This is a genomic window from Rhodococcus sp. KRD162, assembly GCF_017168335.1.
Classification (GTDB): domain Bacteria; phylum Actinomycetota; class Actinomycetes; order Mycobacteriales; family Mycobacteriaceae; genus Rhodococcoides.
This window is the reverse complement of record NZ_JABFAU010000013.1, coordinates 235,797-292,323: the sequence shown is the minus strand read 5'-3', so window position 1 is coordinate 292,323 and position 56,527 is coordinate 235,797. Positions and strand designations below refer to the sequence as shown.

51 protein-coding genes, 1 tRNA gene and 1 other RNA gene (1 of these 53 running past the window's edge) are annotated in these 56,527 nt (G+C 64.6%); 27 read left to right on the top strand and 26 right to left on the bottom strand.

The features are described from left to right. Window positions 1-512 carry the 3' portion of a CDP-alcohol phosphatidyltransferase family protein gene (locus J1M87_RS18485; protein WP_206491004.1) on the top strand. Its footprint begins 100 nt before the window's first position, so 512 of the gene's 612 nt are visible here — the last part of the coding sequence; its start codon lies off the left edge, out of view; its stop codon occupies window positions 510-512. On the opposite strand, the gene J1M87_RS18480 is transcribed toward J1M87_RS18485, so the two are convergent. Next, window positions 484-1,941: an NAD(P)/FAD-dependent oxidoreductase gene (locus tag J1M87_RS18480; RefSeq protein WP_206491002.1), complete on the bottom strand. Its 1,458-nt coding sequence runs from the start codon at window positions 1,939-1,941 to the stop codon at window positions 484-486. The two genes, J1M87_RS18485 and J1M87_RS18480, sit on opposite strands and share 29 nt — an antisense overlap. Window positions 1,942-2,135: 194 nt before the next feature. On the opposite strand from J1M87_RS18480, the gene J1M87_RS18475 reads away from it, so the two are divergent. After that, a complete protein-coding gene (locus tag J1M87_RS18475) occupies window positions 2,136-2,768 on the top strand; it encodes a class I SAM-dependent methyltransferase (RefSeq protein WP_206491001.1) in 633 nt (210 codons plus the stop codon). Between the two features lie 101 nt (window positions 2,769-2,869). Here J1M87_RS18475 and J1M87_RS18470 read toward each other — a convergent pair whose 3' ends face one another. Continuing rightward, window positions 2,870-3,286 (bottom strand): phosphate acetyltransferase, encoded by a 417-nt coding sequence (locus tag J1M87_RS18470; RefSeq protein WP_206491000.1) that lies wholly within the window; start codon window positions 3,284-3,286, stop codon window positions 2,870-2,872. 76 nt (window positions 3,287-3,362) lie between these two features. Further along, window positions 3,363-4,085, bottom strand: a complete 723-nt coding sequence (locus J1M87_RS18465; RefSeq protein ID WP_206490999.1) for a hypothetical protein — start codon at window positions 4,083-4,085, stop codon at window positions 3,363-3,365. Window positions 4,086-4,248: 163 nt separating this feature from the next. Between J1M87_RS18465 and arr the strand changes: the two genes are divergently transcribed. Beyond that, window positions 4,249-4,677: an NAD(+)--rifampin ADP-ribosyltransferase gene (gene arr / locus J1M87_RS18460; protein WP_206490997.1), complete on the top strand. Its 429-nt coding sequence runs from the start codon at window positions 4,249-4,251 to the stop codon at window positions 4,675-4,677. A gap of 85 nt (window positions 4,678-4,762) precedes the next feature. Further along, complete coding sequence (locus J1M87_RS18455; protein ID WP_206490996.1) at window positions 4,763-5,383, top strand: dihydrofolate reductase family protein; 621 nt, start codon at window positions 4,763-4,765, stop codon at window positions 5,381-5,383. Between the two features lie 39 nt (window positions 5,384-5,422). Here the strand turns inward: J1M87_RS18455 and J1M87_RS18450 are convergent, their stop codons facing one another. After that, window positions 5,423-6,346, bottom strand: coding sequence for a LysR family transcriptional regulator (locus tag J1M87_RS18450; RefSeq protein WP_206490995.1), 924 nt, complete (start codon window positions 6,344-6,346; stop codon window positions 5,423-5,425). Window positions 6,347-6,483: 137 nt separating this feature from the next. Here J1M87_RS18450 and J1M87_RS18445 point away from each other — a divergent pair, with 137 nt between their 5' ends. Next, window positions 6,484-7,881: an MFS transporter gene (locus J1M87_RS18445; protein WP_274610984.1), complete on the top strand. Its 1,398-nt coding sequence runs from the start codon at window positions 6,484-6,486 to the stop codon at window positions 7,879-7,881. Continuing rightward, window positions 7,878-8,624, top strand: coding sequence for a 3-hydroxybutyrate dehydrogenase (locus tag J1M87_RS18440; protein WP_206490994.1), 747 nt, complete (start codon window positions 7,878-7,880; stop codon window positions 8,622-8,624). The genes J1M87_RS18445 and J1M87_RS18440 overlap by 4 nt, the downstream gene beginning before the upstream one ends. Before the next feature lie 291 nt (window positions 8,625-8,915). On the opposite strand, the gene J1M87_RS18435 is transcribed toward J1M87_RS18440, so the two are convergent. Further along, window positions 8,916-9,003: transfer RNA gene (locus tag J1M87_RS18435), tRNA-Ser, on the bottom strand. A 95-nt stretch (window positions 9,004-9,098) separates the two neighbouring features. Between J1M87_RS18435 and ffs the strand changes: the two genes are divergently transcribed. Both ffs and J1M87_RS18425 read left to right on the top strand, forming a co-directional pair. Then, window positions 9,099-9,193: signal recognition particle sRNA small type (gene ffs / locus J1M87_RS18430), an RNA gene on the top strand. Between the two features lie 53 nt (window positions 9,194-9,246). Beyond that, window positions 9,247-10,533 (top strand): aminotransferase class I/II-fold pyridoxal phosphate-dependent enzyme, encoded by a 1,287-nt coding sequence (locus J1M87_RS18425; protein WP_206490993.1) that lies wholly within the window; start codon window positions 9,247-9,249, stop codon window positions 10,531-10,533. Window positions 10,534-10,586: 53 nt separating this feature from the next. Here J1M87_RS18425 and J1M87_RS18420 read toward each other — a convergent pair whose 3' ends face one another. Continuing rightward, entirely contained in the window at window positions 10,587-12,104 is a 1,518-nt protein-coding gene (locus tag J1M87_RS18420; protein WP_206490991.1) for a DHA2 family efflux MFS transporter permease subunit, read from the bottom strand. 105 nt (window positions 12,105-12,209) lie between these two features. Here J1M87_RS18420 and J1M87_RS18415 point away from each other — a divergent pair, with 105 nt between their 5' ends. Both J1M87_RS18415 and J1M87_RS18410 read left to right on the top strand, forming a co-directional pair. Further along, window positions 12,210-12,881 (top strand): TetR/AcrR family transcriptional regulator, encoded by a 672-nt coding sequence (locus tag J1M87_RS18415; protein WP_206490990.1) that lies wholly within the window; start codon window positions 12,210-12,212, stop codon window positions 12,879-12,881. Between the two features lie 122 nt (window positions 12,882-13,003). After that, the gene (locus J1M87_RS18410) at window positions 13,004-14,299 is read left to right on the top strand and encodes a lipase family protein (RefSeq protein ID WP_206490989.1); all 1,296 of its coding nucleotides are present in this window, start codon (window positions 13,004-13,006) and stop codon (window positions 14,297-14,299) included. 20 nt (window positions 14,300-14,319) lie between these two features. On the opposite strand, the gene J1M87_RS18405 is transcribed toward J1M87_RS18410, so the two are convergent. Continuing rightward, the gene (locus tag J1M87_RS18405) at window positions 14,320-14,649 is read right to left on the bottom strand and encodes a YnfA family protein (protein ID WP_206490987.1); all 330 of its coding nucleotides are present in this window, start codon (window positions 14,647-14,649) and stop codon (window positions 14,320-14,322) included. Window positions 14,650-14,749: 100 nt separating this feature from the next. On the opposite strand from J1M87_RS18405, the gene phoU reads away from it, so the two are divergent. From phoU to J1M87_RS29065, 4 genes are all read left to right on the top strand, one after another. Next, complete coding sequence (gene phoU, locus J1M87_RS18400; RefSeq protein WP_206490986.1) at window positions 14,750-15,403, top strand: phosphate signaling complex protein PhoU; 654 nt, start codon at window positions 14,750-14,752, stop codon at window positions 15,401-15,403. 37 nt (window positions 15,404-15,440) lie between these two features. Beyond that, complete coding sequence (locus tag J1M87_RS18395) at window positions 15,441-16,244, top strand: transglutaminase family protein (protein WP_206490985.1); 804 nt, start codon at window positions 15,441-15,443, stop codon at window positions 16,242-16,244. A 193-nt stretch (window positions 16,245-16,437) separates the two neighbouring features. Then, window positions 16,438-16,584, top strand: a complete 147-nt coding sequence (locus J1M87_RS18390; RefSeq protein ID WP_206490984.1) for a hypothetical protein — start codon at window positions 16,438-16,440, stop codon at window positions 16,582-16,584. Further along, entirely contained in the window at window positions 16,569-19,292 is a 2,724-nt protein-coding gene (locus tag J1M87_RS29065) for a LuxR C-terminal-related transcriptional regulator (protein ID WP_206490983.1), read from the top strand. Before J1M87_RS18390 ends, J1M87_RS29065 begins: the two co-directional genes overlap by 16 nt. A gap of 764 nt (window positions 19,293-20,056) precedes the next feature. Here the strand turns inward: J1M87_RS29065 and J1M87_RS18380 are convergent. Both J1M87_RS18380 and J1M87_RS18375 read right to left on the bottom strand, forming a co-directional pair. Beyond that, window positions 20,057-21,127: a hypothetical protein gene (locus J1M87_RS18380; protein WP_241257125.1), complete on the bottom strand. Its 1,071-nt coding sequence runs from the start codon at window positions 21,125-21,127 to the stop codon at window positions 20,057-20,059. 324 nt (window positions 21,128-21,451) lie between these two features. After that, window positions 21,452-22,021: a DUF6461 domain-containing protein gene (locus J1M87_RS18375; protein ID WP_307830881.1), complete on the bottom strand. Its 570-nt coding sequence runs from the start codon at window positions 22,019-22,021 to the stop codon at window positions 21,452-21,454. A gap of 124 nt (window positions 22,022-22,145) precedes the next feature. Here J1M87_RS18375 and J1M87_RS18370 point away from each other — a divergent pair, with 124 nt between their 5' ends. The 3 genes from J1M87_RS18370 to J1M87_RS18360 all read left to right on the top strand — a co-directional run bounded on the left by J1M87_RS18370 (window position 22,146) and on the right by J1M87_RS18360 (window position 27,538). After that, window positions 22,146-22,721: an HhH-GPD-type base excision DNA repair protein gene (locus J1M87_RS18370; RefSeq protein ID WP_206490979.1), complete on the top strand. Its 576-nt coding sequence runs from the start codon at window positions 22,146-22,148 to the stop codon at window positions 22,719-22,721. A gap of 52 nt (window positions 22,722-22,773) precedes the next feature. Further along, a complete protein-coding gene (locus tag J1M87_RS18365; protein WP_206490978.1) occupies window positions 22,774-25,191 on the top strand; it encodes a helicase-associated domain-containing protein in 2,418 nt (805 codons plus the stop codon). Window positions 25,192-25,252: 61 nt separating this feature from the next. Beyond that, window positions 25,253-27,538, top strand: coding sequence for a DNA polymerase III subunit gamma and tau (locus tag J1M87_RS18360; RefSeq protein WP_206490977.1), 2,286 nt, complete (start codon window positions 25,253-25,255; stop codon window positions 27,536-27,538). Between the two features lie 12 nt (window positions 27,539-27,550). Here J1M87_RS18360 and J1M87_RS18355 read toward each other — a convergent pair whose 3' ends face one another. Further along, window positions 27,551-27,787 carry a hypothetical protein gene (locus J1M87_RS18355; RefSeq protein ID WP_206490975.1) on the bottom strand — a complete coding sequence of 79 codons (237 nt, stop codon included), beginning with the start codon at window positions 27,785-27,787 and terminating at the stop codon, window positions 27,551-27,553. A gap of 234 nt (window positions 27,788-28,021) precedes the next feature. On the opposite strand from J1M87_RS18355, the gene J1M87_RS18350 reads away from it, so the two are divergent. Continuing rightward, the gene (locus J1M87_RS18350) at window positions 28,022-29,233 is read left to right on the top strand and encodes an acetyl-CoA C-acetyltransferase (RefSeq protein WP_206490973.1); all 1,212 of its coding nucleotides are present in this window, start codon (window positions 28,022-28,024) and stop codon (window positions 29,231-29,233) included. 9 nt (window positions 29,234-29,242) lie between these two features. Next, a complete protein-coding gene (locus J1M87_RS18345; RefSeq protein ID WP_206490971.1) occupies window positions 29,243-31,378 on the top strand; it encodes a 3-hydroxyacyl-CoA dehydrogenase NAD-binding domain-containing protein in 2,136 nt (711 codons plus the stop codon). 42 nt (window positions 31,379-31,420) lie between these two features. Here J1M87_RS18345 and J1M87_RS18340 read toward each other — a convergent pair whose 3' ends face one another. Genes J1M87_RS18340 through mihF form a run of 4 tightly spaced genes read right to left on the bottom strand, consistent with a single transcriptional unit; the run spans window position 31,421 to window position 34,136 of the window. Continuing rightward, window positions 31,421-32,092: a GntR family transcriptional regulator gene (locus J1M87_RS18340; protein WP_206490969.1), complete on the bottom strand. Its 672-nt coding sequence runs from the start codon at window positions 32,090-32,092 to the stop codon at window positions 31,421-31,423. 13 nt (window positions 32,093-32,105) lie between these two features. Then, window positions 32,106-33,278, bottom strand: a complete 1,173-nt coding sequence (locus J1M87_RS18335; RefSeq protein ID WP_206490967.1) for a cation:proton antiporter — start codon at window positions 33,276-33,278, stop codon at window positions 32,106-32,108. 19 nt (window positions 33,279-33,297) lie between these two features. Continuing rightward, complete coding sequence (locus J1M87_RS18330; protein ID WP_206490966.1) at window positions 33,298-33,780, bottom strand: cation:proton antiporter regulatory subunit; 483 nt, start codon at window positions 33,778-33,780, stop codon at window positions 33,298-33,300. Between the two features lie 41 nt (window positions 33,781-33,821). Then, window positions 33,822-34,136, bottom strand: coding sequence for an integration host factor, actinobacterial type (gene mihF / locus J1M87_RS18325; RefSeq protein WP_008712632.1), 315 nt, complete (start codon window positions 34,134-34,136; stop codon window positions 33,822-33,824). A 304-nt stretch (window positions 34,137-34,440) separates the two neighbouring features. Between mihF and J1M87_RS18320 the strand changes: the two genes are divergently transcribed. After that, window positions 34,441-35,496, top strand: a complete 1,056-nt coding sequence (locus tag J1M87_RS18320) for a serine aminopeptidase domain-containing protein (RefSeq protein ID WP_206490964.1) — start codon at window positions 34,441-34,443, stop codon at window positions 35,494-35,496. Here J1M87_RS18320 and J1M87_RS18315 read toward each other — a convergent pair. From J1M87_RS18315 to J1M87_RS18295, 5 genes are all read right to left on the bottom strand, one after another. Further along, a complete protein-coding gene (locus J1M87_RS18315) occupies window positions 35,452-36,390 on the bottom strand; it encodes an oxygenase MpaB family protein (RefSeq protein ID WP_206490963.1) in 939 nt (312 codons plus the stop codon). The genes J1M87_RS18320 and J1M87_RS18315 overlap by 45 nt on opposite strands. Before the next feature lie 2 nt (window positions 36,391-36,392). Continuing rightward, window positions 36,393-37,889, bottom strand: coding sequence for an aldehyde dehydrogenase family protein (locus J1M87_RS18310; protein WP_206490962.1), 1,497 nt, complete (start codon window positions 37,887-37,889; stop codon window positions 36,393-36,395). A gap of 192 nt (window positions 37,890-38,081) precedes the next feature. Further along, the gene (locus J1M87_RS18305) at window positions 38,082-40,448 is read right to left on the bottom strand and encodes an FdhF/YdeP family oxidoreductase (protein ID WP_206490961.1); all 2,367 of its coding nucleotides are present in this window, start codon (window positions 40,446-40,448) and stop codon (window positions 38,082-38,084) included. 48 nt (window positions 40,449-40,496) lie between these two features. Beyond that, a complete protein-coding gene (locus J1M87_RS18300; protein WP_206490960.1) occupies window positions 40,497-40,757 on the bottom strand; it encodes an acyl-CoA-binding protein in 261 nt (86 codons plus the stop codon). Between the two features lie 29 nt (window positions 40,758-40,786). Further along, complete coding sequence (locus J1M87_RS18295) at window positions 40,787-41,359, bottom strand: TetR/AcrR family transcriptional regulator (RefSeq protein WP_206490958.1); 573 nt, start codon at window positions 41,357-41,359, stop codon at window positions 40,787-40,789. 23 nt (window positions 41,360-41,382) lie between these two features. Here J1M87_RS18295 and J1M87_RS18290 point away from each other — a divergent pair, with 23 nt between their 5' ends. Continuing rightward, window positions 41,383-42,315: an oxygenase MpaB family protein gene (locus J1M87_RS18290; protein WP_206490956.1), complete on the top strand. Its 933-nt coding sequence runs from the start codon at window positions 41,383-41,385 to the stop codon at window positions 42,313-42,315. Between the two features lie 29 nt (window positions 42,316-42,344). Beyond that, window positions 42,345-43,127 carry an alpha/beta fold hydrolase gene (locus J1M87_RS18285; protein ID WP_206490955.1) on the top strand — a complete coding sequence of 261 codons (783 nt, stop codon included), beginning with the start codon at window positions 42,345-42,347 and terminating at the stop codon, window positions 43,125-43,127. A 16-nt stretch (window positions 43,128-43,143) separates the two neighbouring features. Here the strand turns inward: J1M87_RS18285 and J1M87_RS18280 are convergent, their stop codons facing one another. Continuing rightward, entirely contained in the window at window positions 43,144-44,460 is a 1,317-nt protein-coding gene (locus J1M87_RS18280; RefSeq protein ID WP_206490953.1) for a class I SAM-dependent methyltransferase, read from the bottom strand. Beyond that, on the bottom strand, window positions 44,457-45,902 hold the full coding sequence (locus J1M87_RS18275) for an FAD-binding oxidoreductase (RefSeq protein WP_206490951.1): 1,446 nt from the start codon (window positions 45,900-45,902) through the stop codon (window positions 44,457-44,459). Before J1M87_RS18275 ends, J1M87_RS18280 begins: the two co-directional genes overlap by 4 nt. 258 nt (window positions 45,903-46,160) lie before the next feature. Between J1M87_RS18275 and J1M87_RS18270 the strand changes: the two genes are divergently transcribed. The 4 genes from J1M87_RS18270 to J1M87_RS18255 all read left to right on the top strand — a co-directional run bounded on the left by J1M87_RS18270 (window position 46,161) and on the right by J1M87_RS18255 (window position 48,784). Continuing rightward, the gene (locus J1M87_RS18270) at window positions 46,161-46,595 is read left to right on the top strand and encodes an SRPBCC family protein (protein WP_206490950.1); all 435 of its coding nucleotides are present in this window, start codon (window positions 46,161-46,163) and stop codon (window positions 46,593-46,595) included. A 116-nt stretch (window positions 46,596-46,711) separates the two neighbouring features. Continuing rightward, window positions 46,712-47,023, top strand: coding sequence for a YbaB/EbfC family nucleoid-associated protein (locus tag J1M87_RS18265; RefSeq protein WP_241257207.1), 312 nt, complete (start codon window positions 46,712-46,714; stop codon window positions 47,021-47,023). Between the two features lie 3 nt (window positions 47,024-47,026). Next, window positions 47,027-47,635: a recombination mediator RecR gene (recR, locus tag J1M87_RS18260; RefSeq protein ID WP_206490948.1), complete on the top strand. Its 609-nt coding sequence runs from the start codon at window positions 47,027-47,029 to the stop codon at window positions 47,633-47,635. A gap of 126 nt (window positions 47,636-47,761) precedes the next feature. Continuing rightward, the gene (locus J1M87_RS18255) at window positions 47,762-48,784 is read left to right on the top strand and encodes a type IV toxin-antitoxin system AbiEi family antitoxin domain-containing protein (RefSeq protein WP_206490946.1); all 1,023 of its coding nucleotides are present in this window, start codon (window positions 47,762-47,764) and stop codon (window positions 48,782-48,784) included. A gap of 18 nt (window positions 48,785-48,802) precedes the next feature. Here J1M87_RS18255 and J1M87_RS18250 read toward each other — a convergent pair whose 3' ends face one another. The 3 genes from J1M87_RS18250 to J1M87_RS18240 form a co-directional block, all read right to left on the bottom strand. Continuing rightward, window positions 48,803-49,513, bottom strand: a complete 711-nt coding sequence (locus tag J1M87_RS18250) for a type 1 glutamine amidotransferase (RefSeq protein WP_206490944.1) — start codon at window positions 49,511-49,513, stop codon at window positions 48,803-48,805. Beyond that, window positions 49,506-50,768, bottom strand: coding sequence for a Mur ligase family protein (locus J1M87_RS18245; RefSeq protein WP_206490942.1), 1,263 nt, complete (start codon window positions 50,766-50,768; stop codon window positions 49,506-49,508). The genes J1M87_RS18250 and J1M87_RS18245 overlap by 8 nt, the downstream gene beginning before the upstream one ends. Before the next feature lie 85 nt (window positions 50,769-50,853). Beyond that, window positions 50,854-51,750, bottom strand: a complete 897-nt coding sequence (locus tag J1M87_RS18240; protein ID WP_206490940.1) for an EamA family transporter — start codon at window positions 51,748-51,750, stop codon at window positions 50,854-50,856. Between the two features lie 72 nt (window positions 51,751-51,822). Between J1M87_RS18240 and J1M87_RS18235 the strand changes: the two genes are divergently transcribed. Beyond that, complete coding sequence (locus J1M87_RS18235) at window positions 51,823-52,734, top strand: LysR family transcriptional regulator (RefSeq protein ID WP_206490938.1); 912 nt, start codon at window positions 51,823-51,825, stop codon at window positions 52,732-52,734. Between the two features lie 96 nt (window positions 52,735-52,830). Here J1M87_RS18235 and leuA read toward each other — a convergent pair whose 3' ends face one another. Then, the gene (gene leuA, locus J1M87_RS18230; RefSeq protein ID WP_206490937.1) at window positions 52,831-54,642 is read right to left on the bottom strand and encodes a 2-isopropylmalate synthase; all 1,812 of its coding nucleotides are present in this window, start codon (window positions 54,640-54,642) and stop codon (window positions 52,831-52,833) included. 151 nt (window positions 54,643-54,793) lie between these two features. Continuing rightward, window positions 54,794-56,482 (bottom strand): FUSC family protein, encoded by a 1,689-nt coding sequence (locus J1M87_RS18225; protein WP_206490935.1) that lies wholly within the window; start codon window positions 56,480-56,482, stop codon window positions 54,794-54,796. Window positions 56,483-56,527: the final 45 nt, after the last annotated feature.

Here is a 56,527-nt window from a genome sequence, read left to right as displayed (position 1 = left end):
CAGGACTCGTACTCGGCCTCGGTAGCGCACTGGCGGCCGGCCTGCAGTTCTGGGCGCTCGCGTTGGTGTTGTGGATCGTCTCCCGCATCGCCGACGGCCTGGACGGGCCATTGGCGCGCAGGCGAAAGACAACAGCGGGGGCAGGCGGATTCTTCGACATCACCGCCGATTTCGTGGTCTACGGCACCACGGTGGTGGGCGTTGCAGTGGGTGCCTCGGCCGGCTACGACGCCCCGTGGTGGCCGTTCTTGCTGGTGTTGTTGGCGTACTACATCAACGGCACCGCGTTTCTCGCGTTCTCCTCCATCGCCGAGCGCAACGGCCGCACCATCGACGACGGCCGCTCGCTCTCCTTCCTCGGCGGTATGGCCGAGGGTGCCGAAACCATTGCGGTGCACAGTCTCTGGTTGTTACTGCCGGGAATCTCGTGGCAGATCGCGGTGGTCTGGGCGGCAGTGGTCGCGGTGAGCTCCGGTCAACGGATCATCGCCGGGTATCGCGCGCTTTCCTGAGAATCCAGGTGCCGCGCACCGTCGCCAGTGCGGCCAGTGCTCGCGAAATGACGGGAGAACCCAACTGTGCCTTCACATCCGCTATCGCCGCGTTCCACGGACCATCGTTGTACGTCGGATACGGATGGGTGGCCCCGGCGAGATCGCGGGTACGCAGCCCCTGCTCGACGGCGATGATCAACTCCCCGATCGTCTCGCCCGCTCGCGGCCCCACCACGCACGCCCCGAGGATGCGACGTTTGCCGTCGAGTACCAGCGTCGTCGATCCGTCGGTAGCCCCCTCGGTGACGGCACGATCGAGGTGTCGGTGGTCGAGCGTCTGCAGACGGAGCCCCCGCTGCCGTGCAGTGCGTACATCGATTCCGGCCGAGGCGATTTCGGGATCGGTGAAGATCACCCGCGGCGTTCCCGTCGTACTGACCTTGCGGCCGAGACCGAGTGCCGCATTGCTCGCGGCCAGGCTGCCGTGCACACCGGCAGTGTGGGTGAACTGCGGATGGCCGGTGAGATCTCCGGCCGCCCAGATGCGGGGATTGGTGGTGCGCAGTTGCTCGTCGACCCGCACGAATCCGTTGTCGTCCAACCCCACACCGGCCGATTCCAGGCCCAAAGACGCGGTGCGTGGAGTCCGTCCGGTGGCGATGAGCACCCGATCGAACCCGAGCTCGATGCCCGTATCAGTGACGGCCGAGCCGTCCTCGATCCGCACGACGGCGGCGGAAGTCAGTACTCGCACGCCCTCGTTCGTGAGCACTCGAGTCAGTATCGCCGTCGCCGACGCGTCCTCGCGGGGCGCGATGGTCGCGGAACGTCCGACCAGCGTGACTTCGGATCCCAGGCGCGAGAATGCCTGCGCCATTTCGCAACCCACCGATCCGGCACCGACGATCAGCAGTCGCTGCGGCAGGTCCTTCAGATCCCACACGGTATCGCTGGTCAGGTAGTCCACGTGCTCGATGCCCTCGATCGCGGGCACCGCGGGGTACGCGCCGGTGGTCACGATCGCCTGCCCGAAGCGGAGCGTCCACGTCCCGACCAGCACCGTGTTCGGCCCGGTGAACACTGCGTCTGCGTCGATCACCTGCACTCCGGCCTCGGCGAGGGCCTCCGGCGAATCGACCGGAGCGATCTCGGCGATCGCACTGTGCACGTGCTGCATCACGCGCGCGAAATCCACGCGCGGTGGGTCGGTGTCGATCCCGAAACGGGACGCCGATCGAACCGTCGCTGCCACCGAGGCAGCCGCGAGCAGTGCCTTGGAGGGCACGCATCCGGTCCACAGGCAGTCGCCGCCGGTGCGTTCGCGTTCGACGAGAACAACCTCGCGCCCGAATCCGGCGGCGGTCTTCGCTGCCACGATGCCTGCGGTGCCGCCGCCCACGACGACGAGATCGGTCTTCTCGAGCCACTGAACCCCGCGTGCGTTCATGCGCTCTCACCTGTCATTTCGGTCGAGGAACTATCGTGTCGGTCAGGTCAGCGGATACGAACGTCGTGCACGATTCGAGCAACCCGTCGATCTGTCCCGAGTGTTTTTACAGTGGCAATCAGTGTTCCCATACGCACGAGTCTGCCCGATTCGACCGATTCGGCACCTATCCCGACCTGGAACGGACATCCCAGATGAAAAGACCTACGCCCTACACCACGTCTGCGCGGCTGTACGACGTGATCTCCTTCGAGTGGCCGGTCTACCGCTCGGGGCGCGCAGCCGCGATCGAGCTGCTCTCGCTTCCGAACGGCAGTCACGTACTCGACATCGGGTGCGGCACCGGACTCAACTTCTCCCTGCTCCAGCAACAGATCGGGCCGAGCGGCTCCATCACCGGAGTCGATGCCAGCGCGCAGATGCTCGGGCAGGCTCGTCGGCGCGCCACCTCGGCCGGGTGGTCGAACGTCACGCTGATCGAAGCCGACGCCACCAGCGTCGATCCCGCCGAGTTGGGAGATGACCGACGGTTCGACGCTGCTATCAGCACGTACGCGCTGTCTCTGATGGCAGCATGGGAGTCGGCACTGAAGACGATGATCGTCGCTACGCGGCCCGGCGGCGACATCGCCGTCGTGGACATGCAGAAGCCCACAGGTGCAGCTGCGGTGTGGACTCCGCTCGCTCGCCTGGCCTGCCGACTCGGCGGAGCCGACATCGACGCGCATCCGTGGACGCCGGTGGAGCGCCGGCTGACAGGAGTGCGTGCGGCGTCGGCACGCGGAGGCCACATTCAGGTTCGTGTCGGAACGATCCCGACGGGCTGAGCCTTGCTCGAACCAGCCACCCACTCGATACTCGAGTCCATGGTCTTTCGGAACGCGGGCCTGTGCTTTGCGGGGTGCTCTCGTCGGGCCGCAGAACGACGCTAGGCGAGACCTGTTGCTGTGGCCAGGTATTCGCGGGCATCGCGGAACGTGCTGGCCACCCCTCGTCCGGCGACGGCGCGGTAGCGGCTGAGCTGATCGTCATCGAGGGCGGCCAGGACGGCGGTATCGTCCACATGCATCCAACCCTGGTCGAGTACCAACTGGTGGATGCGTTTGCCGTGCAGCGCACAGATGCCCTCGACCCGAATGCCCTGGGGATCGGTAGAGGCGGCGAGGTAGTAGGCCTTTTTGCTGGTGTGGCCGGCCTTGACCTTTTCTCGAAGCCGGAACACCGCGTCAGCGGCGGCGTCGACGGCAGAATTGTGCTCGTCGGAACCGGGCTCGGCCTCGGTCAGTCGCTGTAGCTCGGCGTCGAGGGTGCCGAGCAGGGAACCGAGATATTCGAGATCGTTCATCGTCTCAATGATGCCTCATCGATCGGTGCTTGCCGACCGGCATGCGTCGTCAGGGTGCCTGGCCCGGGCCGGGAAGCTACTTCTTCTGGCGTCGGCTCCCGCCGTGCCAATCCTGTTGCACGCCCACTTCGTCCTCCTGCACACCGAGCGCCTTCAATTGGGGTAGCTCACGCAGGCTGCGCTTCATCTCGGCGAATCCGGAAAACCTGGCCAGTCCGATGACGTTGTCCCACAGCTGTACTGCTTCCTCGTCACTGGGTAGCCGACTGATCACCGGTCCGAAGAAGGCGACTCCGTCCGGTGGCTCGAAGGCGATGATGGGAGTTCCGACGTCCTTGCCGGTCAGCGAGAGCGCCTGATCGGTTTCCGTGCGGATTTCCTCGTCGAACGACGAATCATCCAGTGCTGCAGTGTGATGAGTGGGCAACCCGAGTTCTTCGAGGATCGGCCCGAGGAATTCTGCGGTGCCGCGATGGCCGTGGCTCGCAGCGTCGTCGGGCACCACCTCGGTGTCGAATATGTGCGTGCCGAGGGCATGGTAGAGCGGCCCGATCGCCGCCGACCCGTGTTCACGACGAACGTCGGCTGCCGCGCGCAGCAGTCGCAGTCCCGCCGTGTGCCCGGCCTCGTACTCGGGCGGAAAGTGCGCGTCGTAGTCGATGTGCGAATTGAGCAGTCGAAGCGAGATGAACCGCCAGTCGACGGTGTACTCGCGTTGGGCTTGGACCTTACGGACCCACTTGCTGGTCATCCAGGCGAACGGGCACACCGGATCGAAATAGAAATCGATATCGGACATCGTGGGGGCGCTCCTTCTCGGACGGACATTCCGTGTGCTCGACGGTAGACGCCCCACCCTCGTCGGCTCCGTTGCCTTCAGCTTATCGCCGAGGTGGGGGCTTGCGGCAAGACCCCACCGGCAGTACAGAATCTCCCGGCAGCGACGAGCGAGGGAGATCGACATGACAGCCACTCCGGAACGGTTCCAGATTCATGAGTCCGGCGCGTATTTCCACGGGACCAGGGCCGATCTCCGAGCTGGAGACTTTCTGGTGTCCGGTCATCGATCGAACTACCGTCCGGAGCACATCTCGAATTTCGTCTACATGACCCAGGTGCTGGACGGCGCTGTGCTCGCCGCGGAAATGGCCGTCGGGAAAGGGCATCCGCGCGTCTACATCGTCGAACCGACCGGCAGTGTGGAGGACGACCCGAACGTCACCGACAAGAAGTTCCCCGGCAATCCGACGCACTCGTACCGAAGCGCCGAACCGGTGCGGGTGGTCGGTGAGATGACCGACTGGGTCGGCCACTCGTCCGAGTATCTGGCCACCTTCAGAGCAGGGCTCGATGCACTGCGCCGCCAGGGAACGGCAGTTCTCTACGACTGATCGATCATCCGATGAGCTCGAGACGGTGAGTTCCGGGGCCGGGCGTTGTCGATACAGATACGACAACACCGAACGGAGAGCAGTCATGGGCCTGATCACTTTGGAGCTTTTCGCCACCCTCGACCTCGTCGCGCAGTCACCTGGAGGGCCTGAGGAGGACCCGGAGAACTTCCCCCACGGTGGTTGGCAGGCACCCCTGCTCGACGAGACGTCCGGTGCGCAAGTTGCCGCCGCATACGAGGGCACCGATGCGCTCCTTCTCGGGCGGCGGACATACGACATCTTCGCTGCCTACTGGCCACACCACAACGATTCGTTCGCAACGCTGTTCAACGCGATACCGAAGTACGTGGCCTCGCGCGGCACCCCCGACCTGTCCTGGGACGGTTCGACGCGACTTGGATCGGACCTGGTCGGTGCAGTGCGCGAGATCCGAGATCGACACGAGAACATCAAGGTGGTCGGGAGCCTGAATCTGGTCCAGACTCTGTTGCGCGAGAAGCTCTTCGACCGACTCGACCTCTGGGTACACCCCATCGTGCTCGGATCGGGCAAGAAGGTGTTCGCCGAGGGCGCCGTGCCCAGCAACCTGACGCTGCTCGAGCCACCCGCAGCCGGGGGCAAGGGCACCGTGTACCTGCGTTACGGCCTCGTCGAGGGAACCCCGGCAGTCGGCAACATCGACGACATGCAGGGCGGACTCTGATCCTCGGACACGATCCGACGCGGGGTCTGTGCTCCGCCGTCACTCCGGGCGAGAATTGTTCTCTCCCAACAACTGCGAGCGCTGCTCGTCGACGACGGACCGGATCGCGTCGACCACTGCCGACACCTCCGGGCGCCGCAGGGCCTCGGTTCTCGCCACCAGCCAATAGGTCAGTTTCACGGCTATTGCGTCGGGCAGGATTCTGTTCAGGTCGCGGTGGCGGTCGGCCATGAAGCACGGAAGCAGTCCGATTCCTGCTGACGCTCGGGTGGCCTCGACATGGACGAAAACATTGGTCGAGGTCACCGATTGGCGCATCGTCGGGGTGAAGTTCGGGGCCAGATCCAGATCGTCCACATGCAGCATCGAGTCGATGAAGTAGATGAACGGATGGGCAGAGAGTTCGGCGGGCCGCTGAGGCATTCCATGTTCCTGCAGATAGGTCCGGGAAGCGTAGAGGCCGAGGCGGTAGTCCCCGAGTCGAATTGCCTCGGCCCGATGCACCTGTGGTTGGCCGACGACGATCTCGATGTCCAGGCCGGAGCGCTGCTGTGACGCACGTCTGGTGACGGCGACGATCTCCACGGATACCCGCGGATGAGAGCGCTGCACCCGCGCGGCGGCCGGAGCTGCGATGTACGCGCTGAATCCGTCGGTCGCCGAAATGCGTACGACACCCTCGAGCGCACCTGCATCGGTGGACACGAGGGCGCGTAGCGCGTCCTCGACGGCCTCGGCCGCAGTCAGCGCGCCGCGGCCCAACTGGGTCAGTTCCCAACCCCCGGCACCGCGGGTGAGGACCCGTCCGCCGAGTGTGTTCTCGAGCGCTGCGATGCGTCGAGAAATGGTCGTGTGATTGATGCCCAGGTCCTCGGCCGCGGAGCTGTAGCGACCGGTCCGACTGACCGCAAGCAGCACCAGCAGGTCGTCTGCACTGGGAGTCTTTGCGCTGCCGAGGGTCATATCTGCAGTTTTGCAGATATGACCTGCGTTCATGGCCCTTGCATCGACACAAATCTGCACCAATACTCAGAGCAACGCACAAATGTGTGGTCTGTCACAAATAAGAGCCTGAAGTGCCGAGTAACACAGGAGAGTCAATGAGCGTCGATCAGCCGCTGGCAGAACGGTCCGAACCGGACCTCGATGCCACCCCCGCGGGCCTCAAGAAGGTCGTCGGAGCATCGATGGCAGGCACCATCGTCGAGTGGTACGAGTTCTTCCTCTACGGAACCGCAGCAACGCTGGTGTTCAGCAAGATCTTCTTCGCCGCCGGAACCAGTGAGCTCGACGCCATCCTCGCGGCCTTCGTCACCTACGCCGTCGGCTTCGTCGCACGCCCGTTGGGCGGCATCGTCTTCGGCCACTACGGCGACAAATACGGCCGAAAGAAATTGCTGCAGTTCAGCCTCGTCCTCGTCGGCGGAGCCACCTTCCTCATGGGCTGCCTCCCCACATTCGAGGCGATCGGCTACTGGGCACCGGCGCTGCTGGTGACCCTGCGATTCATCCAGGGATTCGCGGTCGGCGGCGAATGGGGCGGCGCGGTTCTCCTCGTCGCAGAACACAGCCCCAACAAATCGCGCGGATTCTGGGCCAGCTGGCCGCAGGCAGGCGTGCCCGCGGGCAACCTGCTCGCCACCATCGCGCTGCTCGTCCTGACGACCACACTGTCCGACGAAGCCTTCCTCAGCTGGGGCTGGCGCGTCGCGTTCTGGCTCTCCGCAGTCATCGTGTTCGTCGGCTACTACATCCGCACCAAGGTCTCCGACGCCCCGATCTTCCTCGAAGCTCACAAGCAAGCCGAGGTCATCAAGGCCGCGTCGTACGGCGTCTTCGAGGTCGTCAAGCGTTACCCCCGCGGCGTCTTCACCGCGATGGGTCTGCGCTTCGGTGAGAACGTCATGTACTACCTGGTCGTGACCTTCTCCATCACGTACCTCTCGGTCGAGGTGGGTACCGATACCTCCACGATTCTGTGGTGGATGCTCATCGCCCACGCGATCCACTTCTGCACAATTCCGTTGGTGGGCAAGCTCGCCGACCGCATCGGTCGTCGCCCGGTCTACTTCGCCGGTGCCATCACCGCCGCAACGTGGGGCTTCTTCGCCTTCCCGATGATGAACAGCGGCCACAACGTCGTCATCATGCTGGCCATCATCATCGGCCTGATGTTCCACGCCTTCATGTACGCCACCCAGCCCGCGATCATGGCCGAGATGTTCCCGACGCGGATGCGGTACTCCGGTGTGTCACTCGGCTACCAGGTCACCTCGATCGTCGCCGGCTCGCTGGCCCCGATCATCGCGGTCAAGCTGCTCGACGTGTACGGCTCCTCGATTCCGATCGCGGCATACCTGGCCGTGGCCTGCGCGATCACCGTCGTTGCCGTCGTCGTCGCCAGAGAGACCAAGGGACTGGCACTCGAAACCATCGATATCGCCGACGCCAAGAATCTGGCCACCGAAGCCGAGCTGGCCAAGGCGGGCCTGAAGTGACCGACCTGACCGGACGCTCCGCCCTCGTCACCGGGGGAGCGTCCGGCATCGGGGCCGCCTGCGCGCGAGAACTCGCCGACCGCGGTGCCCGCGTCACCGTCGCCGATGTGAACGACGTTGCCGCAAAGGAATTGGCGTCGGAGATCGGCGGTGACGTCTGGTCGGTGGATCTGCTCGACACCGCCGCTCTGGACGAGCTGACGTTGGACGTCGACATCCTCGTCAACAATGCCGGAATCCAGACCGTCGCCCCGATCGTCGACTTCGACCCCGGTGCATTCCGTAGAATTCAGACGCTGATGGTCGAGGCTCCGTTCCTGTTGATTCGTGCGGCGTTGCCTGGGATGTACGCCCGGGGGTTCGGCCGGGTCATCAATCTGTCGTCCGTACACGGGTTGCGGGCCTCGGAATTCAAGGTCGCATACGTCACCGCGAAGCATGCGCTGGAAGGACTGTCGAAAGTGACAGCCCTCGAAGGTGCCGCCCACGGTGTGACGAGCAACTGCGTCAACCCCGGATACGTACGAACACCCCTGGTCGAAAAGCAGATCGCCGACCAGGCCAAGGCGCACGACATTCCCGAGGACGAAGTGCTCGAGAAGGTTCTCCTGACCGAGGCAGCCATCAAGCGACTCGTCGAACCAGACGAAGTCGCCTCACTGGTGGGTTGGTTGTCCTCCGCGCAGGCGTCCATGGTGACCGGAGCGTCGTACACCATGGATGGTGGTTGGTCGGCTCGCTAGGTTCGGTGCCGCCCGCTCCGCGTCAATGGACCACTGCACACGTCTGGCCGCGTCAATGTGACATCGACGCGGAGCGAGCCGCCGCGTGAATGGACCACTGCATACGTCTGACCGGTACAAGGGTTTATTGACGCGGAATCGTGAACTGGGTGAATGGACCACTGCACACGTCTGACCGCTGCTGTGGTCCATTCACGCGAACGGGGTGGACGCGAACGGGGAGGCCAGGACTCGCGGGTGAACACCCCCGAACAGCAAGAAGCCCCTGTGACCGAGTCACAGGGGCTTCTCTGGCGGAGGATAGGGGATTTGAACCCCTGAGGGCGTTAACCCAACCCGCGTTCCAGGCGAGCGCCATAGGCCACTAGGCGAATCCTCCGTGGGGGAGCTTACCCGGTTACCCCCTCCATCCCCCAAATCGGGAGGCGCGAAGGGTGGTGATGCGTTGCCCGACGGGTGGCGGCTACACTTCCTAACGGATCCCGCGCGGCGCGCATCCTGTGAACTCCCCCAGGGCCGGAAGGCAGCAAGGGTCAATGGGCTCTGCCGGGTGCGCGGGGTCCCCTTACATTCAGTGACATCGACACTGTCCGGGGAACCCGTCACCGAGAGGCCGCTCCGCATGCCAGCGCAAACCCAGTTGGGTCTGATGAACCATGAGGAGCTCGTCTCCGAGCACGAGCGCCAGAGCGCGAAGTACACGCAGCTCAAGGCCGAGGATCTGAAGCTCGATCTCACTCGCGGCAAGCCGTCACCCGAGCAACTCGATCTCGCTGCCGATCTGCTGACGCTCCCCGGCGCGGATTTCAAGGACGGAAACGGTACCGATTGCCGTAACTACGGCGGCCTCGCGGGCCTGCCGGAACTGCGCGCCATTTTCGGTGAGCTGCTCGGAATTCCGGTGAAGAATCTGCTCGCGGGCAACAACGCAAGCCTCGAGATCATGCAGGACCTGGTGGTGTGGGCGCTGCTGCACGGGCTGCCCGATTCCCCTCGCCCCTGGTCGGCCGAGCCGAACGTTCGCTTCCTGTGCCCGGCCCCCGGTTACGACCGGCATTTCGCGATCACCGAGAGCTTCGGCATCGAGATGATCCCGCTTCCGATGGGCCCCGACGGACCTGATGTGCACGAGATCGCCACGCTGGTGGCCTCGGATCCGCAGATCAAGGGCATGTGGGTGGTGCCGAACTACTCGAACCCCACCGGTGCCGTCTATTCCGAGGAGGTCGTTCGCGCACTGGCCACGATGCCTGCTGCAGCGCCCGATTTCCGATTGTTCTGGGACAACGCCTATGCAGTGCACCCACTGGCCGAGGAATTCCCGCCGTCCTACGACGTGCTCGGTATGGCGGCCGAGGCCGGTTTCGCCCATCGTCCGTTCGTGTTCGCATCGACCTCGAAGATCACGTTCGCGGGTGCGGGTGTCAGTTTCTTCGGCAGTTCCGAGGAAAACCTCGCCTGGTATCAGAAGCATCTGGGCAAGAAGAGCATCGGCCCGGACAAGTTGAATCAGTTGCGGCATCTGCGCTTCTTCGGTGATGCCGCAGGCGTGCGGGCCCACATGGCCAAGCATCGTGAGCTCATGGCACCGAAGTTCGCGCTGGTGCAGCAGATCCTCGAAGACCGGCTGGGTGCGTCGAAGATTGCGTCGTGGACCGAACCCAAGGGTGGTTACTTCATCAGCCTCGATGTGCTCGAGGGCACCGCGGCCCGCTCGATCGCGTTGGCCAAGGACGCTGGTATTGCGCTGACGGGTGCCGGCTCGGCGTTCCCGTACGGAAAAGATCCGGAAGACAAGAACATTCGCCTCGCCCCGAGCTTCCCGTCGCTCGGTGAGCTGGAGAAGTCGATGGACGGCGTCGCGACCTGCGTGTTGCTGGCCGCGACGGAGAAACTGCTCGAAAGCTAGTGGTGTGGTTATGTGCCGCAGGGGGCACATAACCACACCACTGCCGCAGGCACTCAGTGCCCGACGACTACTGCACCTTCGGGAGCCGTCGGCAACGGTCCCTTCTTCAGTAGCGTCGCCGACAGCACCGCGCCGAGGAGGAAGATTCCCGACGCCCACCAGAACGTGGTGGTGTAGCTGCTGATCTCCGCATGGGCCTGCAGCAATGCTGCGTCGGTCGCCGTTGCCATGTTGGCGCTGACGTAGCCGGTGGCTGCGTTGGCGGCGACGGTGCTCAACAGGGCCGTTCCGATCGAGCCACCCACCTGCTGCATCGTGTTCACCGTTGCCGATGCGACACCGGAGTCGTCCGGATCGACGCCCGAGATGGCTCCCTGCATGGCCGGTGCCATGGTGGCCCCGAGTCCGAGGCCCATGATGACCAGGCCCGGCAGGATGTGCGTGACGTAGCTGCTGTTCAGGTCGATTTGCGTCAGCAATCCCATTCCGAGGGAGGCCACGACGAGGCCGGTCGTCATGAGGATGCGGGGCCCGAACCGGGGGAGGACCAGCGCGGTGGACAGCGTCGCGGTGAGTATGAGCGAGGCGATCATCGGCATGAACGCGAACCCGGTGGTGATGGGCGTGTATTTCAGTGTGTTCTGCAGGTAGTACGTCAGGAACAGGAACACCGCGAACATGCCTGCGCCGGTGACGAATACGGCGAGGAACGATCCCGCACGAGTGCGGTTGAGGACGATGCGCAGCGGAAGCAACGGCTGCTCGACGCGCATCTGGATGGTGACGAACACTGCCAGCAGAATTGCGCCTGCGGCCAGGAATCCGAGGGTGACCGGATTGCTCCAACCGTCGGATTCGGCGTGCGCGAAGCCGTAGACGATGGAGAACAGCGCTGCCGAGACCGCCAAGGTGCCGGGGATGTCGAGCTTGGGGCGGACATCGGCCTTGTGCTTGGCCATGAACAGGATCGCGCCGACGAATGCGAGCGTCGCGAAGATCAGGTTCACGTACAGGCTCCAGCGCCAGTTGGCCCACTCGGTGAGCATGCCGCCGAGTAGCAGACCCAATGCGCCGCCGCCGCCTGCGATGGCACCGAATATGCCGAATGCCTTGGCGCGTTCTTTGGGATCGGTGAACGTGGTGGCCAACAGAGACAGTGCAGCGGGGGCAAGAAGTGCACCGAAGACGCCCTGACCGGCGCGGGCGGCGACGAGCATGCCGAAGTTGACGGCTGCGCCGCCGACCGCCGACATCAGCGCGAAGCCGACGAGCCCGATGAGGAAGGTGTTGCGTCGGCCGAAGAGATCGCTGAGCCGTCCACCGAGCAGCAGCAGGCTGCCGAACGCCAGTGCATAGGCGGTGACGACCCAGGAGCGATCGGCGTTGTCGAAGCCCAGATCGAGTTGGGCGGCGGGAAGTGCGATGTTCACGATGGTTGCGTCGAGCACAACCATGAGCTGGGCCAGTCCGAGCGTCGCAAGAATCAGCCAACGATTCCTGTGTGCGCGTTCATCGACCGGCGTCGTGGTCGATGTCGGGTCGCCCACGTTCTCCGATGAAAGGGTGGTCATACTGTCCTCGGTTCGACTATGCGGAGGTGTATCCTCCGGTTGTAGGGCCAAGGTAGCAGCTAAGTGGAGGAATGTCCTCCGCTTATCGGGTGAAACGGACATCGAATGAATGTGAGAGCGGACACATCGGCTTCCAAGCCTCTCCGGGCGGATGCCGAACGCAATCGACGACGAATCGTGGATGCGGCCCGTGATCTGTTCGCTTCGCGAGGCATCGATATCACCCTCGACGATGTCGCGGCGCACGCCAAAGTGGGTGTGGGCACCGTCTATCGGCGTTTTTCGTGCAAGGAAGAATTGATCGACGGTGTGTTCGAGCAGCGGCTCGAGGACATGCTCGCGGCCGCGCAGCGCGCGCTGGAGGCTCAGGACGCGTGGGAGGGGCTGGTGCAGTTCCTGGCCGATACCTGTGAGGAAATGTCCTCCAATCGCGGTCTGGGCGAGGTGGTTCTCGGTTCGGACGAGGGCTGTCGCGGCATTGCTCAGGTTCGCTCGCGCTTCGATCCGTACTTCGAGAAGGTCGTGAATCGAGCGTTGGAGTCCGGGCAACTGCGGCCGGACGTCGCCGTCAGCGACTTCTATCCCATTCTCGGAATGATCGGGGCGAGCGTCGAGTTCTCCAGCTCCGTCGATGCCGCCAACTGGCGTCGCTATTTCACAGTGGTGCTCGACGGATTGCGCGGCGACGGAGTCCCCCGATCGCCCCTGCCCGGGCGTCCCTTCACCAGCGAAGAAATAGACGCGGCCAAAGCCGCGATGCATCGCCGTCGACGCTGATCGTGGGAAATCCAATCCAGCCCTATGCGTTGTGTGATGCATCACGTAGTGTGCGTCACGATAAGTGCTACATGGGGTAGCGCTCACTTGGTGACGAGTGGTCGACCTTGGGGGTTTGCGGAGTGCGTTCGAAGCGTGTGTTCGGTTCGGCTGTGGCGGTTGCAGCGCTACTCATCGGGGTGACGGCACCGGCGGTGTCGGCCGCCCCCTCGACCGGTTCGACCATCGAATCCGATTTCTACGTTCCGCCGAGTCCGCTTCCGGCTGGTTCGCCGGGCGACGTCCTCCGTTCCGAGCCTTCGCATCTTGCTCTGTCGGTACCCGGAATCGGCGGTCCGCTGCCCGGTGTTGCGACGCGAATCATGTACCGCAGCAACGATTCCAACGGCGCTGCCAATGCCGTGACCGGCACCTACATCGATCCTGCCGCGGAGTGGACCGGACCGGGTCCGCGTCCGCTCGTGGTACTCGCCCCCGGCACACAGGGGCAGGGCGATCAATGCGCACCGTCGAAGATGCTCAACAACGTCATCACCTACACACCGCCGCTGGGCGTCATGGTCGAATACGAAGTGCTCGCAGCGTATTCACTGCTGTCCCAGGGATACGGCGTCGTCATCACCGACTACGAGGGTCTCGGTACGCCCGGCGCCCACACCTACGTCAACCGCGCGTCCGAAGCGCACGCCGTGCTGGACGCGGCCCGCGCCGCCCAGAAATTGCAGGGAACCAAGATTTCCGCGGACGGCCCCGTGGCCGCCTACGGCTACTCGCAGGGTGGCGGCGCAGCCGCGGCCGCAGCGGAATTGGCTTCCGAGTACGCGCCCGAGCTGGATCTCGTCGGCACCTACGCCGGCGCACCTCCGGCAGATCTGAAAGCAACCCTCGAGCAGGTCGACGGCACCATCCTCACAGGTGTGATCGGGTACACCCTCAACGGTCTGCTCAACTCCGATCCTGATCTGCAGCCGATCATCGACGAGAACATCAGCGATGCGGGCAGAGCAATGTTGAACATGGTCGCAAATCAGTGTGTCGCAGAAACGATCTTGACCGTCGGGCTGCACCGCACCACCGAGTACACCAAAACCGGTGAGCCCTTGGCAGTTGTGCTGGACAGGTTGCCCAAGGCCCAGGAGATCTTGGCCAAGAACAAGATCGGCGAGCGGACGCCGAATGCCCCGGTGCTGATTCAGTCCGGCACGTCCGACGACATCGTGCCCCACGGACAGGCCGTCGGACTGGCCGGCGACTGGTGCGGCAAGGGTGCCACCGTGCAGCTGAGCTCCGCGCAGCTTCCGGCGATCGTTCCGGGATCGGGTGTAGGGCACCTGATTCCGGACATCCTCGGACTGGGCGAGGCACAGAACTGGATCAAGGATCGGTTCTACGGAGTGCCCGCGCCGACGAACTGCTGATCTGGTACGGCCCGCGCGCATCAGCGTGGGCCGTACATGATCACTGCGACGCCGATCAGGGCGATCGACGCGCCCGTGATGTCCCAACGATCGGGTCGGAAACCGTCGACCACCATTGCCCAGAGCAAAGATCCAGCGACGAACACCCCGCCGTATGCGGCGAGGATGCGGCCGAAATTCGCATCGGGTTGCAGGGTGGCCACGAAGCCGTAACCGCCGAGTGCGATCACTCCAGCAGCTGCCCACAGCCATCCCCGCTGTTCTCGAAGGCCTTGCCACACCAGCCACGCTCCGCCGATCTCCAGCAGCGCGGCGATACCGAAAAGCATTGTGGACTTCAACACAGTCATGTGATCGAGAATCCCACAGCGCCGCGGGGGTGTAGAAAGATGCGTTCGGGGGTATCTCTCACATGCCCACGTGGGCTGAGCGGTAGGGGTTGAGAAATACATGCGGGATGGCTACGCAGAAACGCTGAATTTGTTGGCGTCGAATTTGTCCGATATGTCGAGAATTGCCGAAAAAGCGATGATCGATGCAACGCAGTCCTTACTGACGGCAGACATCGTTCTGGCCGAGAAGACCATCGAAAGCCGCGATGAAATCGACTTGCTGGCCGTCGAGTGGGAACACAATGCCTTCGGATTCCTGGCGCTGCAGGCACCCGTCGCCCACGATCTACGACGCGTCGTCTCCGGCATCAACATCGTCGCCGATCTGCAACGCATGGGAGGACTTGCCGTCCACATCGCAGAGTTGACCCGTCGCCGCCACCCCGCTCACGTTCTCCCTCCTGAGGTCGAGGGCGTGTTCGAGGAGATGGGCCGAGTGGCCGTCGCGCAGGCCGAGGCCACCCAGCGGGTGCTGGAGACCCGCGATGCCGAGCTCGCGGCGAACCTGCGCATTCAGGACGAGGAAATGGACGAACTGCACCGCAGTCTGTTCCTGCTGACCTCCGCGCCCGACTGGCCGCACGGAGTACCCGCCGCCGTGGACATCACTCTGCTCGGTCGGTTCTACGAGCGCTACTCGGACCACACGGTCGAGGTCGCCAAGAGGGTCATCTTCCTGGTCACGGGCGAACGGCCGACCGACGAATCATGATCTGCGTGAACGGCTCGAAGATGGCAGGATCGGCACGATGAAACGTGACGTCTCCGCGTACCTCGATGTCGACGTGACCGAGGCCAGCACCCTCGAGTTCCAGATCGCGATCGCACCGCATCCGGGAACCGACGTGTGGGAGGCACTCTCGTTCACCCTCGACGGACAGCCGATCGAAGCGCAGGAGATCAGCGGTGCTCACGGCACCCGCATCCACAAGCTCCACGCCGGCGTCGGCAAGCTCGAGGCCTCGTACTCGGCGACCGTCTACGGCAACACCGAACCGGCCCCGGTGTCCGATTACGATCTCTCGCTGTACCTGCGGCCCAGCCGCTACGCCGAAGCCGATAAGTTCTTCGGTTTCGCAGCAACGGAATTCGGCTCCTATCCACCGTCCGAGAAGTTGCTTGCCGAGGTATCCTCCTGGGTCGGTTCACGGCTCAGCTACGTACCGGGCAGCAGTGATCCCATCGACGGTGCGGTCGATACCCTCCTCGCCGGCGCGGGCGTGTGCCGCGATTACACCCACCTCGTGGTGGCCTTGCTTCGTGCGGTCAACGTCCCCGCTCGCCTCGTTGCGGTGTACGCACCGGGCTGCGATCCCATGGACTTCCATGCCGTTGCCGAAGCATTCGTCGAAGGCCAATGGCGAGTAGTGGACGCCACATGCCTCGCACCTCGATCGACCCTGGTGCGCATCGCCACCGGACGCGACGCATCCGACACCGCCTTCCTCGACAACCACGGCGGATCGATCATCCTCAACAGCTCCGTCGTCGGAGCCGTCGTCGACGGACCGCTGCCCTTCGACGACATCACCCAGATGGTGTCCATCACCTGATCGGGTCGAGCGCAGTCGCATCAGGCTGCGGCCATTCGAACGAACTCGCCCGCGTCTCGTCGACGATGATGTGCATCGGATTGCGACCAGGATTTCGAGGCCGTATCCCTACGACTCTCTCGCACAGCGGTTCGACCGAAGATAGGGAATTCGCCCGATGTGCGGACGGGACGGCGAAGCCAGAGTGGGTTCCATGCACTCCACCTACGATGTTCTGGCCGATCATGAACGCCGAGTAGCCGATTCGCTGCAAGCTCGCGAGCGCCGAATGCGCAGCCGCGCACAGAAGTACGCCAGGCCACGAGAGCGGCGTAGTTTGTTGGCGTGGCTCGCACTCTGATCGGAAGGGACGCCGAACTGGCGGCGCTCGAACAGGTCGTCGCCGACGCCGCCCGGGGGCTACCTGCCGCGGTCATCGTCTCCGGCGACGCCGGTGTCGGCAAAACGCGACTGCTGGCAGAACTGCGGCGCAGAGCGGAAACACGCGGAACGCAGGTGCTGATCGGGCGATGCTTGGACCTCGGCGAGGTCGGTATTCCGTACCTCGCATTCACCGAATTGTTCGGTCCACTCCCGCACACAACACGTTCCGAACTGTTCGATGCCGCCCTCGCCGCGCTGACTGCAATCGGGGCCGACCGCCCGGCGCTTCTCATCGTCGAGGACGTGCACTGGGCGGATACCTCCACCCGCGAGCTCATGACGTTTCTGCTGTCGAGACTCGCCGAAACGCAGGTGTGTTTGATGATCTCGTATCGCAGCGACGATCTCCATCGCAAACACCCACTGCGACAGTCGCTCTCCGAGTGGACGCGTCTGAGCTGCGTCCGACGAGTGGACTTGACGCCTCTCGACACCGAATCGTCGTATCGTCTCCTCGACTCCATCCCCGCAGCGACGGACGTGGAATCTCGGAACGTCATCGTGGAGCGGTCGGGCGGCAACCCATTTTTCATCGAAGAACTCGTATCTGCCGGCCGGCGTCCCGGATCGTCGATTCCGCCGAGTCTCGCCGAGCTCCTGCTGGTCCGGCTCGACGCCTTGTCGCCCTCGGCGAAGTCGGTGGCCGAAACGATGGCGGTGGGTGGACCCCGCGTCGCGCACGAAGTTCTGGCAGAGGTGACCGGCCTGGACGATGACCGGCTCGAAGACGTGATCCGCGAGATCGTCGACGCCAGGCTCGTCGAGACCACCGACTTCTACTACGTCTTTCGGCACGCGCTCCTGGCCGAGGCCATCTACGACGACGTTCTGCCCGGCCGACGTGCGCGGTTGCACGCTCGATTCGTCGACACGCTCGCCGAGCACCGGCATCGCGGTGCCAGCGCAGACCTGGCGCGACACGCAGAATTGGCCCACGATCTGCCGAAGGCGTTCAGTGCCCACGTCGACGCGGGCCGCGAGGCCATGACGCTGGCTGCTCCGGCCGAGGCCATGGCTCACCTCGCCGCCGCACTGGAACTGCGACAGCCGCAATGGGAGCCGACGGAAACGGCACTGGTGTTGGAGTACGCGTCGGCGGCGACGACAGCAGGGCAGAATCTGCGGTCGCTCTCCGTGGTCCGCGCCGAACTGGAGCGTGGTGGAGATGCGTTGACGATCCCCGAGCGACTCGACCTGTTGAATGCCGAGGCGACATCGGCGTTGGCGATCGAACGAGAGGATTCGGCCCTGGCGGCGGTGGAGCACGCGTTGATCATCGCGTCTGCGGAGGAATTCGCCCCGTGGAGAGTGCAATTGACCGGTCTCGGTGCACGGATAACCGAAGCGTTGGGCCGGGAAGATCAGTCCCTCGCCTGGGCGGAGGAATCTGTGCGTCTCGCAGAATCCCTCGGCGATCCGGGGCGGTCGGCGGATGCTCGAATTACGCTGGCGCGCCTACGCAGACGCCACGATGATCCCGCCGCCTCGCGCACGCTTCTCGTTCGGACCGCCGCGCTCGCACGGGAAAGCGGTGACATCGGGAATTTGCTGCGCAGCAAATTCAATCTCGGAATGATCGAATTCGACGACGGCAATTTCGTATCGGCGCAGGAGTCTTTCGGCGAGGCAGTCGAGATCGCTCGATCGACCGGCCGCCAGTGGACGCCCTACGGCGTAGGGGCACGGGTTCAGTTGGCAAATGTGCGGTACTACTCGGGTGATTGGACATCGGCTCTTGCCGACTTGGCGCAGATCGACTCGGCTGCACCGCCACTGGGGTCGGCCGAGCAGCTGTGTGCGGGATTTCAGATTCGCGCCGCAATCGGCGACGAGGAACTCGCGGCCGATATCGAACGTGTCCGCGCCTTCGAGTCTCAGGACGGCTTCATCACGCTGGTGACGAGCGCAGCTGTTGCCTATACGGCGTTGTGCAACGGTCGGTTCGGTGAAGCGATCACCTGCCTCGAATCCGCTGTCGCCACCGTGGGCGCGCAATGGCACAACCCGTGGTTCGGTGGACGCATCAGATTGTCGGTGCTGGCGATGGAAGCGGCGCGCCGCGGGTCGACCGTCATCGGAGCGCGGGCTGCAGTGGAACTCGGATCACGTCTGCAGTCCGACATCGAACGCACAGCCGGTTCCAGTCCGTCCTACGGCTGGGAGTCGACCGCATGGCTACGGCGAGGTCAGGCAGAGTTGGGTCACCTTCGTCTCAACTGCGGACACGGAGATGCCGCGTCCGTGGTGGCGGAATGGCGTGCAGCGGTGGATGCGTTCGAGCTTCAGCCGTTCGAGCGTGCCCGTGCTTTGCAGTCGCTCTCCGAAGCCCTCGAGGCTGCGGGCGACCGGTCGGCAGCCAGACACACAGCCGATCAAGCCATCGCGATCTTCGACCGACTCGGGGCCACCGTGAGACCCGGCGATGCGCGTCGCCCCGCGGGCGCGGACCTGTTGACGCGGCGCGAGTGGGACGTGCTGGAGCTCCTCGGCGAGGGATACACCAACAAGCAGATCGCCGAGCGGCTCGTGATCAGCGTCAAGACCGTCAGCGTGCACGTGTCGAATGTGTTGACCAAACTCGGAGCCCAGAACCGCACGGAAGCAGCGCGCTTCGCGAAAGGGTGAGGACGAGTTCTCAGCCGTTGATCGGCGGTGTGCGCAGTCGGTCGGTTGAAGTAGCCATCGAGTTCGTTGCTCGAACAACGGCACTCAGTGTCCCGGCCATCATCGAACGGTAGTGGATTGCGCCTACCCACTTCGATCCGTCGGCGGTCCCTTTCGAGAGTGAATCGGTATGGATCGCAGTACTCGTCGGGGTTGTCACCTGGCTGGTGTTCTACGCGAGCACGTTACTTCAGCACAATGGCTTCGAGCTGTATCCGCCGAAGCTGACGCTGCTCACTGCAGTTATCAGCTGGTGTTGTTTCTCGCTATGTCACTGGTGAGCTCACTGGTGAGCTCACTGGTATGAGGACCGTCTCGCAGGCTCCTATCGAGCGAATCAATGTTCTTTTCGGAACCGTCTACATAGACGACTGGTCGCAATAAATGCACACGGCCATTGCTGCGAAAACTATGGTGATGCCGTACTCATCCAATCCTGCCATTTTGCCGATGCCTGACGTAACCCATCAGTTCTTTCACGCCGTTGTGCATGAGCCATCGAACGGACCTTCACGAATATTCAGGGCACTTACGGCATCGACCGCCGCGATCTATGCTGTAAGTGCACTGTGCCCGTTGGATATCACGCTGACGTATCGACCCGCCGGCAGTACATCAGGAATCTTGTCCTCAGCTGCGGATATCGGAAATTCACCCCAGTGCTGCGCAGGCTGTCCCTCTGTGCGGGTCGTTCGAGAATTACTGCCCGTGATCGACTCGTTTCGTTACGGGTTCGGCGGTGTTTTCGGAACCAAGCGCGAGACGTCGACGGTGATGGAGGCGACGACGTCGGCGTTGGCAGGGTCGGCGAACGCATCCGGTGTTGTCGATCGAACAGTGACCGTCTCCGACTCGGCTGTCAGGTCGATATTCGACGTCGTTCCGTCGGAGTCGATGCGGCGCAACATATCTGTGCCGTCGACGCACCACTGCGTGCCGTCGACCGCGGTAGCGCGATCTGCTCGGGTAGCGCGGATGTCGTCGGGGCCGTCAGCTGGGACAAGGCGTCGAGTGGCTAAGTCCAGCAATCGAACTCGCTGTTCATCCGGGTAGGTCCTGATCACTCCGTGACGTCGGTTGCTGTTCATCGACGACCGCGTCCACCCCAGGAGATACAGCTGTCCCTCGTGGACCGCGGTGGTCCAGCTGCCTTCGGTGGTGTATCGCTCGACGTTCAGCTCACCCTCGGGAGAAATGGTGCACAGGTGAATATCGTGCTCGGAGGTGATCCAGAGGCCGTCGTCGACCGCGTGTATCCGACGCGACCAGCGGTCTGCCGAAGGTTCGATGGTCAGCGGCAGCAGGTAGCGAGTGATGACCGGAACTGCGCCCGCCGTATCGACTTGCACAAGAACCGGGTCCGACGAGTGCATGACCCAGATCGAATTTCCCCTGATCGTCACAGCTCCCGCTGCGAACGGTCCGAGCGAAGAGGGGTTGTCGTCGAGATCGATGTCGATCAGTACACCCGACGAGACGAAGTCGCCGTCTTCGGTGTCCTTGGACGGCCACCATTCGTGTGCGACGGGAATGGCATCGATCTCAGTGAGCCGGTCGGTTCCGTCGATAGTGGTCCAGCCGTTTTCTATTGATCGAACTTGTTCGTCTACGAGATGCATCGAGCGGACGCGACCGTGGACGCGGGGTGGCGTATCCACGCCGAAGTCGGTGAGCATCGCGTTGAACGTTCCGGTCAGAGTGACCTCTCCGTTGGTGGGCGTGTCGGCCCACCACTGGGCGCTCCAGCCGTCGCCGTAGACGAGATGAAGCCAGAGGAGACGCCCGTCGCGGTGCATGCTGGGTGCTCGGCCGTAGGCGGGTCTGGCTATGGCAGTGCGTGTTTCGTCGCAAAGAGAAGGTGTATCCGTTAGGGAGTAGTGCTCGAGGGCAACGTCCGCGAGGTCACCGACCGATGCGCGGGGAAAGGAACCATCCTGTATTACCCAGCCTGCAACAAATACTCGGAGGGTGCGAGTAGAGGAAGCGTTCATGCATTTCCCGACGCAGTAGGGGAGTCCGCACGACGAGGCGTGGCGGGCGTCGGGTCACCGTGTTCCGAAGACTACATGCGGGGATCGAAACGCGGCGCACTACGACTCCCTTCCGGTGCGAGGTTCGGCTCACCCCTCATTGCATGTCTCGACTATGACTGGTTCGATCGGATCGGCTGTCAGCGCTACCACTCCGGAAAGCCGTGCCTGTAGGCAGAGACCACCGGACATCCATTGCTCCCAGTCGATTCCGTCCTCCTCCTCGAGATAGCCTTCCGGCGCAGATCGGTCTGAGGGATCGGCTTCGCGGCCGAGCTCGAACTGCCGCTCGATCACCCCGTCGACTGCATATACGAAGGTGGAGAGCGCATTGACATCCCAGTGCACGGTGATGCTGGTACCGAAAGTGTCCGACAGTCTCTCCGGAACAGGGGAGAGCACGCCCGAGACGGTGAACTCTTCGAGTACCCACACCCAGTCACCTGCGACGCCGGCATAGCGTCTGGCCATCTCACTGTCCGGCAGGGAGTCGGACCAGTCCTCGACATCCATGCCGGCCGGTTTTCGAGATTTCGTGGCATTGACCGACGCGAACACCGCGAGCACAGCCTCGGGATCCGTCGACTGTACGAGTGTGAAACTCAGACCGAGTTCGAAGCGGTCATCCTCATCGGCCCACTCGAATTGGCCTTGGGAAATCTCGTGCGTAGTCAGGAGCCGAGCCTCTCATCATCGAATGCCCGGCATCGGTCCGGGGACCGGTGCGGCTTGCGGTCGCCGTCACCGATGTTCACAGTGCGAGGTGCATGGCAGGATCGAGGCCATGTCTCGCACCCTGCACCTCGTCGGCGATCCAGAGGCCGATGCACTGCTCGCCGACGATCCGTTCGCACTGCTGATCGGCATGTTGCTCGATCAGCAGGTGCCGATGGAGTCGGCGTTCGCCGGCCCGAAGAAGCTCGTCGACCGTCTCGGCGACCTGAAAGTCGACACCGTCGCCGACGCCGATCCGGACGAGTTCGCCGCATTGTGTGCGCAGACCCCGGCTGTGCATCGGTTCCCGGGTTCGATGGCCAAACGCATCCAAGGCCTCGCGGCTTTCCTGGTCGAGAACTACGACGGCTCCCCGCAGCAGATCTGGACCCGCGAGGACCCCGACGGTGCCGAAGTGCTCAAACGTCTCAAAGCCCTCCCCGGATACGGCGATCAGAAGGCGCGCATCTTTCTCGCGCTGCTCGGCAAGCAGATGGGCGTCACCCCCGACGGGTGGCGCAAGGCCGCCGGAGCGTACGGCGACGAGGGCGCACGTCGATCCATCGCCGACGTCGTCGACGAGAAGTCGCTGCTCGAGGTGCGGGAGTTCAAGAAGGCGGCGAAGGCGGCTGCCAAGAAGAAGTAGATCTGTCGGTGCTCGGCGGTACCTTCGGCAGAACATTCACCGGGGGGATCAGATGACCGACAGCATGGGGACGTACGAGGGGTGGCTGGCCTCGCTCGACGAGGACGCACTGACCGCTCTGCTGCGCCGTCGACCCGATGTGGCCACCGACCCACCTCCGCGTTCGTTCGGACTGCTCGCACAGTTGCTCGGCTCCACGCGCCGAGTGTCGGCCCTGCCTCGAAAACTCGATCGAGGCTCGCTCGGTCTACTCGAATTGTTCGCCCTCATGGGCGATCTGAGCCGCGCCGAGATCGGTCACTGGACGGGCGAAGGAGTATCGAACGAGACCGAACACATCGATGCTGCGCTGGCCACTCTGACGTCGTACGGACTGATCTGGCCGTATACCGCGCCCGGCTCCGGCACTGTCGAATACCGTCCCGTCGATCTGTCCGGGGTGTTCTCTCGTCCTTTCGGGCTTGCTCTTCGGCAGCGAAAGTTGTTCCTGCACTGCGCCGTCGAGCAGGATCGATTGGCGTTACTGTCGGTGCTCGGTATCGACCCCGAGCTCGATCGAGCGGCCCGTGCTGACGCCGTGGCCGCTGCGATGACGCCCGATCGCATCCGAGCATTGTTCGACGACGGACCTCCCGAGATGCGAGAGATGTTGTCTCGCTTCGTCGATGGTCAACCGGTGTCGCTGATCTTCGATGTTCCACCCGCCGCCGGCGCGGCCGCATACGAGCGCGGGTTGCTGTATCGACTGGACGGGCACCGCGTCGAGATGCCGTTGGAAGTGAGCATCGCCCTGCGAGGGGCGGGGTGGCAGTTGCCCATCGAACTCTGTCCCCCGAGCTTTGCCACTCGCACACTCTCGCAGGACGACGTGCGGCGCACGCGTTCGATTGCCCTGCTGCAGTTCTGCGAGCACACTCAGGCGTTGCTGGCAGCCGTCGACACCGATGGCCTGACGATGATGAAGACCGGCGGCGTGAGCGCCAAAGAGCTTCGGTCGCTGACCAGCAGGCTCGGGTTCGCCGACGAACAGGCCACCGCGCTGATGCTGATGCTGGCGCGTGCAGCCGGACTGATCACCGAACGAGGAAAAACCGACGTCGCGCTCACCTCCACCTACGAGATTTGGTCGACGAGCACCCGAGCCGAGCAGGCCGCTGTGTTGCTGGCGGCCTGGTGGTGCTCGCCGTCGACGCCTACCCATCGAGTGCCTCAGGCCTCCCGGAAAACCGTGCCGGTGCTCAAGAAGATGCTCGACGACCCCGCGGCAGCGGACCTGCGCACGACGGCGCTGACAGCTCTGCTCCGATACGAGGACGCCGACTCGCCGATGACGGTTCTGCACGATTCCGAGGACTTCGCCCGCTACCTCGACTGGCGCATACCCGTGGTGTCGACGAGCGCCGGGGCAGGTCATGTGCGCGCGCTCTGGACCGAAGCCACTCGACTCGGACTGCTGGCCGACGGCGCACCGACCGACCTGTGCGGCATCCTCACGGATTTTCCCGTCGGTCGAGACGGCGATCCGAGTCGGATCGGCGAGGTTCTGACGGCGCAGTTGCAGGACATGGCCGACCTGGTGCCGTTCTCGGTTCGGTTGCTGCCCGACTCGACGGCGGTGGTCACCGGACCACCCAGCACGGCGGTGGCGTCGATTCTCGGCGCGGCAGCGCAGCCCGAGTCGAGGGAAGTGGCGTCGGTCTGGCGATTCACCCCGGCGACGATTCGCAGCTTCTTCGACACCGGCGGCACCGGCGACGAGCTGATCGATGCGTTGACGGAAATGGCCGAGGGCGAGATCCCCCAGGCGCTGGCGTACACGATCAGAGACTGCTGGCGCAGCTACGGAGCGCTGGCCGTGCGCAAGATTCCCTGCGCCGTCGTCTCCGAGGACGAGGTATTGCTGACGAACATCGAGGCCGACGACGCCCTGGCCGTGCTCGAGTTCCAGCGACTCGCGCCCACCGTCCTGATCAGCTCGGCCACGCCGATCGACACCATCACCGTGCTCCGCAGACACGGATACTTTCCGGTGCGGCACTCCGATACCGGCCAACTCGAGATCGCCGGACCGAGCCGGGTCCGCGCCGCTGCATCGCGCCGGGTCCGCGCCGCTGCATCGCGCCGATCGCACGCGAGCGTCCATGTTCCACGAGGTCGACGCGATCCACGCGAGCTGGCGCGGCTGTTACGAGCCGGTGACGTCGAGACCGTCGACGACGCACGGGTGCGGTCTTCGCTCGGCCACCACAGCCGACTGCTGCCGCGCGATCTCGATCTGTTGGCCGACGCCGCAGCCCGGGGCACACCCGTCTCGATCGACTACCAGAACTCCAGGGGTGCCATCGTGCGGCACGCGATCTCGGACGCACTGCAGGACGGCAACTGGCTGTTCGCCCTGTCGGACTCCACCGGAACGCGGGAAAGCTTCGCGATCATGAACATCAGGGCAGTGTCCGCAGGCCAACGATGACATCACTGGCAGACCGACGCGCGATGCAACTGTGTCCGTGGTCGCCGGTACCCTTTCGGGCGTGGCCCTCTACCGGAAGTACCGTCCCGCGACGTTCGCCGAAGTCGTCGGTCAGGAGCACGTCACCGAACCGATCAGCGTGGCGCTCGATTCCAACAGAATCAACCACGCCTACCTCTTCTCCGGTCCGCGTGGCTGCGGAAAGACCTCCTCCGCGCGCATCCTCGCCCGATCGCTGAACTGCGCCGAAGGTCCGACGTCCACGCCGTGCGGGGTGTGCAACTCCTGCGTTGCCCTCGCACCCGGTGGCCCCGGCAACTTCGACGTCGTCGAGATGGACGCGGCCAGCCACGGTGGCGTCGACGATGCCCGTGATCTGCGAGACAAGGCCGTGTACGCCCCCGCCGAGTCGCGCTATGTCATCTTCATCATCGACGAGGCACACATGGTGACCCCGGCGGGGTTCAACGCGCTGCTCAAGGTCGTCGAGGAACCGCCCGAGCACCTCGTGTTCATCTTCGCGACCACCGAGCCCGAGAAGGTGCTCCCCACCATCCGCTCGCGCACCCACCACTACCCGTTCCGACTGCTCGCGCCGTCGACGATGCGCGTTCTGCTCGAGAAGATCTGCGACCAAGAACAGGTCCCGGTCGAGGATGCGGTCTACCCGTTGGTCATCCGCGCCGGCGGTGGGTCACCCCGTGACTCGCTCAGCGTCATGGATCAGCTGCTCGCCGGAGCGGGCCCCGAGGGCGTCACCTACCCGCGGGCGCTGTCGCTGCTCGGCGTCACCGATGTCGCACTCATCGACGAGGCCGTCGACGCATTGGCCGCAGGGGACGGCGGCGCACTGTTCGGCACCGTCGACAAGGTGATGGACGCAGGCCACGACCCACGCCGCTTCGCCATCGACCTCCTCGATCGGCTGCGCGATCTGATCCTGATGAAGGCCGTGCCCGACGCCGGAGAACGCGGTCTGGTCGACGTACCGGGCGACGTACTCGAGCGACTGCGTGACGAGGCCGATCTGCTCGGCTCGGCCACCCTGACTCGCTACGCCGAGATCGTGCACTCCGGTCTCGGCGAGATGCGCGGTGCCACCGCGCCGCGGCTGCTGCTCGAAGTGATGTGCGCCCGGATGCTGTTGCCCTCGGCCTCGGACGCGGAATCGGCGGTGCTGCAACGGCTGGAGCGGGTGGAACGTCGGCTCGACGTCACCCTTCCGGCCGGCGAGCAGGCCGCCGTCGCGCAGGCATCGGCAGATCCGACGCGACCGCAACTGCAGCCGTCCGAGCAGCAGGCACCCTCGGGTCCGGCACCGGTGAACAAGTTCCAGCGACCGTCCCAACGCCCACCGGCCGCGGAGCCGGCGGCCGCCGCACCGGCACCAGCTCCCGTAGCGCCCACACCCGCTGCCTCGATTCCCACACCAGCACCAGAGCCGACACCAGCACCGGCACGGCCCGAACCGGTTCCGACGCCCGAGCCTGCTCCCACGCCCGAGCCTGCTCCCACGCCGCAGCCGACTCCGGAACCCGAGCCCGCTCCCACGCCCGAACCCGCTCCCAGGTCAGAGCCGACCCCGGATCCTGTACCTGCGCAGCAGGACCCGACGGTGTCCGCCCCGGCGGCACACGAGGACTTCCCGCCCGAGCCCGAGGACGACTACGGACCCGAACCGGAGCCGGTGTTCGAACCGGAACCCGAGCCCGCAGCGGTGCCGGAGACGGCATCGAACGAGCCGGACGCCGCTGCGGTTCGCGCGGTGTGGTCCGAGGTGCGCACGAAGGTACGGGACCGGAGCCGGACCGTCGAGGTGATGCTCTCCGGTGCCTCGGTGCGCGCAGTCGAGAACGGCACCATCACCCTCGGCCACGATTCGGCACCGCTGGCGAAGCGACTCGAGGAGCCGCGCAACGCCGACGTCATTCGCGACGCACTGCGTGATGTCTTCGGTGTCGAGTGGTCGGTGGTATGTCTGGTCGGCGCTGCAGCACCACCGGAACAGTCATCGGCAAAAAAAGATGAACCGGCAGCGAAACCCGCGTCGCTGCCGAAGTTCTCGAGGCCGAGCCAGGCAGGGGCTCCCCGTCCCACCTCGGACGGCTTCGGATCAGCGGGCGATGGAACAGCCGCAGACGTGGATATTCCGATGCCCGAGGCACCGGATTACCCCGACGAGCCCGAGCCGGTAGGACCGCCGCCACCGGAGACACCCGAGGACGAGGAAGAGCTGCTCAAGGCCGCGGCCGAGCCTGCCGATCCGACGGTTCGCCGGGACCCGGAAACGGTCGCGATGGAGCTGTTGGTCAGCGAACTGGGAGCGGTACCGCTCAAGGAGACCTGACGGGCGGGTGCTTCAGCCGGCAGTCAGATCCTCGTTGTCGGCGAACACGAGTCGTCCGCTGTCCAAGGCGACCGCCCAGCGTCTGGCCACTGCCCATTCTCGTGACGTCGAGTCGGATGGTTGCACACCGAAGTCCTCGACGATCGCACCCGCTTCGCGGGTTTCCTGGCCGTCGGCATCGTCAGTGGCGGGTGTCCGAATGAGTACTTTGACACGCGAACCCACGGTCAATTCGTTGTCGGTTTCCATGGTCGGTCTTCTTCCGCGCTCGGTAGATCTGATCTTTCGGTGTGTCCCCGGCGCGCGTCGTTCAAACCTGAATCAGAGCATCGGGTCATGTACAACGCTCGTTTCGGTCCTTACCCGCGCTCTTCCTGCGGACATACGCTGGCATGAGCTGGGGTCTGTCATGGCCTCGCACCGACGCGGTCGGCCGGGACGGCGACCGCACGAAGATCGAGTATCTGGAAGGAACTGCGCGCTGTGACTACAGAGGCATTCATATACGAGGCCATCAGGACTCCCCGAGGCAAGGGAAAGAACGGCTCGCTGCACTCGGTGAAGCCGATCTCCCTGGTGACGGGTCTGATCGACGAACTCCGTCGACGTTTCCCGGACATGGACGAGAACCGTATCTCCGACCTCATTCTCGGCGTGGTCTCACCCGTCGGAGACCAGGGGGCAGACATCGCCCGCACGGCCGTACTCGCTGCGAAGATGCCCGATACCGTCGGCGGGTTTCAGCTCAACCGCTTCTGCGCGTCCGGTCTCGAAGCAGTCAATCTGGCCGCACAGAAGGTGCGTTCGGGCTGGGACGAACTCGTCATCGCAGGCGGCGTCGAGTCGATGTCGCGCGTGCCGATGGGCAGTGACGGCGGCGCATGGGCCATGGACCCTGCCACCAACTACGACACCTACTTCGCCCCGCAGGGCATCGGCGCCGATCTCATCGCGACGATCGAAGGATTCACCCGCGAGGACGTCGACGCGTATGCCGTGCAGTCCCAGGAACGTGCCGCGGCAGCGTGGTCGGGTGGCTACTTCACCAAGTCCGTCGTCCCGGTCACCGACCAGAACGGTCTGATGATCCTCGACCACGACGAGCACATGCGCCCGGGTAGCACCGTGGAATCGCTCGGCAAGCTGAACCCGGCCTTCACCGGGATCGCGGCCATGGGCGGGTTCGACGACGTCGCCCTGCAGAAGTACCACTGGATCGAGAAGATCGATCACGTCCACACCGGCGGCAACAGCTCCGGCATCGTCGACGGTTCGGCTCTCGTCCTCGTCGGCAGCGAGCAGGCAGGCAAAGACCTGAACATGGTGCCGCGGGCGCGGATCGTCGCGACCGCTACCAGCGGTGCCGATACGACCATCATGCTCACCGGCCCGACCCCGGCGTCGAAGAAGGTTCTGGCGACTGCGGGACTGACCGTCGACGACATCGATCTCTTCGAGCTCAACGAGGCGTTCGCCTCCGTCGTGCTGCGGTTCCAGAAGGATCTGAAGATCCCGAACGAGAAGCTCAACGTCAACGGCGGCGCCATTGCCATGGGACACCCGCTCGGTGCCACCGGAGCCATGATCACCGGAACCGTGCTCGACGAGCTCGAGCGCCGCGGCGGCCGATACGCCTTGATCACCCTGTGCATCGGCGGCGGCATGGGCGTTGCCACCATCATCGAGCGAGTCTGAGGTAGAGCCATGAGCAACAACATGATCCAGTGGGACCAGGACGCCGACGGCATTGTCGTTCTGACGATGGACGACCCCAACCAGGGCGCCAACACGATGAACCAGCTGTACAAGGATTCGATGGGTGCCACCGTCGATCGCCTCGAAGCCGAGGTCGAATCCATCACCGGTGTCGTGATCACCTCGGCCAAGAAGACGTTCTTCGCCGGCGGAGATCTGCACACTCTCATCGCCGCCAAGCCCGAGGACGCCCAGCGGGTGTTCGACGAGGTTCAGGAAGTCAAGGGGCAGCTGCGCCGTATCGAGAAGCTCGGTAAGCCGGTCGTGTCCGCCATCAACGGCGCGGCGCTGGGCGGCGGACTCGAGATCGCCCTCGCAACGCACCACCGCATCGCGGCCGATGTGTCCGGCGTGCAGATCGGTCTGCCCGAGGTCTCGCTCGGCCTGCTGCCCGGCGGCGGCGGCGTTGCGCGCATCACGCGACTGCTCGGCATTCAGACCGGCTTCATGGCCGTCCTCGCCCAAGGCACCCGGTTCCGTCCGGCGAAGGCCCTCGAGATCGGGCTGGTGCACGAATTGGTCGGCAGCATCGAGGAATTGGTGCCCACCGCCAAGGCGTGGATCAAGGCCAACCCGGAGGGTGGCGTCGCACCGTGGGACGAGAAGGGCTACAAGATTCCCGGCGGCACACCTTCGAACCCGAAGCTCGCGCAGATCCTGCCTGCATTCCCGTCCAACCTGCGTAAGCAGATCAAGGGCGCGCCGATGCCGGCTCCTCGCGCAATTCTCGCTGCGGCAGTGGAGGGCGCGCAGGTCGACTTCGACAGTGCGTGCACCATCGAGTCGCGGTACTTCACCGAGTTGGTCACCGGTCCGGTGTCCAAGAACATGATTCAGGCGTTCTTCTTCGATCTGCAGGCCATCAACGCAGGCAAGTCCCGTCCCGACGGCATCGAGAAGACCACCTTCACCAAGGTCGCGGTTCTCGGCGCAGGCATGATGGGCGCAGGTATCGCATACGTGTGTGCCAAGGCCGGAATCGACGTGGTGCTCAAGGACGTTGCCCTCGAGGCGGCGCAGAAGGGCAAGGCGTACTCGGAAGGCATCGAGGCCAAGGCTCTCTCGCGTGGCAAGACCACTCAGGAGAAGTCGGACGCTCTTCTCGCCCGTATCCATCCGACGGCCGATGCCAAGGACGTCGAGGGTGCAGATCTGGTCATCGAGGCCGTCTTCGAGTCGGAAGAGCTGAAGCAGAAGGTGTTCCAGGAGATCGAGGATCTCGTCGATCCGGCGGCGCTGCTCGGTTCCAACACCTCGACGCTGCCCATCACGAGCTTGGCTCAGGGCATCAAGCGTCAGGAAGATTTCATCGGAATCCACTTCTTCTCACCGGTCGACAAGATGCCGCTCGTGGAGATCATCCGCGGCGAGAAGACCTCGGATGCGGCGTTGGCCAAGGCATTCGACCTGGTGCAGATCATCAAGAAGACCCCCATCGTCGTCAACGACAGTCGCGGCTTCTTCACCTCGCGCGTCATCGGTACGTTCATCAACGAGGCGATCGCGATGCTGGGCGAGGGGGTCGAGCCGTCGTCCATCGAGCAGGCCGGTCTGCAGGCGGGCTACCCGGCCGCACCGCTGCAGCTCTCGGATGAGCTCACCCTCAACCTGATGCAGAAGATCCGCAAGGAAACCTACGACGCCATCAAGGCGGCCGGTGGAACTCCTCCCGAGGATCCGGCAGGCGAGGTCATCGACAAGATGGTCGACGAGTTCGAGCGTCCGTCGAAGGCCAAGGGTGCGGGCTTCTACGAGTACGAGGACGGTAAGCGGGCCGGGCTGTGGCCGGGACTGCGGGATGCGTTCAAGTCGGGTTCGGCGGACATTCCGTTCGAGGACCTCAAGGAGCGGATGCTGTTCATCGAAGCCATCGAGACGCAGAAGTGCTTCGACGAGGGTGTCCTCAACACCAGCGCCGACGCCAATATCGGCTCGATTTTCGGGATCGGCTTCCCGGCGTGGACGGGTGGAGTGCACCAGTACGTCGTCGGCTACCCGGGAGGTCAGGCCGGATTCGTTGCTCGTGCAGACGAGCTGGCGAAGAAGTACGGAGAGCGCTTCACCGTGCCTGCGTCGCTGCGCTGACCCGTCGTGCGCCTTTTGCGTACATATAGGTACGCAAAAGGCTCACGAGGGCGAAGCCCGATGGGCGATCAACCGATCGGCGCCGTCTGTGAATTGTTGTCTCATCAATTCGCAGGCGGCGTCGACGTCGTTTCGAACGAGCGCAGAGATGAAGTCCTCGTGGTTGCGCACCGCGGCACGTCCCCAGCTGCGATCGGTGGCATAGAGACGAGTGGGCGTGTATCGAGTGGCGTTGTTGAGGAACCATGCCAACTTCGCGGATTCGGCGAGCCGGTTGAGCACCCGGTGGAACTCGAACTCGTAGTTCTCGACGTCCTCGGGCCTGCCGTTCTCGACGGCGACGGACAACGACGCGCAGATGCCGGTCAGCTGGGCGAGTTCGGTCTCGGTGATCCTCGGGGCTGCTCGACGCACCAGTTCCACGGCGATTCGGCCCTGAAGCCAGAAGATATCGACGATGTCGTTCGGAGTGAGCGCAGACACCACGTATCCGCGATGCGGGACGAGTTCGACGATGCCTTCTCCGCGCAAGGTCAGCAATGCCTCGCGGACCGGGGTGACGCTCACCCCGAGCTCGGCGGCGGTCTCGTCGAGTCGGATGAAGTCTCCCGGACTCACCTCGCCGGACATCACTCGGTGTCGAAGGTGACTTGCCACCTCCTCCGACAGCTGCGGCCGTCGGCGAAGAACGGATGCTCGACGCTTCTCCACCATGGCGGTCAGCCAATCACACGGCGGGCGCGCCGCGTAGTACTGCCTTCGCGACCGGCTCGGCGACGCGCGCAGCGATCGGGCCCAGGATCGCCATCAACAGCACGTACGCCGTCGCCAACGCCGCCAGTTCACCCTCCACTGCGCCGGCAGCCACCGCCAGCCCGGCGATGACGATGGAGAACTCTCCGCGCGCCACCAGGGCCGCACCCGCACGTAGTCGGCCGGCTCTGCCGATGCCCTGACGCCCCGCGGCCCACCAGCCGGTTGCGACCTTGGTGGCCGTTGTCGACACCGCGAGCACGACGGCCCAGCCCAGCACCGGAGGGATGGTCGAGGGATCGGTGGCCAGACCGAACACCACGAAGAACATCGCCGCGAACAGGTCGCGCAGTGGTTCGAGGACGCGGGTGGCGTTGTCGGCCGTCGAACCGGAGATCGCGATGCCGAGCAGGAATGCACCGACGGCCGCCGAGACCTGCAGCTCCGACGCGATGCCTGCGACCAGCAGAGCGGACCCCAGGACTTTGAGCAGTACGACCTCGCGGTCGGGACTGTCGACGATTGCGGAGACGAACCGGCCGTAGCGCAGCGCAACGACCAGCACGAAGGTGATGACGAGCAGGGAGATGCCGAGGGCTTCGAGCCCGCCGAGGAAGCTGACTCCGCTCAGCACTGCGGTGAGTATCGGCAGGTAGATGGCCATCGCGAGGTCCTCGAACACCAGGATGGACAGCACGACGGGTGTTTCGCGGTTGCCCAGTCTGCCCAGATCGGTGAGGACTTTGGCGATGATGCCCGAGGACGAGATGTAGGTGACGCCGCCCATGACGAGCGCTCCGACTCCGCCCCAGCCGAGCAGCAACGCGACCACTGCACCCGGCGCGAAGTTCAGGACGATGTCCACCACTCCGGCCATCCAGGATCGGCGCAGTCCGGTGACGAGTTCGGTGGCGGTGTATTCGAGTCCCAGCAGGAGCAGCAGCAGGATGACGCCGATTTCGCTGGCGATTTCGCTGAATTCGTCGATGCCGCCGAGGGTGACGATGCCGCCATTGCCGAAGGCCAGGCCGCCGAGCAGATAGAAGGGGATGGGGGAGACGCCGATGCGGCCTGCGAGTCGAGCGAGGAGGCCGAGGACGAAGAACACTGCGCCCAGCTCGGTGAGGGCGATCGCGCTCTCGGCCATCGCTCAGCCCCGACTGATCTCAGGCACTGCCGAGCAACTTGGCTGCGGCGTCGAGTCCATCCGCTGTGCCGACGGCAACCAACAGGTCACCTGCGGCGAGAGTGAAGTCGGGGGTGGGTGAGGGTTGTACCTGGCCTGCGCGCATGACGGCGACGACCGATACTCCGGTTTTGGTGCGCATGGTGGTGTCGCCGAGTGTGCGGCTGACGAACCGGGAAGTGGCGCTGATGGGAAGTTGACGGGTGTTGATTCCGGGGAGGTCGCGATGCTCTTCCCCGAGTTGGGCGATGAGTTGCGGCGACCCGAGCAGATTGCCCAGGGCCGCCGCTTCCTCATTGCTCAACGTGATCGATGCCTGCGTCGCATCGGGGTCGTCCTTGCGCGAGACGATCAGCTCGTTCGCGCCGTCCTTGAGGGTGATGACGCCTATGCGGCGCCCGGAAGCGAGGGCGAAATCTTTCCGCACCCCGATTCCGGGCAGCAGGGTCACTTCGACGTTCATGGTCGAAATGCTAGCCCTGCAGGCACCGCACTACAGCAGGATCAGGATGCGACGGCAGCCAGAAGCGCTTCGCGCTGGTTGGCACCGAGGCCACCGATACGACGGGTATCGGCGATGGACAGCTGCTCGAGCAGCTGTGCGGCGCGCACGGATCCAACACCCGGAAGGGCCTTGATCAGGGCGGACACCTTGGTCTTCTTGACGATCTCGTCGTTCTCCGCCTTGGCGAGAACGTCAGCGACGCTGAGTTCGCCGGACTTGACGGATGCGAGCAGCTTCGACCGCGCAGTGCGTGCCTCGGCCGCCTTGGCCAGCGCCGCGGTGCGCTGTTCCGGTGTCAGTACTGGTAAAGCCATGGCCTGTTCTCCTCGATTGTGGTGACCCGTCGCTCGTTGACAGGTCTCGACCCTCTTGCATCGTGCCTGGTGGCTCTTCCAATCTAACCGAACAACACGGGTGTCATTACGGTCGAGCCACCGAACCTTCCCAGCCAGGCTACGTCCTATCGGATTCGTGGTGCGCCCCGACCAGCACTTGGGCCGTGCAGAGCCGCTGTATCGAGGGTGTTCGACGCCTCAGCTCGGTGCCGGCGGGGAGGATTTCCGGGCCCGAGGACTGCGTCGTATCCGGGCGGTCGGTCCGATTGTTAGATTGGTCAGTATGGTGCGCAGAGGACGAGTGATGACAGTGCTGGCCGCGTCGGCGATGCTGCTGCTGGCAGCTGCCGGCTCCGCCGCTGGTGACCCGATCAACGTTCCGTGGTCGCCGGACGACGCGCTCGATTCCGAGGTGAGCTTCGAGTCCGATGGCATCACCTACTACGGCAGCTTTCGCGCGCCGGTAGGGGACACACGCGGCATCGCTCTGGTGCTGCCGGGCAGTGGCCCGACCGATCGCAACGGAAACTCCGGAGATCTGCAGGTCAATTCGACGGCCTACGTTGCCGACGAGCTGTCCCGGCGCGGTATCGCGAGCCTGCGCTTCGACAAGCTCGGTGCAGGGGAAACCGGGCTGGGCGGCCTGGACCCGAACGACCTTCCCGGATTCGACGCGCAGGTGGACACAGCTGCCCACGCCTTGGCATTCCTCCAGCAGCGCACGGGCGTCGGGCCCGATCGCACCACGGTGATCGGGCACAGTGAGGGCGCGCTGACCGCATTGCGCCTGGCCGACGCGGACAGTGCGGCGTTCAGCCACATCGGCTTGCTGGAGCCGTTGGCGATCCGTTACCTCGACCTGCTCAGCGCACAGGTGAACCGCAACATCGACCAGGCGGTGGCGGTCGGCCAGTTCACCGAGGAGCAGGCCGCGTCGTCTCGGGACCGTTTCGCGCAGGCCGTCGCCGATATTCGCGCCGGTCGCACGTTGTCGGCCGAACCCGACCCGATCGTCGACGGTCTCGGACTGCGTGCCAACGCGCGGTTCCTGCGCGAGGCCGATGCCACCGACCCGGCGGATCTCGCTGCCGCGCTTCCGAGTACGTACTCCTCGTTCCTGACGTGTTCCGACAAGGATCTCAACGTCTCCTGCGGGCAGGTCGAGAACGTACGAGTGGCGCTCTCGCACACCGATCTCCACTTCGCGCACTTCGCCAACAGCTCGCACACGCTGGGCGAACTCGGTCCGTTGCCTGCCGATCCGAACACCGCGCTGGCACCGCTGCCGCTCTCGTCAGAGTTTCGTGATGCGTTCGGCGCGTGGGTGGACGGTCTCTGAGTTGCCCGCCCCCGCGGGGGCGGGGCTGCTGGGCGGCCGAACGCCGAGGTTCGCAGGCGTGTACCCCTGCGGGTAGTTCGGATACGTGCGGTTGGTGCCGGAGGTCGTCTTGGACACTCGCCGTTTGGGTAGCCACCGTTCCACTCGCGCCCGGGTCCGCAAACCTCGGTGTAGCGCCCTGCGCACTGTGAGCGAACCCGCCGGGAACCCGAATGCGCGAGCCATCGATTCGTCCATCATTGCCAGTACCCCGCGCCGAACCGCGGGTCGCAGCGGGCGGGGGAACCAGGACTCGAACAGCGCGAGTGTGTAGAGCCCGACGCGATGGTTGCTCTCGGTGAACCGGAAGTGCTGCTGCTCGTAGTCGAGCTTGAAACGGGCGAACTCCTGGAACGAATCCGGAATGTTCTTGATCCCCATCCGAATTCCCACGTTCCGGTAGAAGTGGAATGCTGCGAGGCGTTCGTTGGGGTGCAGGCGTCGCCACCCGAAGCGGTCGATCCAGTCCAGCGGCTCGTAGATGAACGTGGTGAGCACGTACAGCATGTCGTCGTTGGAGATCGTGTAGCGACCGTGCATTCGGTTGACCATGCGCAGCGATTCGCGACCGCGCGGCGAGTCGTAGCCGTGTTCGAGCATCTCGGCCATCAGCAACGACGTGTCGTCGTAACGCTTCTGCGGCCGGAACTCGAATTCGCCTGTCTTCTGCAACAATTCCGAGATCGACGGCACACAGTACGTACGGAACAGCGCGAACTCGAGTGCGCGCTGATAGTCGAAGGGAAACTCGTGCCCCGCGGTGATCCGGTGGATCGTGTGGCAGTCGCGCACCGGGTCGAGTTCCTCGATGCGGGCGAGCCAGCCGAAACGTCCGCGCTTCGGTGCGATGTCCATGATCAGCCCCGCCCGTGCCGAAGTTTCAGTGCCAGCACGGAGAGCTTCATGTTTCGGGCTTTGCGTCGCATCGTCAGCAGGTTCACCGGGGCCGCGAAACTCTGCACGGTCAGTGATTTGACGGTGCTGAACTCACGCAGGCCGTCGGCTCCGTGGATTCGGCCGAAGCCCGAATCGCCGGTGCCGCCGAACGGTAGAGCCGGAACCCCGGCGAATCCGAGCACCGAGTTCACCGTCACCATGCCGCAGTCGAGCTTCTCGGCTGCGCGTCGACCCGCCGCGGTGTCCCCGGTGAACACCGACGCCCCCAGTCCGTACTTGGAGGCGTTCGCTCGTTCGATGCCCTCGTCGAGATCCCGCACCTTGTTCACCACCACCGTCGGCCCGAAGGTCTCCTCGGTGATCGCGGTGGATTCCTCGGGCACCTCGGTCAGAATCACCGGATCGATGTACGGGCCGTGCAACGAATCGAGGCCGCCGACCACGGCCTTGCCGCCCCTGGCCAACGCGTCCTCGATCTGGCCGCGGACGATCTCGCTCTGCCTGGCCATGGTCATCGGGCCGTAGGACGAGGTCGTCGTGCCGCCGGGTCGCAATGCCTTGACCGCAGTGGTGAATTCGCTGACGAATCGGTCGTACACCGGCGCTGCCACGTAGATTCTCTCGACACCCGCGCAGGTCTGACCGGCATTGCCCATCGCTCCGAATGTCGCGAATTCCACGGCGGCACCGATGTCGGCGTCCGAGTCGACCAACATCGCATCCTTGCCACCACACTCGGCTATCAGTGGCGTCAGCGTTGTGGCGCACGTGGCCATGACCTTCTTGGCGGTGGCCGTGGAACCGGTGAATGCGATCTTGTCGACGCCCGATTCGACCAGGGCCGTGCCGGTGGAGCCGTCACCGGTGACGGTCTGGAACACGGGGTGCGGGCAGGCGAGCGAGGCCCATTTCTCGGCGAGCCAGACGCCGACGCCAGGAGTGAGTTCGCTGGGCTTGAACACGACGGTGTTGCCGGCTGCGAGTGCGTACGCGATCGAACCCATGGGGGTGTACAGCGGGTAGTTCCACGGTCCGATGACGCCGACGACGCCGAACGGGCGGTATCCCACGTACGCCTTCTGATTGATCGCCAGCAGGCCCGATCCGACCTTCCGTTGCCGAAGCGTCGTGGCCGCATTGCGCGCGGACCAGTCGAGATGTTCGACGCCGAGCATGACCTCGAGCAACGAGTCCTCGGATGGCTTGCCTGTTTCGGCGGCGATGACGGCAGCGAGGTCCGCTGCATCGCGTGCGATGGCGGACTTGTACTCGAGAAGCCATCGTCTGCGTCCGGCGAAGCCCTGGGCGTCCCACCATCGCGCGGCCGACCGGGCGCGTGCCACGACGGCCTCCACCTCGGCGGAGTTCGCGACCGGGTAGGTGGCGAGGACGGCTCCTGTTCGTGGGTCCAGGCTTTCGAAGGTGGCCTCGGTGGTTCGTTCGATCTGGTCCGTCACGAGCTCTGCCCTCCAGCGGATCGCATCACATATATTTGATGTGACTCAATGTTACATAGAACACACTATGCGACAGATCGTCAACGGAGTGCTGCGGCCCGGTGCCTTCGTGCGGACCGACGAGGCCCACACCACGACGGGTGATTTCCGGAAGTGGGACGTCCGGTCCCACTTCCGGAAAACCGCGAAGGGTCAGCTCAGATGATGCGGCTGCGGGTGCGACTTGTGGCCCTCGTCCGACCCCTCGTTGTCCTGGTGACCGTCAGCGCTGCGCTGCTCACCCGTTCCCGCTGGGACCATCGAGATGATCACGGACTTGGAGGTGGGGCAGTTGCTCTGCAGCGCAGTCGAATCCAGGGGAATCAACGGATTGGTCTCCGGGTAGTACGCGGCAGCCGATCCACGAGGGGTGTCGTACTCGACGATCCTGAACGACGGTGCACACCGATGCACATCGTCGCCGTCCCACCGGGTCACCAGGTCGACCATGTCGCCGTCGCGGAAGCCGAGTGCCGAGACGTCCTCACGGTGGACGAAGATCACTCGCCGACCGTTCTCGATACCGCGGTACCGATCGCTCAGGCCGTAGATGGTGGTGTTGAACTGATCGTGGCTGCGCAGCGTCTGCAGGATCAGATGGCCGGGCGGAACCTGCAGCACGTCGATCGGTGAGACGGCGAATTCGCCGCGGCCGCTCTTGGTTCCGAAAGTCCGGCTGTCGCGAGGCGGATGCGGAAGCACGAAGCCGCCGGGGCGTCGAACATTGACCTCGTAGCCCTCGCATCCGGCCACCACTCGCGAGATGTGCGCACGAATGTTGCGGTAGTCGTCGCGGAATCCCTTCCAGTCCAGACCGTACCGATCCCCGAGAGTTGCCTCCGCGATGCCGCTGACGATGGCGACCTCGGAGCGCAGGAACGTGCTCGCAGGTGCGAGCGGACCACGCGAGGAGTGCACCGAGCAGGTCGAATCCTCGACCGAGATCCATTGCTCACCACTGGCTTGCACGTCCTTCTCGGTGCGTCCCAGGGTGGGCAGGATCAGAGCGGTCTCGCCGCAGACGAGATGGGAGCGGTTGATCTTCGTCGAGATCTGCACCGTCATCCGCATCTTGCGCAGCGCCTCGAAGGTGACATCGCTGTCCGGTGTCGCCTGGACGAAGTTGCCGCCGAGACCGAGGAAGAAATGTGCCTTACCGTCGCGCATCGCCCGGATGGAATCGACGGTGTCCAAGCCGTGCTCGCGTGGCGGCTCGAAATCGAACTCCTTCGCCAGCGCGTCCAGGAAGTGTTGCGGGGGACGCTCCCAGATGCCCATCGTCCGGTCGCCCTGCACGTTCGAGTGGCCGCGCACCGGCAGCAGGCCCGCACCGGCCTTACCGATGTTGCCTTGTGCGAACGCGAGATTGGTGACTTCCTTGATGGTGGCGACGGCATTGCGGTGCTGCGTCAGGCCCATGGCCCAGCAGAAGACAGTGGCCTTGGAGTCTCGCAGCATCTCGGCTGCCTGGGTGATCTGCTGCCGAGACAGACCGGTCACCTCGGTCACCAGATCGAAATCGACCTCGGCGACGTGCGCCTTCCACGCATCGAAGCCGACGGTGTGATTGTCGAGGAACTCGTGGTCGAGCGCGTCCCACTGCACCAGCAGTGAGCCGATGGCCTGGAAGAGTGCGAGGTCGCCGTTGAGCTTGATCGGGAGGTACAGATCCGTCAGGTCGGTGCCAGGCCCGACCATGCCGCGTGGAGTCTGCGGGTTCTTGAAGTTGAGCAGACCCGCTTCGCGAAGTGGATTGATGGACAGGATCTTTGCGCCGTTCTGCTTCGCCAGCTCGAGAGCCGAGAGCATACGGGGGTGATTGGTGCCGGGATTCTGGCCCGCGAGGATGATCAACTCGGCATTGTGGACGTCGTCGAGAGTGACGCTGGCCTTGCCGATGCCGATCGACTCCTGCAGCGCGATGGACGTCGACTCGTGGCACATGTTGGAACAGTCGGGCATGTTGTTGGTACCGAATGCTCTGGCGAAGAGTTGGTACGTGAACGCCGATTCGTTGGACGCGCGACCCGAGGTGTAGAAGATGGCCTCGTCCGGACTGGCGAGACTGTTCAACTCCTCACCGATCAGACGGAACGCCTCGTCCCACTCGATGGGCTGATAGTGGCTGCCGCCGGGCAGCTTGATCATCGGGTGCGTGATCCGACCTTGCTGACCGAGCCAGTGCTCGGTGTGCTCGTCGAGTTCGGCAATGCTGTGCTGTGCGAAGAACTCCGGGGTCGCTCGCGTCTTCGTTGCTTCCTCGGATACTGCTTTCGCGCCGTTCTCGCAGAACTCTGCCGCATGCCGATGACCCGGGTCAGGGTCGGGCCAGGCGCAGCTCATGCAGTCGAAACCCTCGGCCTGATTGAGTTCGAGGAGTGTTTGCGCCGTCCGCATCGGGCCCATATGGCCCAGCGCGCGCTTCATCGACACCGCGACGGCGACGGGCCCCGCCGCGTGGGTCTTGGGCTTGCGGATGTCGAGTTCGGCCTCGTCGACGTCGGTGTCGGAGCGTCTCATGTGGGTCCCTTCGTCGCGTTACCCCCGTGCTCGACAATAGCTGTCGGCTCAGCCGGCGAGGAGCCTGGTCACCAAATCCACGTACTGCTGCTTCGCCGAATCCTGGCTCGTACCTTCGAGCTTGGCCCAGGCATCGAACTTCGCGCGATTGACCATGTCCAACCGGCCCGGTCGCTTACCCGAGACATCGCCGATCGAACCCTGTTTGTACAACGAGTACAGACTCAGCAGGTCCTCGTTGCTCGGCTTGGACGTGAGCTTCTTGACATCGGTTTGGGCGTCGGCGAACGACTGGTCGAGATCGGACATGGAAGGTCTCCTTCTGTCTTCAGGTGGAGTCATCCTCGCACGGCAGCATCCGAGATCAGCCGAATACAGTGCGTCACGAGGGTTTCGCGGCTGACGGTGAGTGTGCTGTCGAGGTATCCGATGAACAGTGCCGTCAGTGCGCCGACGGTTCCCACGGCGATCAACTGCTGGTCGGCGGTCTCGGGAAGGCGGTCGTGCACCAACTCGACGAATCCGGGCAGAAGTTCGAGCCCGCGGCGGCTCAGAGCCGGTTCGGCCAGTGGCGCGATGAGCAGCACTCGTCCCGTTCTCGGTTCGTCGATGATGAGTTCGACGAATGCTCGGACCGCGGCGGGGATGGTTTCTTCCGGTGCCGCAACGTCGGTGACGGCCTCGACCAACGCGGTCTGCGCTCTCGATCCCACCCACGCGTACACCGCGCGGACGAACGTGTCCCGATCCGAGAAGCTCTCGTAGAAGTATCTCTCGGTCAGCCTGGCGGTACGGCACACGGCGCGCACGTTCACCGCGGGCCCGTCAGGGGAGCCGAGAAGCTCGACCCCCGCCGCGAGCAACGCGTCGTACCGCTTGGATCTTCGCTCCTCCAACCGTTGACTACGCATGTTGTCGATCCTATTCTGACAACATGCGTAGTCAGGGCGATCGCCCGGTCCCGCTCGGCCCCGAGTCGCTCACGTGGAAGTACTTCGGTGATTGGCGAGGGATGCTGCAGGGAGTGTGGACCGGTTCGATGCAGAACATGCATCCCGGGCTCGGCGCTGGGGTGGAGCAGCATTCGACGTTCTTCGACGAGCGCTGGCAGCGGCTCTACCGTTCCCTGTATCCGATCGGCGGGGTGGTGTTCGACGGCGACCGCGCCGAGGAGACCGCACTGCAGGTCCGCGGATATCACGCGAACATCAAGGGAATCGACGCCAAGGGCCGCAGGTACCACGCACTCGATCCCGACACGTTCTACTGGGCGCACGCCACCTTCTTCATGGGTACGGTGCTCACCGCCGAGAACTTCATGGGCGGTCTGACCGAGGCGCAGAAAGTGCAACTGTTCGACGAACACGTCCAGTGGTATCGCCTCTACGGCATGAGCATGCGACCGGTGCCGGCGACCTGGCCGGATTTCCAGCAGTACTGGGAACGAATGTGCGGCGACGTGTTGGAGGACAACATGGCCGCCCGTGGAGTGCTTGACCTGTCGAGACTCGGACCACCGCCGTATGCGTCCTGGCTACCGGAGCGAGTGTGGGCCGTGTTGCGTCGCCCGGTGGCGTCGCTGTTCGTCTGGATCACCGTCGGGCTCTACGAGCCCTCGGTGCGCGAGCTGCTGGGCTACAGCTGGTCTACACGGGACGAGAAGGTCTTCACGCTGTTCGGTAAGGCCGTCGACCTGGTGTTCGGGCTGGTGCCACCGCGCCGCCGGCTGCATCCGCGGGCTCGCGCCGGGTGGGACCGCGAACAGGGCCGAATCCCGCGAACGGCACCGCTGGTCCACACACCCGCGCGCAATCTTCCCCCGGTTCAGCGACGCTCGGACCCGTCGCATTACGCCCCGAATGTGTAGTTCGGTGGGCCCGGGGTACATCGAACGGTATGCACAGCATCAGAACCGGAACCGGAAAGCCGTTGATCCTCGTCCACGGGCTCGGGTCATCCCACCGAAACTGGGACCCCATCGTTGCGGCCCTCGCCGCACACCGCGAGGTGATCGCCCTCGATCTGCCCGGATTCGGCCAGACTCCACCGCTTCCCAAGGTCAGCATCGCCACCCTCACCGACGCACTGCGCACGTACCTCGACGACGAAGGACTGGCCGACGCAGATCTCGTCGGTAGCTCCATGGGCGCACGCATGGTGGTCGAGCTCGCTCGCCGCGGGCATCGAGGTTCGATGGTGGCACTCGATCCCGGCGGATTCTGGAACGACCGACAGGTCAAGATCTTCGGAGCCACGATCACCGCATCGCTGGCGCTGATGAAGCACGTTCAGCCGCTGGTGCCCTTCCTGGCAGGCAATCCGGTCACGAGAACGGCTGCGTTGGCTCAGTTCTCGGCTGCGCCGTGGAAACTGCCGAGCGGACTCGTCGAACGCGAGCTCAGGGGCTTCTCGACCAAGGCATCTCCGTCGCTCGACGCCGCTCGCAAGGCGCTGATCCACGGGCCCAAGCAGATGGGGGCCACCCAAGGGTCTCTGCAGGGCTCGCTGCTCATCGGCTGGGGTCGGCAGGACAAGGTGACCACGCCGAGCCAGGCAGCGGTGGCGATGGAGCGATTCCCCGATGCCACCCTGCACTGGTTCGACAAATGCGGTCATTTCCCGCACTGGGATCAGCCTGTCGAGACGGCGCGAGTGATCCTGCGTGCGACGGGTCGGTAGCCGTTTCGGCCTCGAGTCAGCCGTTCCACCAAGGCCGCAACGGTAGACCGGCCTGCCCCTTCGGTCCGAGCTTGACGGCCAGAACCTGGTGCAGCTGAACTACATTGCGCTCGAATCCCAGGCGGGATCCGGCCATGTACAGGCCCCATACCCGGGCCGTTCCTTCGCCTGCCTCGGCAACACACGCGTCCCAGTTGTCGACGAGGTTCTGGCACCATCCGGCGAGAGTCAGTGCGTAGTGCTCGCGCAGGTTCTCCTCGTGGCGGACCTCGAGTCCGACATCCTGGATCTCGGTGATGATCCGGCCGGAGCCGGTGAGCTCCCCGTCGGGGAAGACATACCGGTCGATGAAACTGCCTGCCTTGGCATGCGACCGGTTGTCGGGACGAGTGATCGAGTGGTTGAGCAGTCTGCCGCCGTCACGCAGTTTGGACTGAATGAAGGTGAAGTACGACGGGTAGTTGTGCACACCGATGTGCTCGGTCAGGCCGATGGAGGAGACGGCGTCGAAGTTGGTCTCGGCCACATCGCGGTAGTCGGAGAAGCGCACCTCGGCGAGTTCGGAGAGCCCTTCGTCGACGATGGCCCGCTGCGCCCACGAGGCCTGCTCCTGCGACAGCGTCACACCGATCACGCGGACGCCGCGGCGAGCGGCGTAACGCACCATCGAGCCCCACCCACAGCCGATGTCGAGCAGACGATCGCCCGGTTGCAGGCCCAGTTTGTCGAATACCAGGCGGTACTTGTTCTCCTGCGCGGCTTCCAGAGACTGATCGGCGCTCTCGAAGGCGGCACAGGTGTACGTCATCGATGGTCCGAGCACCTTCTCGTAGAAGGCGTTGGACACGTCGTAGTGGTGGTGGATCGCATCGGCGTCGCGAGTCTTGGAATGGCGCAGGCCCTCGGCGATACGACGCCACCGCGGAATCGCTTCCTGAGGTGGGGGAGCGATCGGCCGCAACACATCCCAACCGAGCGAACGAGTGATCGACGCCAGTGTCATGGCCGACGGGCGACGGAAGTGCAGTTCGTCGCCCATCAGTGCAAGCAACTCGTACGGATCGCCCGGGTGGACGCCGATGGCTTCGAGATCGCCGGACACGTAGGCGCGCGCCATACCGAGATCGCCGGGAGCTGTTGCCAGGTAGGTGGTTCCGCGCGGGCTCTTGAGGTTGAGCCCGATCTTCGCGTCCTCGGGGCCGGCCGCGCTGCCGTCGTACGCGGTGAAACGCAGCGGGATGTTGCCATCGGAGATCAGTTCCAGAATCTCGGAGATCTTGAGCTTCTGGGCACCGTTCACCGTGCGATTGCCGGAGTCCTTGAACGTCGTCATCTGCGTTGCACCGCCTTCGAGTACAAATCCAGCAATCGGGATTCGGGATCGTATTTCTTCTTCAGTTCTTCGTACTTCTCGCCGCCGTACAGCTCGGCGAATTCATCCTCGGTGTAGTAAGCATCCGAGTACAGCGATTTATGCCCGTCGAAGTCGGTGACCTTCTTCTCGATGGCGCGGTTCGCAGCACCTTCGGGTTCCCCGGCGACGATCGGGACCGAGGACCAGAAGCCGATGTTGACGTAGGTGCGTTTCGGTTCGAGCGGGTACAGCGGCCACGGCCGAGCAGCGTTGGCTCCTGGAGCTGCCGGTTCGCGAAGGCGCAACGGGCACAACCACAACGGCTCGATGGGGATCTCACCCAGGAACCAGTGCACGAAGGCTGCGGTGTGTTCGATGGGAACCTCGACGTCCTGTACGACGCGTTCGCGCGGCGGGTTTCCCTTGCGCTTCTCGAGTCGGTCGGCGATGTCGTACTTGCGATCGAGGGCGATCAACTTCCAGTAGAAGCTGCTGCGTCGGTATTTGCGTGGCCAGAAGCGGCGAATTCTCGGGTTCTGTGTCCCGAATGCGCGTGAGCACCAGAACCAGTCGGTGTCCCACCGCCACAGGTAATCGTGAATGGTCAGCCGGTCGGTCTTCGGCATCGCCGAATCGTGTTGGATCGAGCGGTAGAAGATCTCGGCACCGGTGTAATCGCTGACCGGTCCGGGCTCGTCGGTCTGGACCCCGAGCGTGAGGTAGCTTTCGTCGGCGCTGAAGACCACGCCGTCGAGGTACTGGACTTCGATTCCCTCGTACTCGCGCCGGGTGACGATGGCGTCCATCGTGGCCTGCAGCGAGTCCAGATCGTGGAATCGTAGGTGGCGCAACGCAACATAGGGCAGTACCGGCTCGAGCTGAATTCTCAGTCGCGTGGAGTAGCCGAGGGTGCCGTACGAGTTGGGGAATCCCCAGTAGAGGTCCGCGTGCTCGCCCTCGGGCGTCGCGGTGATGATCTCGCCGTTGCCGGTCAGTACGTCGATCTCGAGCACCGACTCGTGCGGGAGCCCGCTACGGAACGATGTCGACTCGATACCGAGGCCGGTGACGGCCCCGCCGAGCGTGATGGTTTTGAGCTGCGGGACGACGAGAGGGGCCAACCCGTAGGGGAGCGTCGCATCGACGAGATCCTCGTACGTGCACATTCCCGCGACATCGGCGGTGTGGTTGTCGGGATCGACGGAGATGACCTTGCTCAGGCCGGACACGTCCAGTCCGGGTGTCGTCGATGTGGTCCTGGCCCGAAACAGGTTGGACGTCTTCTTCGCCAGACGCACCGTCGCATCGGTCGGGATCGCGCGATAGCTGCGAAGCAGCTGCTCGACGCCCGACCGGTGCGCTGCGTAACCACTCTCCCTCGGTTCTGGCCGTCGTCCGAGGAAAGCACTCACTGAAGCCACATACAGACGCTATATCTCGTACCGGCTGGTATCCAGCGGCGGAGGCAATCGAGCACGGAAACTTCACGTAACTGTTGCCGAGAAGCTCGGGTGAATCCGAGCAAATCGGACAAATGGTTGCATCATGCATGCATTTTGTTCGAGGCTGCGGGTGTCGTATGAAGCACGTCACATATTCCTCGACGTGATGCCGAACGTAGCCGCCGGGAAGTGCAGGATGGATGTACAACCAGTTCGCTATCGAAGGAGAACAGTTCCGTGGGTCAGGTCAGGGCATCCAGTTCCGCAACCATTGCTGCCACACCGGATCGGGTACTCGCCGCCCTCTCCGACTACGAGACCGTGCGTCCACGCATCCTGCCTCAGCAGTACCGCGACTACGAGGTCGTCGAGGGTGGGCAGGGAAGTGGAACCGTGGCCAAGTGGACCCTGCAGGCCACCGAGAAGCGAGTACGCAACGTCGCAGCGACCGTCACCGTCGACGGCACCACCATCACCGAGCGTGACGCCAACTCCTCGATGGTCACCACCTGGACGGTAGCTCCTGACGGCGGCGGCAGCACCGTCACCACCACCACGGAGTGGAAGGGCGCGGGCGGAATCGGCGGATTCTTCGAGAAGACCTTCGCGCCCCTGGGCTTGAAGAAGATCCAGGCGAGCACGCTGGAGAACCTGCGCCGCGAACTGATCTAGGCGGCAGTCCAGTCGCGACGTGGGGTCGAGCGTCGCCGATGACCGTGCGACTACGCTGGTGTTCGCTTCGACCCACGCGAGAGGACGGCACAGTGCAACCCGGTGAGCAGCCCGATATGGCATCGATCCTGCAGCAGGCCCAGCAGATGCAGCAGCAGCTGATGGCGGCGCAGGCCGAGATCGCGGAAACCGAAGTGACGGGCCAGGCAGGCGGCGGGCTCGTCGTCGCCACCGTCAAGGGAACCGGTGAGGTGGTCGGACTGACCATCGACCCCAAGATCGTCGACCCGGACGATGTCGAGACCCTGCAGGACCTGGTGATCGGTGCCATCGCAGATGCAGCGAAAGCAGCTCAGGCCGTGACGAGCGAGAAGCTCGGCCCCCTCGCCGGTGGACTCGGCGGCATGCCCGGCCTGCCCGGGTTCTAGCCGGTGTACGAAGGTCCGGTACAGGATCTGATCGACGAACTCGGCAAATTTCCCGGCGTCGGTCCGAAAAGCGCTCAGCGCATAGCCTTTCACCTGCTCGCTGTCGAGCCGCCCGAGGTGGACCGGCTCATGCGTGCGCTGCAGCGTATTCGCGACGGCGTGCAGTTCTGCATCGTCTGCGGCACGGTCTCGGACAAGGAACTGTGCCGAATCTGCGCTGATTCACGCCGCGACAGATCCATCATCTGCGTCGTCGAAGAACCCAAAGATGTTCAGGCCGTGGAGCGTACGCGAGAGTTCAAAGGCCGCTATCACGTCCTCGGCGGAGCGCTCGATCCACTGAACGGAGTGGGCCCGGATCAGCTTCGCATTCGAGAATTGTTGACTCGTGTGGGAACTCAGGACGACGGCGTCGACGTCACCGAGGTCATCATTGCCACCGACCCCAACACCGAGGGCGAAGCCACGGCCACCTATCTGGTGCGCATGATGCGCGATTTCCCCGGCCTGTCCATCACGCGCCTGGCCTCGGGTCTACCCATGGGCGGGGATCTCGAATTTGCCGACGAACTCACATTGGGCAGGGCGCTCACCGGGCGACGGCGTATGTAGAGCGGCTTCGCCGCACGTGCACGAAACTTCGTAGCAGTGGTCGAGTTTCTGCTCACGACCCGAAGTTGTACACAGCCTGTGGATAGATTCTGACGCTGTCACCTCAAACCGGCCATCCTGAGGTCCATGAGGACGAGACCAGTCGGTGCGTGGCAGCGAATGCTGGACGATCAGCACGGAATCATCACCACAAAACAGATGCATGCGTTTGGCGTCAACAAGGACTCGATCGGCCACTGCGTGGAAAACGGGCAGTGGCTGAGAGTGTTTCGGGGAGTCATCTCGGTCACCAATGGGCCTTTGACACGTGAGATGCATTTGTCTGCAGCATTGCTGTACGCGGGGCGGGGAGCACTACTCAGTCACACCACCGCCGCTGAGGAGTGGGGGTGGGTTCGGCCTGGTCCAGGCCCGGTTCACGTCACCGTTCCCTACGGCTGCTCCGCCACCAGCAGACCACCGACGATGCGGCACGCCAAGCGGAACGTCACTTCGGAGAGCAACGCGCAAATCCATCCCGGCGTGATCGTGCACCGTTCTCGAGCCATAAGCCACATCGGTGTCGAGACGAATCCGGCGCGAACGAGCATTGCCGATACGGTCCTGGATCTTGTTGTCGCAGAGTCGACGTCGCGGCAAGCGACTATCACGTTGGTCTCGGCGATGTCCTCGGGCGGTGTGAACGTTGAGGCCATGGCGCGCAAGGTCCAGGTTCGGCGACCGCTACTCTACCTGAAACCGATTCTGCACACACTGACTCTCATGCGCGACGGGGTCCATTCTGCACTCGAGCACCGCTACGCTCTCGACGTGGAGCAGGCGCACGGGCTTCCGGCCGCCCGGCGACAGGCCCCGGTCTTCGTCGATGGCCGGCAACTTTTCGAGGATGTTCGTTACGCGACCTGCGACCTCATCGTCAGGCTCGACGGCCAGGCCTTCCACTCCGCCAAGCAACGTCGTTTTCGAGATCGGCGACGCGACAATGCCGCCGAGCTACGGAACCTGCCGCGCTTGATGTACGGCTGGCACGAAGTAACCGAGGACCCGTGCGGTGTGTACCGAGAGGTCCGTGAGGTGCTGGTGAGAGAGGGATGGAACGACTCGTCGCACCCGTGCGAGCAGTGCACCCTTGTGAGTGGAAACTCGTAGTGGGCTACGAGATTACGTTCACGTGCGGCGAAGCCGCTCCCTGCGCAATTGCGCAACCTCGGGCAGCTCGAGGGGAGCGAGGGTCGTCCCCAGCGCACGCTCGAGCAGGTAATCCGCCAGCTCGGGGTTTCGGGCGAGGACCGGCCCGTGCATGTAGGTGCCGAGCACAGACCCCTGTACGACGCCCTCGCGTCCGTCACCGACGCCGTTACCGACACCGTGGGTGACCTTGGCCAAAGGGGACGCGTCGAGTCCGAGGGTTGTTCCGCCGCGGTGGTTCTCGAATCCAGTGAGTTTCTGGGTGAGGCCCTCGAGAGTGGGTTCGGTGACGACCTCACCGATGGACCGGGTGGCTTGCGGGGCGGTGGTGACGTCGAACAGCGAGATGCCGTCGACGCGTTCTCCTGCGGAGGTCTCATACCAGTGGCCGAGTACCTGGATCGCGGCGCAGATGGCGAGCACCGGAGCGCCGCGCTCCGCGGCGTTCTGCAGGCCGGGGTATCGGGTGAGATGGCGCGTGGCCAGACGTTGTGCTGAATCCTCGGCTCCGCCAAGGGTGTACACGTCGAGTGAATCGGGAACCGGATCGCTGAGGGTGATCTGCACTACCTCGGCGTCGATGTCTCGCATGCGGAGCCGCTGCCGCAGAATGAGTGCGTTGCCGTTGTCGCCGTAGGTGCCCATCACGTCGGGCAGGACGAGGCCGATACGAACGGTGGACTCAGACATCTCTCGTCTCCCGGGCCAGTGCGCGTCCGAGATCGCGGAACGCGGTGTAGTTGGCGAGTACTTCCACGCGTCCTGGCGGGCAGGATGCAATGGCCTGCAACGGATCTGCAACGGTGGTATGCGGCGAGCCGGCGTAGAGCAGCCGCACCCCCAGGTCGGTCGCACGTTCACCGGACGCGACGACGGCGACGTTCTCGAAGTGCTCGAAGCGAACGTCCCACAACCACGAGAGATCCTCGCCGTCCGGTACCTGACCGTTGACGGCGATGACGAGGCCGTCGACCGTGGGGTCGATCATCGACAACGCTTCCTGCCATCCGGCGGGATTCTTGGCGAGAAGCATACGGACGGAATGCGATCCGTACTCGATCGTGGAGTAGCGTCCGGCCACTTCGTCCACGCCCGACGCGGCGGCGACGGCATCTTCGGGTGTCGCGCCGAGCGTCACCGCGGCGGCGACGGCTTGAGCTGCATTGCCGCGGTTGGCTTTTCCGGGCAGAGCCAACGACATCGGGAGGACGAGCCCGTCCGGCCCGTAGAGGTTCTCGTCGTCGAGCCACCAGTGCGGCGTCGGACGCTGGAAGTCGCTTCCGGTGCTGTACCAGTGCTCTCCGTCCCACAGGATGGGCTCACCGGTGCGTGGGCAGCTGACCGAGTCGCCCGCCCAACCGCCGCCCGCGGCGACCCATACGACGTTCGGTGCGTCGAAGGCGGCGGAGGTGACCAGGACGTCATCGCAGTTGGCGACGACAACGGTATCGGGATGCCGCGCCAGTCCGGCACGCAGCTTGCGTTCGATCATGTTGATCTCGCCCACCCGGTCGAGCTGGTCGCGACTGAGGTTGAGTAGCACGATGGCGGCGGGGTCGACGGCGTCGGCCACATGGGGCACGTGCAGTTCGTCGACCTCGAGGGCCGCGAGCGCAGCATCGAAGTGGGCGTGCAGGGCGGCGACGATGCCTGCGTCCATGTTCGCGCCGTCGGCCTGGGTGGCGACATCACCGAGCGTGGACAGTGCGGCCGCTGTCATTCTGGTGGTGGTGGATTTGCCGTTGGTGCCGGTGACGATGACGGTGCGTCGGTCGCGGCCGAGCTCGCCGAGGATGTTCGGATCGATCTTGAGTGCGACGAGTCCGCCGATCATCGAGCCCTTGCCCCGGCCTGCCTTGCGGGACGCCCAGGTCGCCAGCTCCGCCGCGCGCAGTGCCACCCGGCCACGTGCGCCGATACGTCTGCGCTCACCCACTTCAACCATCCGCCGAGTCTGGCACAGAAGACTGCACAGTTTCACCTCGGCGACCACGACTCTTCGGCCCTTCGGCCCGCTCGTGTCGCTGCCCTCACACCGGCACTTTCTCTCGGGCTTCGGCAGGTCGCCGAACGGACATGCCGCCGAGGCAACCGCCGATCACGACGACACCGCCGATCAGTGCCAGCACCGACGGGGTCTCGCTCAAGAAGATCCACGCGGCGGCGATGCCGACGACGGGAACCAGCAGCGAGAACGGCGCGACAAGTCCGGCGGGATTGCGGCTCATCAGAACGGTCCACAGTCCGCTGCCGATGATGGTGGCAGGAATCACGATGTAGGCCAACGCGACCAGACCGGGCCAACCCTGCGGGCCGAAGGCGTCGGACACTGCGTGCCACCCGGCGCTCGGGCCTTCGACGACAGCGGACAGCGCCAGCATCGGGATCGGCGGTACGACGGTCATCCACAGCATCAGCCGCATCGGAGATTCGGCCTTGGCGAGTCGGTTTCCCAGGTTTCCGAAGGCCCAGCCGAGTCCGGCGAGGAGGGTCAGGATCACCGGAAGCAGGGTGGCGTTGTTGGCGCGATCCCAGCCGATCAGCACCATGCCGAGCACTGCGACCGCGATGCCGATCGCTTGCCTGCGGGTGACGTGTTCGCGCAGTAGGACGGCCCCGAGTACGACGGTGAACGGGGCGGACGACTGCAGCACGAGCGAGGCCAACCCGGTGGGCATACCGGCCGCCATCGCTGCGAACAGGAAGGCGAACTGGAGGAAGCCGAAGCCGAAGCCGTAGAGCAGCAGCCACTTCAGCGGCACCCTCGGGCGGGGGATGAACAGTACGACTGGAACGGCGATCACCAGGAAGCGCAGAGCTGCGAAGAAGAACGGCGGAAAGTGGTCCAGTCCGACGCGTATGGCGAGGAAGTTGAGCCCCCACAGCACGACGACGGTCAGTCCGAGGAGGCGGTCGCGAGTGGTCATGCTGCTCATCCTGAAGGGCGTAAACAGTCAGCACAATCGAATAAAAACGCATCAACAGTTAAGATTTACTGCATGAATGTGGAGCGGCTTCGGATCATGCGCGAGCTCGCCGATCGCGGCACCGTCGCCGCTGTAGCCGACGCGATGTCGATGACACCATCGGCGGTATCCCAGCAACTCAAGCTGCTGGCCCGAGAAGCCGGTGTTTCGCTCCTCGAACCCGACGGACGCCGGCTCCGGCTCACCGACGCCGGGCGTGCATTGGTGCTCAGGGCCGACGACGTCCTCTCCGCCCTCGCCCGCGCAACGGCTGAAATGGAGCGATATCGAGCGTCCCCGCGGGGACGCGTCCGAGTCGCGCTGTTCCCCTCCGGAGCCGCGCTGCTGCTGTCGGGGGTGCTGACGAGGCTGGCGAACTCGGACGTGGACATCGATGCGCGCGACGAGGACCTGCCGGCATCCTCGGTGCCGCAGCTGCTCGCCGACTACGACGTCGTGCTCACGCACCGGGATGAGCGAGCTCCGTCCACCGAAGGTCCGCGCATCGAGGTGACACCCCTGATGCGGGAACCCATCGACCTGGTGCTGCCGCCCGGGCATGCTCTGGCACAGCACGACACGGTGGACCTCCGAGAATTGGCCGACGAGCGCTGGATCAGCGTTCGGGGTGGATTCCCGGTCGACGACGTACTGCTCTCGGTGGCCGCTGCGACCGGCGTAGAACCGCGAGTAGTTCAGCGCGTGAACGACTTTCGCGTGACCGAGACTCTCGTCGCCGCGGGCCACGGCGTGGCGCTGATGCCCCGATACGCCGTCGTGCATCCGGGTCTGGTGCGCCGAGAACTGTCCGGCGTGCGGGCCGGACGGATCTACGAACTGGCGACGCGACCGGACGCGGGCAGGCTACCGGCGATCGCCGCTGTGCTCGACGCATTCCGGGCGGAAGCGGACTACAGCACGGCGCAGTGGCCTTCGGTGTCCTGAACCAGTCCCGATCCGCTTCCAGCAAGGGTGCCTCGTGAGACCGCGAAAATGCCGCCCGTTCGTGATGAACAGGCGGCATCTCGTCGAGCGGAGAACTTACTTCAGCGCGCGGTTCACGGCCGAGACCACGGCGCGCAGCGAGGCAGTGGTGATCGACGTCGCGATTCCGACTCCCCACACCGTGCTGGCGACTCCGGCAGGGGAGGTGACCGAGGCCTCGACATAGGCCGCGGCCTGGGCGTCGTCGCCTGCGGACATGGCGTGCTCGGAGTAGTCCAGGACGCTGACGTCGAATCCGATGGTCGACAATGCGTCGACGAACGACGCGAGTGGGCCGTTGCCGGATCCGGAGATCTCCTGCTCCACGCCGTCGACCTTGACCGTCGCGGTGATCGTGTCGGTTCCGCCGTCGTGCTCGGCTGCCACCACCGACTGCTTGATGCGCTCGAGCGGGCGGATCGGGGTCAGGTACTCCTCGGCGAAGACGTCCCACATCTCCTTGGGCGAGACCTCACCGCCCTCACCGTCGGTGATGCGCTGCACGGCCTGGGAGAACTCGATCTGCAGGCGACGCGGCAGGTTCAAACCGTGGTCGGACTTCATGATGTACGCGACGCCACCCTTGCCGGACTGCGAGTTGACGCGAATGACGGCCTCGTACGTGCGTCCGACGTCCTTCGGGTCGACAGGCAGATAAGGAACCTGCCAGGTGACATCCCCGATGTCCGAACCCTGTTCGTCCGCAGTGACTTTCATGGCGTCGAGGCCCTTGTTGATGGCGTCCTGGTGGCTGCCGGAGAAGGCGGTGTAGACCAGGTCGCCGCCGTAGGGGTGGCGCTCGGCGACGGGAAGTTGGTTGCAGTACTCCACCGTTCGGCGGACCTCGTCGATGTTGGAGAAGTCGATCTGCGGGTCGACGCCACGAGTGAACAGGTTCAGGCCGAGGGTGACCAGGCAGACGTTGCCGGTGCGCTCGCCGTTGCCGAACAGGCAGCCCTCGATCCGATCTGCGCCGGCCTGGTATCCGAGTTCTGCTGCGGCGACACCGGTTCCGCGGTCGTTGTGCGGGTGCAGTGACAGCACGATGCTGTCGCGGCGGTCCAGATTGCGGCTCATCCACTCGATCGAATCGGCGTAGACGTTCGGTGTCGCCATCTCGACGGTGGCCGGCAGGTTCAGGATCAGCGGCTTGTCGGGTGTGGGATCGATGATCGCGGTGACCGCGTCGCACACCTCCTTGGCGTAGCTGAGCTCGGTGCCGGTGTACGACTCGGGGGAGTACTCGTAGCGCCAGTCGGTATCGGGGAACTTGGCCGCTTCCTCGAGCACCTTGGACGCGCCATCGGTCGCGATCTTCTTGATGACCTCACGATCGGCCCGGAACACCACTCGGCGCTGCAGGATCGACGTCGAATTGTAGAAATGCACGATGACGCTGCGCGCGCCCTCGCACGCGACGAAAGTGCGCTCGATCAGCTCGGGGCGGCACTGCGTCAGGACCTGAATGGTGACGTCGTCGGGGATCGCGCCGTCCTCGATGATCTCGCGGACGAAATCGAAATCGGTCTGACTGGCCGAAGGGAAGCCGACCTCGATCTGCTTGTAGCCCATCCGCACCAGCAGATCGAACATCCGGCGCTTGCGGGCCGGGCTCATCGGATCGATCAGCGCCTGATTGCCATCGCGCAGGTCCACCGCGCACCACTGCGGGGTGCGGTCGATGACCTTGTCCGGCCAGGTGCGGTCGGGGAGGGTGATGGCTTCCACTTCCTCGGCGAACGGCCGATAGCGGAACGTGGGCATCGAGGAGTTCTTCTGGGTGTTCCAGGCAGGCTGATCGCTGGGCGCGGGCCGCGAGGGCGGGGTGATGGTGCGAGTTCCCGAGGTGAATGCGTCGGCTGGTGACATGGTCTTCGTCTCTCCGTACAGATCAAAGCAATGTGTTCGACCGGCGCAACGAACCCCGCGACGGGAAGCCAGTCTGGTCTCAGACCCCGTCGCGGCTGTTAAGAAGGAGAGCTCGCAGCATGTGGTGAGTGTACTACCGCGCGCTCACGGTCTACCCGAGGGTTGAGGAGTCGAATTTTCCCGCCACGATCTCGTGTTTGCGCTGCCAGAGGTCGATGTCGTTCAGTCGTCCGACATCGGCGTCGGTCCAACACTGCGCGAGCAGTTCGTAACCGAGGCGATCGACCTCCGCATGCTGCGGCCACACGCGATGTGCCCACCGTCGATCGTTGTGCGCCGCTTCTACTCCCGCAAGCGCCGCACCCACCAACTCGAATTGCACATCTCGTTGAAGCGCCAGAGTTTCCGGTGCCGTGACCGAGTGCGTCTGCAGCCGCGTCAACAGTGCGTCGGTCAAGCGGAGAACCTGCCGATCGGCTCGCAGCAACGCGCGGCGAAAGGCACCCGGCAACAACAGCCACAGAGTGGCGAACGCGACGGCGACACCCACCGAGGTCTCCACGACACGATCGACGACGAGGCCGCCGAGCGGGGCACCCGGGTGCGAGATGGTGCCCATCAGCAATGCGAGCGGAGTGATGAAGGTGACCGCAAGCCCGTAGTTGCGCGGCACCGAGATCTCGATCGCGAACTGCAGCAGCATCATCAGCGCGATCACGGCGAGGCCGCCGAGAGGCGAGAGATAGATCGCGGAGAACACCACCACACCCGCCAGGGTCCCGCCGAGCCGTTGCAGCCCCCGATACGTCCCGTGCAGTCGATCAGGGCCCTGCTGCAGCACCAGAACCGCGCCGAGGATGGCCCAGTCCGGTCTGCTCAGATCCAGCGCCACACTGATCCCGCCCGCGACCGCTGCCGCGCAGAACACCCGAATCGCGGTGGAGGACGCATGCGAATCACGATGCAGCGAGCGGCGCAACCGATACCCGACCCCCGGCCGAGCCAACGGCAACTGATCGCGCGGTGATTCCACCGCACCGTCGGGATCCGGCACCGAACCGGCGCGCGCCGAGGTTGCTGCGGCAAACGCCCGATGCGCGTCGAACAAGGTCTCGACCAGGTGGGGCCTCGATGCCAACCGAGCAGAGCCTGCGTCGTAGAGCGCGGCCCAGGCACCGTGCAGTCGGACGGCGGCAGTGTGACGATCGGCGGCAGACGGCGTCGGCGCGCTCGTGTACTTCTCGATCGCTCCCACCGCAGCGGCGACGGCCGAGCGTTCGGGTCCGCGCGGATCCCACAACACTCCCGACATCGCCACCACCAGCGCCGACGCGACCCCGAGGGCGGCGAACGCGGCCCCACGTTCGGCGCTGATGCCGGCAGCGGGCAGATACGACGACACCGCGCACACCAGGACGAAGAAGAACGCGCCCGGTGGTCCCAGCCGCAACGCGGCAATGACGTAGACCGCTACGAGGGCGAGCAGAGACAGTGTCGCGACCGGAATCATCCGTGCTGCCGGCGTCTGACCCAGATCGAGGGCGATCTGACCGGACATCGCACCCAACCAGACCGAGCTGACCAGTGCCGCGCCCGCGATCAACACCACCGACCAGCGCGACCGATACGGCCGCCCCTCGCCGTAGATGACCGCAAAACTCCCGGAGACCAGTAGCAACGCCTCGGAATGGAATCCCAGAATCCACGCCGTGATCGCCGGAATTCCGAACGCCAGCGCCGAACGCACACCACCGGGCCACACGCGACCGACGGGAGGCAACCCGAACAGCACCCGCAGACCTCTCGGAGGCGGGGGCGGTTGGTGCTCGGGAAAACTCACCCGATCATCGTAGGGCAGGCGTATCCGCAGGCGAGAGGGGCTAAA

Coding starts and splice junctions, on each gene's coding strand:
- J1M87_RS18480 (WP_206491002.1), bottom strand. CDS start 1,941: ATGAACGCACGCGGGGTTCAGTGGCTCGAGAAGACCGATCTCGTCGTC.
- J1M87_RS18475 (WP_206491001.1), top strand. CDS start 2,136: ATGAAAAGACCTACGCCCTACACCACGTCTGCGCGGCTGTACGACGTG.
- J1M87_RS18470 (WP_206491000.1), bottom strand. CDS start 3,286: ATGAACGATCTCGAATATCTCGGTTCCCTGCTCGGCACCCTCGACGCC.
- J1M87_RS18465 (WP_206490999.1), bottom strand. CDS start 4,085: ATGTCCGATATCGATTTCTATTTCGATCCGGTGTGCCCGTTCGCCTGG.
- arr (WP_206490997.1), top strand. CDS start 4,249: ATGACAGCCACTCCGGAACGGTTCCAGATTCATGAGTCCGGCGCGTAT.
- J1M87_RS18455 (WP_206490996.1), top strand. CDS start 4,763: ATGGGCCTGATCACTTTGGAGCTTTTCGCCACCCTCGACCTCGTCGCG.
- J1M87_RS18450 (WP_206490995.1), bottom strand. CDS start 6,346: ATGACCCTCGGCAGCGCAAAGACTCCCAGTGCAGACGACCTGCTGGTG.
- J1M87_RS18445 (WP_274610984.1), top strand. CDS start 6,484: ATGAGCGTCGATCAGCCGCTGGCAGAACGGTCCGAACCGGACCTCGAT.
- J1M87_RS18425 (WP_206490993.1), top strand. CDS start 9,247: ATGCCAGCGCAAACCCAGTTGGGTCTGATGAACCATGAGGAGCTCGTC.
- J1M87_RS18420 (WP_206490991.1), bottom strand. CDS start 12,104: ATGACCACCCTTTCATCGGAGAACGTGGGCGACCCGACATCGACCACG.
- J1M87_RS18415 (WP_206490990.1), top strand. CDS start 12,210: ATGAATGTGAGAGCGGACACATCGGCTTCCAAGCCTCTCCGGGCGGAT.
- J1M87_RS18405 (WP_206490987.1), bottom strand. CDS start 14,649: ATGACTGTGTTGAAGTCCACAATGCTTTTCGGTATCGCCGCGCTGCTG.
- phoU (WP_206490986.1), top strand. CDS start 14,750: ATGCGGGATGGCTACGCAGAAACGCTGAATTTGTTGGCGTCGAATTTG.
- J1M87_RS18395 (WP_206490985.1), top strand. CDS start 15,441: ATGAAACGTGACGTCTCCGCGTACCTCGATGTCGACGTGACCGAGGCC.
- J1M87_RS18390 (WP_206490984.1), top strand. CDS start 16,438: ATGCACTCCACCTACGATGTTCTGGCCGATCATGAACGCCGAGTAGCC.
- J1M87_RS18380 (WP_241257125.1), bottom strand. CDS start 21,127: ATGCACCGCGACGGGCGTCTCCTCTGGCTTCATCTCGTCTACGGCGAC.
- J1M87_RS18370 (WP_206490979.1), top strand. CDS start 22,146: ATGTCTCGCACCCTGCACCTCGTCGGCGATCCAGAGGCCGATGCACTG.
- J1M87_RS18365 (WP_206490978.1), top strand. CDS start 22,774: ATGACCGACAGCATGGGGACGTACGAGGGGTGGCTGGCCTCGCTCGAC.
- J1M87_RS18355 (WP_206490975.1), bottom strand. CDS start 27,787: ATGGAAACCGACAACGAATTGACCGTGGGTTCGCGTGTCAAAGTACTC.
- J1M87_RS18345 (WP_206490971.1), top strand. CDS start 29,243: ATGAGCAACAACATGATCCAGTGGGACCAGGACGCCGACGGCATTGTC.
- J1M87_RS18340 (WP_206490969.1), bottom strand. CDS start 32,092: ATGGTGGAGAAGCGTCGAGCATCCGTTCTTCGCCGACGGCCGCAGCTG.
- J1M87_RS18335 (WP_206490967.1), bottom strand. CDS start 33,278: ATGGCCGAGAGCGCGATCGCCCTCACCGAGCTGGGCGCAGTGTTCTTC.
- J1M87_RS18330 (WP_206490966.1), bottom strand. CDS start 33,780: ATGAACGTCGAAGTGACCCTGCTGCCCGGAATCGGGGTGCGGAAAGAT.
- mihF (WP_008712632.1), bottom strand. CDS start 34,136: ATGGCTTTACCAGTACTGACACCGGAACAGCGCACCGCGGCGCTGGCC.
- J1M87_RS18320 (WP_206490964.1), top strand. CDS start 34,441: ATGGTGCGCAGAGGACGAGTGATGACAGTGCTGGCCGCGTCGGCGATG.
- J1M87_RS18315 (WP_206490963.1), bottom strand. CDS start 36,390: ATGGACATCGCACCGAAGCGCGGACGTTTCGGCTGGCTCGCCCGCATC.
- J1M87_RS18305 (WP_206490961.1), bottom strand. CDS start 40,448: ATGAGACGCTCCGACACCGACGTCGACGAGGCCGAACTCGACATCCGC.
- J1M87_RS18300 (WP_206490960.1), bottom strand. CDS start 40,757: ATGTCCGATCTCGACCAGTCGTTCGCCGACGCCCAAACCGATGTCAAG.
- J1M87_RS18295 (WP_206490958.1), bottom strand. CDS start 41,359: ATGCGTAGTCAACGGTTGGAGGAGCGAAGATCCAAGCGGTACGACGCG.
- J1M87_RS18290 (WP_206490956.1), top strand. CDS start 41,383: ATGCGTAGTCAGGGCGATCGCCCGGTCCCGCTCGGCCCCGAGTCGCTC.
- J1M87_RS18285 (WP_206490955.1), top strand. CDS start 42,345: ATGCACAGCATCAGAACCGGAACCGGAAAGCCGTTGATCCTCGTCCAC.
- J1M87_RS18280 (WP_206490953.1), bottom strand. CDS start 44,460: ATGACGACGTTCAAGGACTCCGGCAATCGCACGGTGAACGGTGCCCAG.
- J1M87_RS18265 (WP_241257207.1), top strand. CDS start 46,712: ATGGCATCGATCCTGCAGCAGGCCCAGCAGATGCAGCAGCAGCTGATG.
- J1M87_RS18255 (WP_206490946.1), top strand. CDS start 47,762: ATGAGGACGAGACCAGTCGGTGCGTGGCAGCGAATGCTGGACGATCAG.
- J1M87_RS18250 (WP_206490944.1), bottom strand. CDS start 49,513: ATGTCTGAGTCCACCGTTCGTATCGGCCTCGTCCTGCCCGACGTGATG.
- J1M87_RS18245 (WP_206490942.1), bottom strand. CDS start 50,768: ATGGTTGAAGTGGGTGAGCGCAGACGTATCGGCGCACGTGGCCGGGTG.
- J1M87_RS18240 (WP_206490940.1), bottom strand. CDS start 51,750: ATGACCACTCGCGACCGCCTCCTCGGACTGACCGTCGTCGTGCTGTGG.
- J1M87_RS18235 (WP_206490938.1), top strand. CDS start 51,823: ATGAATGTGGAGCGGCTTCGGATCATGCGCGAGCTCGCCGATCGCGGC.
- leuA (WP_206490937.1), bottom strand. CDS start 54,642: ATGTCACCAGCCGACGCATTCACCTCGGGAACTCGCACCATCACCCCG.